Origin of the sequence: Lactobacillus hominis DSM 23910 = CRBIP 24.179, from assembly GCF_000296835.1 — a bacterium.
Taxonomy (GTDB): Bacteria; Bacillota; Bacilli; order Lactobacillales; family Lactobacillaceae; genus Lactobacillus; species Lactobacillus hominis.
Window position 1 is genome coordinate 115343 of the sequence record NZ_CAKE01000001.1, and the last position, 57671, is coordinate 173013.

Consider the following 57671-nt stretch of genomic DNA (forward strand, 5'->3'; position numbering starts at 1 on the left):
AGCAAGAATTTTATATTTTTGATTTTTGTGATAACTTCCATTTTTTCCGTATGGGAAAAGGTCATGAAGCAGGAGTTCAAGAAACTTTGCAAAGTGCTCTATTCAACTTAAAGATAGAATTAACTCATAAGTTGCAGGAAGAGCCTTATCAAACAGATGATTTTAAGCAATATCGTAAAACATTGGTTGAAGACTTATCTAAAAAGGTTAAAGAATTAAATAGAAATAATTTTGCTGTTAAGCAACATATTGCTTACGTTGATAAGTTTTCTCAAATTGAAAATTATAATAATTTGACTTATGAAGATATTGTAAATGCTCAGAAGGAATTATCTCCATTGATTCTTCCTGATAATGGTGAACCTAATGCTCTAAGATTTGATGCTTTAGTTTATAAAATGGAACTTGCAAAAATGTCGCAAGAATCATATGGGCGCCTCAAAATTGACCTATGCAATAAGATTTCTAAACTCTCTGATTTAATGACCATCCCACAAGTTAAGGAAAAGAAAGATTTAATTAAGAAAATATTACAACCAGAATATGTTGAATCTACTGATGTGAAAGATTTAGAGCATATCCGTCAAAATATTAGAGATCTTATTCAGTACCTTCCTAAGAAAGGAACGGTATATTATACAAATTTTGCTGATACTGTATTAGATTCGACTATTCATGACGCTGAACTTGAAACAGACACTTTAAAGAACTATAAGGCAAAGGCAGAATTTTATATTAAACAACATCAAAGTGAAAATCTTATGGTGAGGATTAGAGACAATGAACCTTTGAGCAGTCAGGATTTAAAAGAATTAGAATCCATTTTATGGCAAAAGTTGGGAAGTAAGGAAGAATATCAAAAGGAAATTGGTAATAAGGCACCAGGCGAATTTGTACGTAGCATAGTTGGGTTAGATATGCATGCGGCTAAAAAGGCTTTTAATAAATATCTAGATACTGTTCCTTTAAATAAGCAACAAATTTATTTTATAAATGAAATTATCGAGTATATTGTTAAAAATGGAACACTGACTGATATGCATGTTCTACAGGAGTCTCCATTTACAAATCAAGGTTCGATCTCTGAACTTTTTGAGTCAGATATAACTATTTGGTTAAAAGTTAAAACAGCAATTGATGAAATCAATAGTAATGCTGGAGTAGTTGTAGCTTAACATTTAAACAAAATAAGTTGATGAACAAAATATAGGTTAGGTGTAAAAAATGAAAAAAGTAATCAAAGTTGTTGGCGCAGCTATTCTTAATCAGGAACAAAATAAAATTTTAGTAGCTAAAAGAGACTCAGATAGAATTTTACATGATATGTGGGAATTTCCTGGCGGAAAGATTGAAAAAGGAGAGACGCCACAACAAGCTATTAAAAGAGAAATTAAAGAAGAGCTTAATGTAGATATTAAAGTTGGACCTCAAGTGGGAAAAAGCACCGAATTTGAATATGACTTTGGAATTGTGCATTTGACAGTTTTTTATTCTAGGTTGTTAACTACTGATTTTGAACTGGTTGCTCACAGCACAATGAAATGGGTAACGAAAAAAGAATTATCAGATCTGATTTGGCCCGCTGCTGATAAAGAAATTGTTGCAGAACTAAAAAATCAAAAGTTAGAGGATATCAACTTTGAATAGTAATTTAAGACAGGATTTACTAAACACAGTTAAAAACAATTTTATCGATAAAGATGATTATGTCGGAGTAGGTAATTTATCTGCAGGATTAGTTTTAAATCAGTCAACAGATACCAATGTTTATCGTGTTTTAAAAATGGAGTTAGCTACTTGTGAGTCTTTTACTTTTGCAGTAGCTTTTATTAATCACCAAGGTTTAGCCACTTTATTAACAGTTTTACGTGATTTACATAAACGCGGGATAAAGGGACGTATTCTAACTTCAACATACTTGTATTTTAATAAACCTGAAGTTTTTCGCGCCTTACTTGAAATACCTAATGCTGAGGTTCGTTTATTTAATGAAAAAAATGCGAAAAACGAAGTACTTCCTTTTCATGCTAAAGGTTATCTCTTTGAACACAAAAAATATATGTCAGCTATTATTGGAAGTTCTAATTTAACTTCTAGTGCTATTTTAAATAATTATGAATGGAATTTTAGAGTTAACTCTCTTACTAATGCTGAATTAACTCAAGAACTTAGTCTTCAAATTAAAGATGAATGGCAAAAGGCTATTCCATTAACTTGGCAGTGGTGTGAAAGATATCGTTATGAATATGAAAACAAACATAATGATGAGAATATCCTAGATCATCCTCAAGTACCATACTATGTTGAGGATCGTCGACCAATTGAACCAAATTTAATGCAAAAATCTGCTCTAGGAGAAATTGCCGATTTAAGAAATAAAGGAATCGATAAAGCCTTAATTATCTCTGCTACTGGTACAGGAAAGACGTATTTAGGAGCTTTTGATGTTAAGAACTATCAACCCAAGAGATTCTTATTTGTTGTGCATCGTGAGCAAATTTTAGAAGATGCACTAGAAAGTTTTTATAAAGTTATTGGCGGAAATAGGCACGATTATGGTATTTATAGTGGAAATCATCAAATAGATTTAAACACAAAATATGTCTTTGCGACCTCGCAAACCTTGTCAAAAGATGAACGACTGACACAATTTTCTAAGGATGAATTTGATTACGTGATGTTTGATGAAGCTCATCATTTAGGCGCTAATCAATATCTAAAGATTTTTAACTATTTTAAACCTAAATTTTGTTTAGGTATGACCGCTACTCCTGAACGAACTGATGATTTTAATATTTTTAAGTTATTTGATTATCATATTGCGTATGAAATACGACTTCAAGATGCTTTGGAGAATGAGATGCTAGTTCCTTTCCAGTATTATGGAGTTGAAGATTATGTTCATGATAATCAGGTAATTAGTGATGCAAGTTCTCTAAAAGAATTAGTTGCTGATGAGCGTGTTGATTATATTATTCAGCAAACGAAGTATTATGGTTATTCTGGAGATACACTGCACGGTTTGATATTTTGTAGTAGCAATGCAGAAGCAGAAGAACTTGCTGAGGGTCTTGAAAATCGTGGTATCAAGGCTAAAGCGTTATCAGGAGAAGATAGTATTAAAACTCGTGATCAAGTAGTTAAAGAACTAGAAAAAGGTAAGATTAATTATATAGTTACGGTTGATATTTTTAATGAAGGAATCGATATTCCATGCATTAATCAAATTGTTTTGCTTAGAAGCACACAGTCTAGTATTATTTTCGTTCAACAGCTAGGGCGTGGCTTACGTAAATTTCCTGGTAAAGATTATTTAACAGTAATTGATTTTATTGGTGCATATGACAATAATTATCTAATCCCAATAGCTTTAACTGGAGATAAGGCTCACAATAAAGATAATGTAAAGGATGAATTAGAAATTGAACCGATTTATGGTGTATCAGTTATTAATTTCACACATGTAGCTAAAGAACGAATTTTTGAATCGATCAATCACTCTAATTTAACTGTTAAAAGAAAATTACGAGAAGAGTATATAAATGAAAAAAGAAAAATTGGTCATATTCCTCAGATGACAGACTTGCAATCTAGTTCGATTGATTGTCAAGTGATTGCAGATAAGTATAAAAATTATTACAAATTTTTGCTTGAGATGGGGGAAGAACTAGATAATTTAAGTGATTATCAGCAAAAAATCCTTTCATTTTTGACGGTAGTTTTGTCTAATGGAAAAAGAAAACATGAATTACTACTTCTGAGAAATCTTATTGAAAAAGACAAAATTAATGATGAACTTTATGAAAAAATATTAAAACAAAATAATTGTTACTATGATCAAGAAACGGTAAATTCTGTAAATTATATTTTATCGTTGGACTTTTTCAAGGGGAAAGCTCTTCCTAATGAACAATCATATGGTGGACAAGCACTTGTAATATATAAAAATGGTGAATATCGGCTAAATTCAATTTTAAGGGAAAATTTAAAAAATAATTTATTTTTTGAATTATTTAAAGATGCTATTGAAACGGGACTATTACGTTCAAAAAAATATTTATCTAATAAATCTTTTACAATAGGTGAAAGATATTCTCGTTTGGATGCCTGTCGTTTATTAAATTGGAAACATGTTGTTTCTGGTCAAAATATTGGTGGTTACCGTTTTGATGACGAATTAAAGAATTGTCCTATTTTTGTGACTTACGATAAGCGAAAAAGTAATTCTATTAATTATCCCGATCGTTTTATTAGTCCGAGTGTCATCAATATTTATTCAAAAACTAATCGAAAACTAGATAGTAGTGAAGTAGCCAAATTTAAGGACTCAGAGATGTCGTTGTATTTATTTGTGAAGAAATCAAATGATGACGGTGTTAGTTTTATATATTTGGGTCAATGTAAGCCAGAAGAAAGAAGCTTTACTCAAGAATATCAGAAGATTACTCATAAATCCTTGGAGAAAAAGTTAGTTCCAGTAGTTTCCTTTAATTTGCAATTGAGTACACCTGTTGATTTAAATAGATACTATATGTTAACGAAACTAGATTATTAATGACTAACTTAATTTGCATAACTCAATAGACCAAAAACTGTATTGCAGATATTTTTACTACGTATTGTTTTTATTCAAATTCTCAAAATAAACTAACCCTTGCGAAAAGATTTCAAAATATTGTAGATTATTACTTAAAAGCAAAAAAGATTAATGAAACTCCTATTGAATTATGTTCTAGAAATCAAACAGAGAAAGAGCGCAGAGAGATATTAAGATATCTAGTTTTGTTTTTTGCTAGATATTTCCTCTGTTGTTAGAAATATTAATACAAGTATTTCAAATAGAGAACAGATAAGTATTGATAACAGTTCTGATTTAATAAAAATTCTGGGGACTTTTATCATGATTGAAGCGCGACATAGTCCACATATTTCCTAACCACAACAAAAAGAGCAAGACTTGATCAATAACTGAATCAAATCTTGCTCTTTTTCTTATTTATTTAATTCTTTAAAGTGGTCTTGGATTAGGATAAATCCAATCCAAGCTACGAAGCAAAGGGTGAAGACGGCAATTAGACCTGCATAATGCCAAATTTCTAAATGAGTGTGCTTAATAATTGCTGTTTCAACATAGCTAAGTCCTTGCATCATATATACGGCTGGAGCGATATACCAGTAAGCAGCCGGATAGTCTGAACTGATTCGGTTCTTTATATTTGCTTTTGAAATGTATAAAGCAAAGATCTGCATAAATACGTATACCACGAAGAACCAGCCGGGAAAGTTAGAGATAGGGATGTTAAAGAATGTACTGCCATCTTCCCAAACCCAGTTTCTGTTTAAAGTAGAAGCAGATGGATCTAATACAACATCCCACATTACCATGATAAAAGTTGCTGTGAATGGAACTAGAAATGTTTTGATACCAGATAATTTCTTTTCATATTAATTGTTAATTACAAGTGATAAAATCCAAGCAAAGTAACCCATTCCAAAGTAGGCTGACATAATAACAATTGGAATGTCCCATATTCTTGAACCAGAAATATCATAGTGATAATTTCCAAATGGGAAACCTACATGAATACTGAAACCTTCAAAGAAATTGCTGACTACCCAGCATATAATAAAGAATAGGACAAACCAATTCCGTACTTGTATGGTGCAGGTAAATTAGGTGGTAATCAGCATCAAGGTGGAGGGGTAACCTGAGCTGAGTGTTTTATTTTTGGTAAGATTGCAGGCGAGCACTAAAAGAGATTCCAGAGCTTATCATTAAAGAAAATAACCCAGATGTTGATGCGGTTTCTGGTGCATCTGCTACAAGTCGCGCAATCAGTGAAGCTGTCCGCAAGGCTTTGAAAAATGTGAAATAAGTCGGTTGAAAAGAGAATTGTTGTCTTTTTCAACGGCAAAACGGTCGAGAAAATTGAATAATCGCGTGCAAAACGGTTGAAAAAACGGTCGAATAGCTTTTCGACCGTTTTTTGATATAATGAAACTGAGGTGATGACAGATGCGCGAAACTAAAGATTTAGAATTTAAAGAACAAGTTACAAATACTTTTCTAAAAACTGTCAGTGCTTTTGCTAATTATGGTACTGGAAAAATAAAATTTGGAATAAAAGATAATGGGCAAGTAATAGGCTTAAACAATCCAGTAGATGCCTGCATAAATATTGAAAACAAAATCAATGATTCAATTAAGCCCAATCCTGATTATAATCTAATAATTGATGATAAAACTAAAGTTATTACTTTAATAGTAAATAAAGGAAATAATGCGCCATATTTCTATAAATCAAAAGCATATAAAAGAAATGACAGCGCATCTGTAGAAGTAGATCCAGTCGAATTATCTCGTTTGATTTTAAAATCTGAAAATAAATCTTATGATAGTTTAGTGTCAAATAATCAAGATTTAACTTTTAACATGCTTGAACAGGCTTTAAAAGATCACTTAGGAATCAGTAACTTAACCAGCGATATTCTAATTACTCTAGAGTTGAAAAATCGTGAAGGTCACTATACTAATGCGGGTGCTCTTTTAGCAGACAAAAATAATTATCGTGGAATTGATATTGTAAGATTCGGTGAGAATATTAACATTATGCTTGATCGGCTGGCTTATGAGCAGATGTCTATTCTCGAAGAATATAAGCAAGCAATTGAAAAATATCGTCAATATTATCAACATGAAGAAATTATTGGCTCTGAACGAAAGAAGATACAATCTATCCCCGAAAAAGCATTTCGTGAAGCTGTAGCTAATGCCTTAGTCCATCGTACTTGGGATGTAAATGCTCAAATTAAAATTTCTATGTTTGATGATCGAATTGAAATTATTTCTCCGGGTGGACTGCCAGATGGTTTGAGCAAAGAAGAATATTTAGCAGGCCAGATTTCTATTTTAAGAAATCCAATTATTGCAGGCGTATTTTTTCGTTTAGGATTAATTGAACAATTTGGAACTGGTGTACAGCGTATTTTAAAAGAATATAGTCACAGCATTATTCAACCACAATTTTTGATTTATGATAATTCAATAACTATTAAACTCCCAGTTGTTCAAGAATCGCTTCAAGATTTAACTGGAGATGAGCAAAAAGTTTATAGTGTGCTGAAAGATAAAGAATTGAGTACTTCAGAAATTGTTCAAATGACTGGTTTTGGGAGAACTAAGACCTTAAATGTGATTAAAAAACTAATTGATGATGGTTATGCTACAAAAATTGGTAATGGACGCAGTACGAAGTATCGAGTAGCAAAAAATAAGTAATATAGGATTTTTAGATAATGATTGATTATAAAACACTGAAACATAGTGATAATGGAATGCCAACTTGGGATGCTTTTCTAGGTCCTGTATTACAGGTGGCAAGTACAAAAGATGAGTGGATAGGAAAAGAATTAGACCAAGCTGTACTTGATGAAGTCAATTTACCTGAAGAACTTGCTAATTTAAGATATGCATCTAAATATCACGATTTAATTGCATATAATCGTGTCGGATGGGCCTTAAGTGAGTTCAAATTGTCAGGTTTACTTAATTCACCTAGAAGAAGTATCTATAGGATAAGTGAAACAGGAAAAGAAGCATTAGATAAATACGGACTAAATATTACACGTGATTTTGTTCATTCTCAACCAGCATATATTGAGCATCAAAGTAATTTGAAGAATAAAAAAGAAGTTGATAATGACATCACAGAAGATCAAACTTTTGAATTAACTGAAAAGCAAATCAAAGATTGGTTTGATAAGCAAAGTAGTGACTTATCTGAAGAATTGATTGCTAAATTACGTGGTACTGATCCATATCAATTTGAACATATGATGGTTCGACTGTTAAATAAAATGGGGTACAAAGGAACTAACGGACAGTCTGTTGTAACGCAAAAGTCTAATGATGGTGGTATTGATGGAATTATAAATCAAGATCTATTGGGCTTGCGGACTGTTTATGTGCAAGTTAAGCGTTATGGCGAAAAGAATATTGTAGGTAGTCCTGAAATTAATAGCTTTTTTGGTGCACTTAGACGTAAACAAGCAGATCGTGGTGTGTTTATCACTACTTCTTCTTTTACTAATGATGCGAGAGACGCAGCAAAACAGTTAAACATTGCCTTAGTTGATGGTGAAATGCTGACAAACTTGATGATTCAATATAAAGTTGGCGTACAGGTTAGTCAGATTTATGAATTGTATGATATTGATGATGATTTTTTTGAAGAATAATCTATTTTCTCGCGCGCGAAACGGTCGAAAAAACGGCTGATTAGCTAATCGACCGTTTTTTGGGAGGATGAAAATCATGATAAAAGAAGTTTGCATTGAAAATTTTACTGATGTATCAAGATTTATAAAATTAGGAGCTGATCGTTTTGAATTAAATAGCGATTTAGCAGCAGGAGGTCTCACGCCATCTTTTGGTATGATAAAAAAGACGGTCGAGGTTGCTCATCAAAGCCATATCTCAGTTGAAACGATGATTCGTCCGCGTGGTGGCAATTTTGTTTATTCAGATAATGAGATTGCAATAATGAAAGATGATATTCAAATGGCTGCGCTGCTTAATAGCGATGGAGTAGTTTTTGGCTGTTTGACAAGCGATAACAAGCTAGACAAAGATAAGATGAAACAGCTGATTGATCTGGCACGCAGTTTAAATTTAGAAATTGTGATGCATATGGCATTTGATGAAATTGCGCCAGAGCAATGGGAAGAAACTATTGACTGGCTCGCAAAGCATGGCATTAAAAGAATTCTCACTCATGGCGGTCCACTCAGTCAATCAATGTTTAATACAATTCCAAATCTTAGAAAAGTTATCGATTTAGCTAGAAATAAGATCGAAATTTTGCCAGGTGGTGGAATTAACTCAGATAATTTATTCCAAGTTGATAAATTGCTACATTGTGACCAATATCATGGAAGCAAAATAATCTAAAACTAAACAGATAGAAATTTGATTCTATCTGTTTTTTATATGCATTAAATAACAAAAATCTAATATATAAACCTTGTTAAAATTCTTTTATGGTCCTATAATAAGCTACGAAAGATAACGGTAGTTATATAAATAAATTTAGTGCCCGGAGGAGTCGAAAATGAGAAAAGATATGGATAGTTGCCAACATTTTTCGATTAGAAAATTAACAGTAGGTGCTGCTTCAGTATTAATTGGCGTCAGTTTCTTAGGTTTTAATAGCTCACAAGTAAAAGCTGATAGCGTAAAGCCTGAAGCTGATAAAAATAATGATAATATTCAAAAAGATGAAGATGCTTCTGTTACAGTTGATAAAAATGCTGCAACGGTTGATGTAAAAAAGCAAGAACAACAATTGAAAGTTAAGAAGCCAGTTCAATTATCAGTTAAAAAGTCTGATGAAGATAAGCAAGAACAAACTCAAACTACTGATAAAGATAAAAACTTAACTGAAAGCAAAGAAGCTACTCCAGCAAAAGAAATCAAGGCTGATTCACAAAAAGCTTCAACTAAAACAGCTAATCAAGATAAAGCTCAAGTTGTTAAAGACGTTAAGGTAGCTTCTGACGCTAAAAATAAAAAGGTAAATGAAAATGATGCTGCAAAGCAATTTAATTTAAATGATTGGGATAAGACAGTTTCTGATGGTGATTTAACTTTAGGTAAATACATCGGTCAAGGGGCAGAGACTATTTATATCCCTAACGCAGCCGATGTTCAAAATATTACTGAATACCACGATATTCAAAAAGTTATTATTAAGAAAGATACAATTACTAGCTTAGTCGGCAAGACTCACAACTTAACAGTTAGTGATACTGATGATCAAAAAGTCTATGCTCAAGGCGACATGTCGTCTGCTTTCCAATCACATAACAATAACTGGCACCAAGTTGACTTAACTAACCTTGATACTTCTGGCGTAAATAATATGTACGCTATGTTTGCTAATGAACATGATTTAACCAGCGTTGGTGATTTATCAGGTTGGGATACAAGTAACGTGGTAAATATGCAATTTATGTTTAATGATTGCCCAGAATTAACTGGTACTTTGAATCTTTCTGGTTGGGATTTAAGCAGTCTTAACCATAATTATTATCCTGTATCACAAATGTTTTCAGGAGATGCCAAGATTAGCGATCTTAATGTAAGCAACTGGAAGTTAGGTAACGATGTTACTGATATCGGTGGCTTATTTGGCGGTTTAGCTGGAGTAAAAACCATTGACGTAACCAACATGGACTTAAATAAAGTCACTAATGCTCATGGGATGTTTAATGGCGATTCATCTTTGACCACTATTAAAGGTTTAGATACTTTAAAGACCAATAACGTCACTAATATGAGCAATATGTTTGACGGCGATAGTTCTTTAGCTCAACTTGATTTAAACAACTTTGATACTACTAATGTCACTGATATGAGTGCAATGTTTCAAAATTGTTATTCATTGAGCAACTTGAGCGGTCTTTCAAACTGGAATATATCTAATGTTAAAAGCATGAATCACATGTTCTGGGGTGTTGGCAGTCAAACTAATGCTGGTCAAAGAGCAAACTTAGATTTATCTTCTTGGAAAGTGGATCCTTCAAAATCTCAAGTTTACGATATTTTTACAAACGCTCACTTTGATAGTTTGAAGCTTTCAGGCTGGAAGTTTAACGATGATCTTTTGAGAAGAGCCGCTGCCACAATGAAGGGTAGCAGTGTTATCGATGTAACTGACTGGGATACTTCAGCTGTTGATGATATGAGTGGTTTGTTCAGTGACTACAAGAATACAACTAGCATTACTGGTTTAGATACTTGGAATATTGATAATGTTAAGCATATGGATCGTATGTTCCAAAATACTCCATTGCTTAAGGCAATTATTTCAAAATGGAATCCGGCTAATTCAACTGAAGATAATATGTTTGATGGTTCAGCTATAACAGTAAAAGACTTTAACTTCACTGATAACGGACTGAGATCATATCTTGGTAATAGAAGAAATGACACTGTTATCGATGTCACTGGCTTTAAGACTAACCGCGTTACTAATTTATCTAACTTATTCTGTCAATTTGGTAATTTAACCGAAGTTAAGGGTTTAAATACTTGGAATACTAGCAATGTAACTAATATGGGTAACATGTTTAGCTTTGATAGTAAGTTAACCAATCTTGATTTAACTGGCTGGGATACTTCTAAAGTTCAATACATGGATCATATGTTTTATGGCGATCATAGTCTAGCTGAAATCAAGGGAATCGAAAACTGGGATGTATCTAAGGTAACTAACCTTAGTTATATGTTTGACGCTAGCCAAATGGATAACTCCGGAATTAATCCTGCAGAAGGTAGAGACTTTGGACAATTTAAGGCTAACGGTAGTTTAACTAGCTTAGACTTATCTAAGTGGAATACAGCCAGCGCTACTAACATGGAAGGCTTATTCAAAGGTCAACAAAACCTTACTAGTGTAGGAAACTTTAACAATTGGAAGACTGATAAAGTTACTAGCATATCTGACATGTTCGCTCTCGATAAGAACTTGACATTCTCAGATGCAGCTTGCGCAAATATGGCTAAATGGAACACCAGCAATGTCACTACTATGAGAGAATTGTTTGAAGGCCTTGAAAAGCAAGCAGATTTAAGTTTTGTAGCAAGCTGGAAGACTGGCAATGTCAATGACATGAGCTACATGTTTATGAATGATAAAGCTCTTACAAATGTTGGCGATCTTTCTGGATGGGATACAAGCAAGGTGGGTACTGCTCAAATTGCTGGTCAACCTGAAATCCAAAACTATGGCTTTGGCTTGATGTTTGCTAACTGTGAAAAATTACCTGAAATTAAGGGTATTGAGAAATGGAACGTTGAAAACGTAACTAAAGCACGTGGTATGTTCGAGAATACCAAGGCTTTGCAGAGTTTGGATTTGAGTCACTGGAACACCAAGAATCTTCATATTGCTGGTGAAATGTTTGCTGATTCTGGCGTCAAGAGCCTTGACTTGTCTAACTGGGACTTTAGCAACTTAAAGCATTTTAACGATGGCGGTATGCTTACTGGAAATGCTCTAAATCACCGCGGTAGTGAATTTATGTTTCTTTATTTAGCAAATCCATGTACGATTACGATGAATAATGTCAAATTGCCACAAGATTACAAGGAAGGCTTTGACGTAGTTGATTTTGCTAGTGAACAACCATTAGTTGTTATTAGTCCGGAGCTACTTACAGCTCGTGCTGCTAAAGCTGATACTACTTTAAATAATGAAGAATGGCATTGGAGCAATGGAGCAACTCAAATCGGACACCAGAATGTAAACTATTTAACTTACTACAATAAGGATGATCTGACTAATCCTATTGCTCGTCAAAAGATGAACTTTGTTTTTGCTAGTGATAAGCAGCTTCAGTCCGCAATTGCTACAATGTTATTGGCAGTTCCTGAAGGATCAGCTAGTGTAAGTAATTCAAGCGACTTTTATGGTTATCTGAAAGGTGTAACTTCAGTTGAAAATGTTAAGAAGGCATTGGGTGACAAGCTTGCTTCTGAATGGAATTATGCAAAAGATGCTGAGGATGGGTATTTACCATTTAATGATCGAGCATCTTTAACTGATTTAATTTCAGGAAAATATCAATTAACGTTTGAAGCTGTAGCAAATATTCATTATATTGATAGTACAAATAATAAAGAAATCACTATTAGCAAACAGTCTTATAACACTACCAAAGATGTAACTGGCAATGATCTTGTAAACTCCTGGTCGTTTTCAAACTTTGGTTGGCAACTACAAAGTAGTAAATTACCTGAAAAAATGGGCAGTCAAGATGGTGATTACTACGTTTACTTGACTGCACCAGATAAAACTAAGACTATCAATGAAAAGATTAACTATGTAATTGACGGCAAGACTGTTCAAACTGATACTAAAGAAATTAGCTTTACTCAAAAGTCTAATGGCTTTGATGAAAAGACTTTAAAGCCAACTTACGGTAATTGGGAAGGCGAAGTAGCTTCAGTTACTGCACCTCATACAATTACAAATGACGGCAATAAGTATGACATTGATGTCAAGGCAGCAAAAGCTAATAACTCATTGATCTCAATTGATAATAACGGTGTTATCAGTATCAAAGTAACCGCAACTGATGCTAAAGATGGTCAAAGTTTCGAAATTACTGTTCCTTACGTAAAAGAAAGTTCAGAAACTGGTACTCCAACTGATACTGACAAAGATAGCTTACAAATTGTTGAATTCATTGATCAAGCTAATGATAAAGTGGTCAAAGAAGTAACTAAATCTGGCAAAGTTGGTACAACTGTCGACCTAGATGTCAGCTTACCAGAAGGTTATGTTTTAGCCAAAGGCGAAAAGATGCCAGCATCAAGCTACAAGTTAACCGGCGAAGATAAACCAGTTATTGTCTATGTAGTAAAGAAGAGCTCAGAAACAGGCAAGCCAACTGATACAGATAAGGACAGTTTACAAATCGTTGAGTTTATTGATCAAGCTACTAACCAAGTAGTCAAAGAAGTAAGCAAATCTGGCAAAGTCGGTACAACTATCGACCTAGATGTAAGTTTGCCAAGTGGTTATGAATTGGCACCAGGTCAAGCTATGCCAAAAGCTAGTTATGTCTTAACTGGTAAAGACCTGCCAATCATTGTTTACGTAACTGCAGTTGCTCCAGTTCTTCCAGACGATCAACCTGATATTCCAACGCCAAATCCTACTCCAGATGACAACAATACTGATAATGATACTGTTCGTCCATTGGACGAGGATACTAATGATCAAGAAGAAGTTGTTCGTCCATTAGGTCAAAAGACTCCGGAAGCACCAGAAGTTGCTACTCATGTTGAAAGAGCCAGTCAAGAAACAGTAGCTCCTAAAGCTCAAAGTGTAACTCAAGTTAAGCATGAACACGCTTCAGAAGCATTACCTCAAACTGGAACAAAAGATAACAACATTTTAACCTTATTAGGTATGGGTGTTGCAGCTGTTGCCTCAATCTTTGGTTTGGGCGTAGACCGTAAGAAAAAATAATAGTATTAGAAATTAATCTGAAAAATCATCCCTTGCTTAGAGCAGGGATGATTTTTTTTGTATTGTTTTTATTATTCTTAATGAAAGTGTTTTCTTGCATATAATTTAGCTTATTGTCTAGAACGATTTAACTAGCACTACGCGTTATATAATTTAAGAATATATTAATTAAGTAAAAGCTAAGTATACTATCAAATTTTAATATTCATCACTTTTTACTTGATTTCATGCTTATCTCCTATGAAAATAGTTGCGGACTTCTACAAAACCATTATGGCTATTACATATTACAATTATTTTATCTCCTAACTACTATACACTTACTTAAATCATCCAATCCGTCGCTATTTCTCAGAAACGTGTCTAAGAAAAAAAGATTCTTAGTCCAAAAAAGACTGATGAAATGTTGTGACCCCCCTCCAAAATTCGGACACGGATTTCCGAGGGCAGTACTTAACGAAGATCATCAGTCTTTTTTATATTTTTTTAGTATCGTTTCGCCTTTAAATCTTCAGCATCCTAAATATCAATTAAATTAAATCTCCTAGTTCAAAAACTTATATTTTGAAAAGATTCACTACTAGAGAAAAAGAAACAATTTATAAATTTAGCTGTTTCATTAATAAACCTTAGTGTGAAAACCAGATAGATTTTGATAAAGTTAAAGAGACTTCTTTTCAAAATTTTAATTAAGGACATTTATAACATGCAAATTAATGACCACAAAAAGAATTGGTGGCTTGCAGATATTGGTGACTATTTAAAAGTCATTGCCAATGGATGCGTAATGCTGCAACCAATCATTGCTTTATTTTTAACTTTATCATTAGACTTTAAAAAACAACTTTTCTTAACTTCTTTATATAATTTTGTAAAATTTACCTCTCCAGCTTTTATTTTTGGAATTGTCTTTACCATAATTCGCACTAATGATAAGACTTATAAATTACCTATTAAATCTTATTTCCTTAATCAATGGAGCAATAATTTTTTCCCAACCTTCGCCTGGACATTAGCCTACTTAATTTTAATGCCAAATCTACAACAACACGGACATTTTCATAACATTCCAACTTTTATTTGGCAATTTTTTAGTGGCAACGCTGCTCCTCATCTTTGGTATAGTGTCATGATGCTTCAGTTTTTAATTATTATGCCTGCTATTAAAGCCATCTGTGTCTGGGTTAAACATTCTTATTTCAAATTAATTTTTACAGTCATAATTTCTGCAATTATTTATTTTAGTTGGTTAATTTTTTACGACCATTTCATTTTAAATGGGCCTTATACCCAACATTGGTATCTTTTAGATAGAGTTTTTTTTAGCTTTCTAATTTTTGGAATTTATGGAGGCTTAAGCTGGAATTTTCATGAAGAAATTCAAAACTTTTTGATGAATTATTGGTGGGCTGTAGTAGGAATTTATTTGTTTACTTATTTTTGGACACGTAATATTTTTATTACTCACTCAAAAATTACTAATTTAACCAGTGATAGTTATTATCTACCTTCAATGGCAATTTATGCTTTAACAGTAATTTTCTTAATTTATTTAATCTGTATTGCTCAAAAAGTTTTTAATATGAATCGATGCCTTAAAACTATACATTTTCTAGCATTTTACGCTTATCGAGCATTTTTAGCTAATGTGTTTTGGGATCGAATTTTATGGAATATCTTTAACTTTAAGCACTTTGTTCAATACAATATTTATATAGGAATTATAATTATTTGGATTTGTACTTGGATTCTATCTTACTTGTCAGTATATTTGATTCACCGAATTTGGATTAGAATTATAACTGTGTAATTATCTTATTATACGCATGATGCTAATTACATCGTTTTAGTTATTAAAAAATTCTAAATTGCAGTGACTTATGACTGATATGAATTCTAAAAGTAGACAACTTTATTAAATATTATGAAACTAGGATTGATTTCGATATTGAATCGGAGTCAGTCTTTTTAGTTTACTCTTTGTTACGTTTCAAAAGATAAAGAAAATATCGATGAAAAATTAACTTGGGAAAAGAAGTCTAAGAATGTTTTTGTTATAAAACTTAAGGATAATGATAAAACTAAATTAACTGCTAAATTTGATAAATCTGGCAAGTTGATCGTCACAAACGAAGATCATGAAAAAACTATCTTTAAGAGAGACAATGAACTTAATTTAGATAAATTTATTGGTAAAGATTCAGAAAATGAAGATACCGATACAACTTTTGCACCAGCTAAAAAAGATGACGATAATAATGAAATTAAGAAAAATGAGTCGACTGTTCCTGGAGATGCTGGACTTTTTGATTTACCTTCCCAAATGCAAGGAACTTGGTATAGCGTGGTGGATGGCCATGAAAACAAAATGATGATTGGTCAAAATACGGTTTCTTATGTAAACTCAGATGGCAGCTCAACGCTTACGCTTCATACTTTGAAAAAAGATTTTGATATTTCAAACTATATGCTAAAACCGGATTATCAAAATCAAACTAAAGGCTGGGGCCGTGCTGGACAGATGAACTATAATGGCTTTAATATGATTAATATTCATGGCTGGAATCAGTCAGCTGGTGCAGGTGAGTACTTGTATTGGGCTCAAGAAAAAGGTCAAACTGTCTTAGTTCAAGGCTCAGGTGCAAATGCTTGGACTGATGCAGTTTACTGGAAGAATCAGAGCGATGCACAAGCTAATGTTGACGCAAAATTTGATAACTTACTTTATCAATAATATGGTGAATAATAACTAAGTTTACTATTCCTTTTTACCATCAAAACACCTATTTAATATACTTATACTCATGCTATAATTATTTTTGTTTGAAAAATATTACCCTTGGAGGAAAAACATGAAAGTTAGAAAAGCGGTTATCCCTGCAGCCGGTTTGGGTACAAGATTTTTGCCAGTTACTAAGGCAATGCCTAAAGAAATGCTTCCTATAGTTGATAAGCCAACTATTCAATTTATCGTAGAAGAAGCTAAAGCATCAGGGATTGAGGATATTTTAATTGTCACTGGTAAAAATAAACGCTCAATCGAAGATCACTTTGATGCAAATCCTGAATTAGAACAAGATCTTGAAAAGACTGGTAAGATCGAATTATTAAAGCAAGTTGAAGGAATTACTAATTTAGGGGTGAATCTTTACTATACTCGTCAGCCTCATCCAGCAGGCTTAGGTGATGCGATTTATCGCGCACGTAGCTTTGTTGGTGGTGAACCATTTGTCGTTATGCTCGGCGATGATCTAATGAAAGATAAAACTCCTCTTACTAAGCAGTTAATTGAGCGTTATGATGCAACTCATGCTGCTACTTTAGCTGTTATGCCGGTTCCTCATGAAGAAGTTTCAAAATACGGTGTTATTGAGCCAGATGGAGAAATTGAACCAGGTTTAATTAATGTAAAGTCGTTTGTTGAAAAACCTGATATTGACAAAGCACCAAGTGATTATGCCATTATTGGTCGTTATTTGCTTACTCCTGAGATTTTTGATGTTTTAGAAACGCAAAAACCGGGACGCGGCGGTGAAGTTCAATTGACCGATGCCATTGATACGATGAACAAAACCCAGCGAGTTTTTGCGCATGTCTTTAAAGGGCGCAGACATGATGTAGGGAATAAGTTCGGTTATCTTGAAACCTCAATTGAATATGGTTTAACCCATCCTGAAACTAGTGATGCCTTAAAAGAATACATTATTCAAAAGGCTCATGAATTAAAAAGTAAATAAATTTAATGAGAATGAATCGCAAGATTCATTTTTTTATATATGAGATTCTTATTTAGCTCTCATATAAATCTGTATGAGTATATATAAAGTGATTTTTTATATTGTTAATGAAAATAAATCTCATAAATATAATATTTGGACTAATCCACTGATAATATGCGCTTAAAATTGCTGATTTTAACGCTTTTTATAGATAGTTATTTTGTTTAATAATATTTAAACTTAAAATAAATTAAAAAAATATAAGCAAAACCCTTGTAATTTTAAAATTTAGATGATAATATTTAAACATCAACTTGATCCTAACTTACAGGAGGAAATGTAATATGAAAAAAGCCAAATTATTTGGAAGTTTAACTTTGCTTACTGGTGTGGCTTTAACTTTAGCTGCTTGTGGTAACAAGTCAAACTCAGAAGGTTCAAATGATGTTAAGAATTTTAAGGCTGCTGTGCCAACTAAAGCTGCCAAAAAAGGCGGTTCAGTAAAAGTAGCACTTATCTCTAACTCACCATTTAAAGGAATTTTCTCAAATGAACTTTCAACTGATGCTTCAGATACTGAGGTAGTTGCACCAGCAAACGAAGGCTTATTTGATACAACTGATACGTACGTATATAACGACAAAGGTCCAGCTACTATTAAGATTGATAATAATGCTAAGACTGCTACTATTAACGTTAAAAAGGGCGTTAAGTGGTCAGATGGTAAGCAAGTAACTGCAAAAGATGTCGAATATGCTTATGAAATTATTGCTAACCCAGCAACTCAATCACAACGTTATACTTCAAGTTTGGCTAATATTGTAGGCTTGGAAGAATACCACGATGGCAAGTCTAAGACTATTTCAGGTATTGAAATGCCAGATGGTGAAAATGGCCGCAAGGTTGTTATCCACTTCAAACAAATGAAGCCTGGTATGACTCAATCTGGTAACGGCTTCATCTGGGAATCAGCTGCACCATACCACTACTTAAAAGATGTACCATTTAAAGACTTAGTATCTTCAGACAAGATCAGAAAGAAGCCATTATTCTTTGGTCCATTTAAAGTAAATAAGGTTGTTCGTGGCCAATCAGTATCATTTGTACGTAACCCTTACTACTGGCGTGGAACTCCTAAGTTAGACAAGATTACAATTTCTGCAATTGGTACTAATTCAGTTTCTCAAGCAATTAAGTCTCACAAGTTTGATGTTTCCCAAGTTGTTAACTCACAATGGGAAAGCGTAAAGGGAACTAAAGACGTTAACTTCATTGCTAGAGTTCCATTACAATACTCATACCTTAGCTTTAAAGTTGGTAAATGGGACGCTAAGAAGGGTAAGAACGTAATGAACCCTAACGCAAAGATGAACAACAAGGCTTTGCGTCAAGCTATTGCTTACGGTATGAACATTGAGCCTGTAACCAAGCGTTACACTCATGGACTTTCATTCCAAGTTCCAACTTTAGTACCAAAACAATTCGGTGCATTCTTTGATAAAGATGTTAAACCTTACACTCAAAACTTGAAGAAAGCTAATGAATTACTTGACAAGGCTGGCTACAAGAAGAAGGGTAAATGGCGTGTACAACCTAACGGTAAGCCATTGGTAATTCACTTTGCCGCAATGCAAGGTAGTTCAACTCAAGAACCAACTATTCAAAACTATATCCAACAATGGCACAAGCTTGGCTTAAACGTTAAGTTAGCTGGTGGCCGTTTAATGGAAGGTAACTCATTCTACGATAAGGTTCAAAACGATGACCCATCAGTAGATATGCTCCAAGGTATGTGGTCATTATCAAGTGAACCTACTCAAGATGATTTATACTCTGAAGCTGCACCATTCAACTTCTCACGTTTTGTAACTAAGAAGAACACTCAATTGCTTAAAGAGATGGGCTCACAAAAGGCTTTGAACAAGGATTACCGTGTCAAGAAGTTCCACGAATGGCAACAATACATGCACGATGAAGCTTACGTATTGCCTATGACTAACGGTTACGAAGTAACTGCTGTTAACAACAAGTTAACTGGCTACTCAGTAAAACCATCAACTGCAAACGCATTATGGTACGACGTAGCATACGTGAAGTAATTAATAAACCATTAAAATTGCATAAATCAAAAAAGAAGCAGAATATCTGCTTCTTTTTTGTGTTTGTATATATAAAATAAGCGTGCTACTATTGTTATATCAACTTGTCCTCATTTAGGAGGAAATTATGAAAAAGTCTAAATTAGTAGCAATGACGGCTTTAATGTCAGGTGTTGCATTAACAATGGCTGCTTGTGGCAACAGCAATCAAAACCAAACAGCCAACACTCACTTTAAAGAAAGTGTACCAAAAAAGGCTATTAAAAAAGGTGGTCACGTTTCAGTAGCTGTTGAAGTAGATACTCCATTCACTGGAATTTTCAATGATGAATTGTCTACTAATGCGACCGATACTGAAGTTATGCAATATGGTGATGAAAGCTTATTTGCAACTGACGACATTTATAATTATCGTAAGGGTGGAGCTGCTGATATTAGCATTGACAAAGATGCTAAGACTGCAACAATTAAGATTAATCCAAAAGTTAAGTGGTCTGATGGACAACCCCTAGTAGCTAAGGACTACGAATATGCCTACGAAATTATCGCTAACAAAGACACTGCTTCTCAGCGTTACACTTCTAGTTTAGCTGACTTAGTTGGCTTAGAAGAATACCACGAAGGCAAAGCTAACACCATTTCTGGTATTGAAATGCCAGATGGTGAAAATGGGCGAACTGTTGTCTTACATTTCAAAGAAATGAAGCCTGGTATGACTCAATCAGGAAATGGCTATATTTGGGAACAAGCCGCACCATATCACTACTTAAAAGATGTGCCATTTAAGAAGTTAATTTCTTCAAATAAAATCCGTAAACAGCCACTATTTTATGGTCCGTATAAAGTAAGCAAGGTAGTTCGTGGGCAATCTGTTTCTTGGGTTCCAAATAAGTATTATTACAAAGGTCAACCTAAGTTAGATAAGATTACAGCTTCAGTTATTTCTCCTAATTCAGTGGCGCAAGCTATTAAGAGTAGAAAATATGATGTTATGGGTGTAATTAACTCCCAGTGGCAAAACGTTAAAAATACTAAGCAAGTAAACTTTATCGCTAATATTCCTTTAGCTTATTCATATTTAGGTTTTAAAGTGGGTAAATGGAATGCAAAACTTGGCGAAAATGTAATGAATGATCACGCCAAAATGAACAATAAGGCTTTGCGTCAAGCGATTGCTTACGGAATGAACGTTAATGAGGTTTATAAGCGCTACTCATCAGGTCTTTCATTCAGAATTCCAACTTTAATTCCAAAACAATATGGTCCTTACTTTGATAAAAATATTAAAGGCTACACTTACAACATTAAAAAAGGTAATGAACTTTTAGACAAGGCTGGCTATAAAAAGAAGGGTACATACCGCGTTCAACCTAATGGTAAGCCATTGACCATTCACTTAGCTACAATGACTGGTAGTTCAGTGCAAGAGCCAATTATTCAAAACTACATCCAGCAATGGAAGAAGATGGGCTTAAACGTTAAATTAACTGGGGGACGTTTAATCGAAAGTAACTCATTTTATGATAAAGTTCAAAACGATGCGCCAGAAGTCGACATGTTTATCGGTGCTTGGTCGCTATCAAGTGAACCTTCACAAAATGATCTTTATGGTAAGAATGCACCATTTAATTATTCACGCTTTGTAACTAAAAAGAATACTGAATTATTAGATGATATGGATTCGCTTAAAGCATTCAATAAAGACTACCGGATTAAAAAGTTCCATGAATGGCAAAAATACATGGACGATGAAGCTTACGTTGTTCCAGTTGCTAATAGCTACTCAATTACTGCCGTTAATAACAAGCTAACTGGTTATTCACTCAAGCCTTCGATGAGCATGGGTGGTGGTTTTCCTAACTGGTACTATGTTGGTTATGCAAAATAAAATAAACAATTTAACAAAATTGCTATCTCTTAAGGGAGATAGCTTTTTTCATTAGGCAAAAATGGTTATAATTAAAGAGTTAATTATGAAAGGACAGTTAAATGGTTTCAGTAGCTTTCAAAAAAAATCTAAAAGAAAAATATGGCATTGCATTTCACAATGAAAAATTACTAGATGCTGCTTTTACGCATTCTTCATATGCAAATGAGCATCCTGGTACAACTGATTATGAAAAATTAGAGTTTTTAGGGGATGCCGTTTTAGAGTTGGCAGTTTCTGATTATTTGTACCGCCATTTTCCTAAGTTAAATGAAGGAGAATTAACACGTTTACGTTCAAATATTGTCCGCACAGAAGGATTTTCAGAATTTGCTAAAGAATGTGGCTTTCAAAAAGAAGTTAACCTGGGCAAAGGTGAAGAAAAAGCTGGTGCACGTCAGCGTAAGACCTTGCTTGAGGATGTGTTTGAAGCCTTTAATGGAGCACTTTTCTTAGACCAAGGGATGCCAGCAGTGCAGCATTTCTTGCATTTGACGGTTTACCCCTTGATTGCTGAAGGCGATTTTAACGCTTCTCGCGACTATAAGACTGAATTACAAGAAAAGCTCCAAGTTAATGGCGCCATTGATATTGAATACAACGTCATTAGCCAAGATGAAAGCGTACCAACCTTTACAGTGCAATTGTCTGTTGCAGGCAAAAAATTAACGACTGGTACGGGAAGAAATAAAAAAGCAGCCGAACAAGAAGCAGCTGCCAAAGCACTGAAGAAAAAATAAAGAAGAATAGGTGAGATTTTGCCGTTAAAGCAATTAATCTTAAATGGCTTTAAGTCATTTGCAGATAAAACAACTATTAATTTTGATACAGGAATAACGGGAATTGTTGGCCCAAACGGTAGTGGTAAGAGTAATATTACTGAAGCTATCAGATGGGTCATGGGAGAAGGTTCCGCAAAATCGCTACGTGGCGAAAATATGAAAGATGTCATTTTTGCTGGTAGTGAATTTCGTGCGCCTTTAAACCGGGCTGAAGTTAGTTTGATTTTTGATAATCAAGACAAGCAGCTCAATTTTGATAATAAACAAGTAGCTGTAACGCGTCGTATTTTACGCTCAGGCGATAGTGAATATTTGATTAATAATCAACAAGTACGTTTAAAAGATATTCGCGATTTGTTTGTCGATTCAGGCTTATCGCAAGACAGCTTAGCAATTATCTCACAGGGAAAAGTTGATCAAATTTTGAATTCGCGTCCAGAAGATCGGCGCGGAATTTTTGAAGAAGCTGCCGGCGTACTCCATTTTAAGCAGCAAAAAGAAGTTGCTTTACGTCAATTAGATAAGACAAACGAAAATTTAATTCGAATTAACGATTTAGTTAAGGAATTAGAAGACCGGGTTGAACCGCTTCATGAGCAAAGCTCGCTTGCTAAAGAATATAAATTTGAAAAAAGTCAGTTAGACAGTAAGCTAAAGAAATTGCTGGCTTTACAAATTCAAAATTTAGACAAGCAAAAGCGCGACCTTAAGCAAAAAGCAGACCAAAATAAGGCGATTTTAAATAAGCTTGATCAAGAAGTTCAAACTTCTCAGCAAGATTTAGAAGCTAAAAAAGAAGTTTCTAAGGCTTTACATGCTCAAAAAGATAACCAGCAAAAATCGTTGCTTTCTTTAACGCAAAAAATTGCTAGTTTGAATACTGACTTACAAATGAGTCAGCAATCTCGTGAATACGATGCTGCAACACGCAAGGAATATTTAGCCCAAAAATCTGAATTAAGTGCTCAAAAATCTGAACTTGATCAGGAACTTGCTGAAATTCAAGCTACAATTGATAAGCAAAAGAATGTTTTAGCGAAGCTGGATGAGAAAAAACAAAAAATTTCTTCTAGTTTAAAGCAAGATCCAGCTTCTTTAAACAAGCAATTAGATGATGCTCGCAGTCGCTATATTGACTTACTGCAAGAGCAGACTTCGACTAATAATCAGATTGTCTATTTAGAAAATGAAATTAAGCGTTTGAATGCTCCAAAGTCTGAAGATCAGCATTTGCGAGAAGAGCTGACTCAAGCTCAAGAATTATTGGCGCAATATAAAGATCAAGGTAAAAAATTAGTTACCCAGCGCCAAGCCTTAAAAGCTGAGATTGAAACTTTGAACCAAAAGGTTACTCAGCAAACTAAGCGCTTGGACGATTTGAATACTTTAATTCAGCAAACTCAAGCAAATATTGCCCGCCAAAATGCACAATTAGATGGACTTAAGAGATTGCAAAATCGCCACGAAGGGTACTACTATGGCGTTAAGTATGTCTTAAATCACTTAGAGCAATTTTCTGGTGTAATTGGGGTAATTGGTGAATTAATTTCATTTCCAGCAGATCTTGAAGCTGCGCTAACTACAGCTTTAGGTGCTGGCGTACAAGATTTAGTAGCAAGAGATCGTGAAAGTGCTAAAGATGCCATTAGTTTGCTTAAAACAAGTCATGCTGGTCGAGCTACATTTTTACCATTAGACAGCTTACGTCAACATACTGTGGCTCAATCAACGATTACCACTTTAAAAGCAATCGATGGTTTTATCGGAGTTGCTTCGCAATTAGTTTCTACTAAAGGAAGTGCCGACATTTCTAATGCGATTAATTATTTGCTGGGGAATGTCTTAGTAGCTAAAGATATGAATACTGCCTTGCGCATTCAAAATTGCACCGGGCATTATTATCGCATTGTTACTTTGGACGGCGATATCATTAGTCCGGGCGGTAGTATGACTGGTGGTGCACGCAACCAGCGCTCTAATTCGCCACTACAGATGAATGCTGAGTTAGAATCTTTAGAGCAAAATATTGCCAAGCACCAAAAGCAGTTAGCTGAATATCAAAAGCAACTTGCTGATTTTGAAAAGAATTCTGATAACCAGGCTTTAAATGATAAGCAAAGCATGCTCCAAGAACTTAATCAAAAGATTAGCGAGCAAGCAATTCGTTTTCAAAACCAAGAAAAAGAAACTAAACGTTTAGAACGCTTAGATGACTTACAAAAACAAGCTCATAAGCGGCAAGTTGATGAACTTAATAAGTTGAGTAATCAACTGCAAGAAAAAAAAGATAAAAAAGAATCTTTGAATACGCAAGCTAACGAGCAAAAGGCCAAGATGGATGACTTGAAGAAAACATTAGAAAATGTTGATCAAGCTTATGCCAAATTGCAAAATGATTTAGCTGAAATTAATTCTGAAATTGCTGTTGCTAAAAATAAACAGGCAAACTCAAAAGAACGCTTTAGCCAAGTGCAAAAACAGGTTAAAAACAATGCTTCTCAACTTAGCGATTTAGAAAATAAATTATCTGGATTAGATCAGGCAAGGGATTCTAGCGCAAGTCAAGAAGAGATTAATGAGCAAATTGAAAGTTTGAACCAAGAAAAAGCCGAGCTAACTAAGAAATTAGCTGCAAGCAACCAAAATCTTGGAAAAATCGATGCGCAAATTAATCATTTAGAATCAGTAGCTTCCAGAAATTATGATTTGCGTAAAGATGCAGCTGAAGATCAAGAAGCATTGTCAGTTGAATTATCGCAATTCACTAGTCAGATTAATTCAAAACTGCGTCACTTATCGCAAGATTATTCTTTAACTTATGAAGCTGCAATTGCTCTAACTGATGGCAAAAATGATCTTGAAACTCGTCAAAATCTTGAAAAAGAAGTTAAGCTTCACAAGATGTCAATTGAAGATATTGGTCCGGTGAATTTGCAATCAATTGAAGAATACGAAGACGTTAAAACAAGATATGATTTCTTAAATGGTCAGCAAAATGACTTGCTTAAAGCACGAAGCGATATCCAAGAATCAATGTCGAAGCTAGATGATGAAGTTAGGCAGCGTTTTGACAAGACATTTAAGGCTGTTGAAAAGAAATTTGAAGATATCTTCCCAATTATGTTTGGTGGCGGAAAAGCTAAGCTAGTTTTGACCCAGCCAGATGATTTATTAATGACAGGGATTGAAATTATCGCCCAACCACCTGGCAAAAAATTACAACGCTTAAGTTTGCTTTCTGGTGGTGAAAGAGCCTTGACGGCCATTACCTTGTTATTTGCTATGCTTGAGGTAAATCCAGTTCCATTTTGTATATTGGACGAGGTCGAAGCAGCATTAGATGAAGCAAATGTTGATCGTTTTGCTAAGTTTTTAAACCACTATGATTTGCATACGCAGTTTATTGTGATTACGCACAGACGCGGAACAATGCAAAAAGCAGATAATTTGTACGGCGTGGTAATGCAAGAATCTGGTGTTTCGCAAGTATTATCAGTATCATTAAAAGATGTAAAGCAAGAGGTGAACTAAGATGGGTTTATTTGATAAGATAAAAAGATCGCTTTTTGGTGGGTCTGACGAAGACCAAGAAAAAGAAAAGCAGGATCAACAAGAGGTCGAGCAAAAAGAAGCTGAAGAAAAAGCTGATGCTGAAGATAAACAACAAGTTGAAGAAAATTCAGCTGATTCTGAGGTTGAAACTAAAGAAGTTGAACCAGAAGATCGTGTTTGGGCAGATGCTGGCTCTAATTTAGAGCAACAAAGAGTTGATCGACAAAAAAAAGATGAATCGACTGAAGAAAAATCTGACAATGATATAGAAAATAGAAACTGGTCAGATTCAGGATCCTTATTTGAAAAGCAAAGCCAAGACCGTGAAGATCAGCGTAAAGTAGTTGACCAAGAAGAGCAGGACCAAGAATTTTCTGAAAGTTCTGATGAAGCCCGTCAAGATACCCAAGGTAACCATTCCGATTCCCAGAGTGAAATAGAAACGGATGAAAGCGATCAAGAACGCTATGATCGCGGTCTAGAAAAAACTAACCATTCTTTTGGTGCAAAATTAAATGCCTTTTTCGCAAAATTTAGATCAGTCGATGAAGATTTTTTCGATGACTTGGAAGATTTATTAATTGAATCAGATGTTGGTTTTGAAACAGCTGAACAATTAACTGAATCCTTGCGTGATGAAGCTAAATTACAAAATGCCAAGAGTCATGATGAATTAAAGCAAGTTGTTGTTGAAAAATTAGTCGATATCTATGATAAAGGCGGCCAAGGGAAAGATTCTACTTTAGCTTATGATGAAAATGCCAAACCCAACGTTTACTTATTCGTTGGCGTAAATGGTGCCGGTAAAACAACAACCATTGGTAAATTAGCTAAACGATTAAAAGATTCTGGCAAGAGTGTCATGATGGTAGCTGCGGATACTTTTAGAGCTGGTGCTGTTGAACAATTAGTTGAATGGGGCAAGCGTGACGGCGTTGAAGTTATCACAGGAAAATCTAAAGCAGATCCAGCTTCTGTTGTTTATGAAGGAGTTAGCCAAGCCAAAGCCAAAGGCGTCGACTATCTGTTAGTTGATACTGCAGGCCGTTTGCAAAACAAGGTTAACTTGATGAATGAATTAGACAAGATCAAGAGAACAATTCAAAAGATTTTGCCTGATCAACCAAATGAAATCTTGCTTGTTTTAGATGGTTCAACTGGACAAAATGCTTTGCTTCAAGCAAAAGATTTTGATAAAACTACTAAATTAACTGGTTTAGTTTTAACTAAATTAGACGGATCTTCTAAAGGTGGGGTAGTCTTAGCTATCCGTAACGAAATGGACTTGCCTGTTAAATTAGTCGGACTTGGCGAAAAAGTTGACGATTTGGCTGATTTTGATGCTGAGAAGTTTGCAATTGGACTTTTCCAAGGATTGATTTAAGATAATAAGTGTATATAAATAGTATTTTTAAGGAGGAGAAGTCAATGAAAAAATTAAGTGCATGTACTTCTATTTTAGTAGGAAAAAAAGCATCAATTGACGGATCTGTCATGATTTCGCGTAATGACGATACCGCTCAAGCTATTTCACCACATAGATTTATTATTGAACCAGCAGCTCATGGTGAAAAGGGGCGCAAGATTAAGTCTTGGCTTAACAAGTTCGAAATGGACTTGCCTGAAGATGCTCAAAGAGTTCCAGCTGTTCCAAATGTAGACTATAAAAAAGAAGGTTACTACGACGAAAGTGGTATTAACCAAAAAAACGTTGCAATGTCTTGTACCGAATCAACTTATGGTAACGAAAGAACTTTAGCCTTTGATCCACTTGTTAAAGATGGATTGGATGAAGATTGTATGCAAACCGTTGTTTTGCCATATATTGATTCTGCTCGTGATGGCGTTAAGCGCTTGGGTTCCTTAATTAAAAAATACGGTTCTCCAGCCGGAAATTCAGTTTTATTCGGTGATAAAGACGAAGCTTGGTACATGGAAATTGTTACTGGCCACCACTGGGTTGCACAACGTATTCCAGATGATTGCTACGCAGCAACTGGTAACCGTGTAGCTATTCAACAAGTTAACTTTGATGATCCTGATAATTTTATGTGGAGTGAAGGGATTCAAGAATTTGTTGAAAAGCATCACTTAAATCCAGATCACGAAGGTTGGAACTTCCGTCACATTTTTGGTACTTACACTGAACAAGACCGTCATTACAACACTAGTCGTCAATGGTACATCCAAAAATTATTTAACCCAGAAATTGAACAAGATCCTGAAGATCCAGATATTCCATTTATCCGCAAGGCTTCAAAGAAACTGGCTAAAGAAGACATCGAATATGCTTTAGGTTCACATTATCAAGATACGCCTTATGATCCATTTGGTCACGGCACTGAAGAAGAAAAGCATCGCTATCGTCCAATTGGTTTAAACAGAACGCAAAACTCTCATATTTTGCAAATTAGAAATGACGTTCCAGAAGAAATGGCTGGTATTATGTGGTTATGTATTGGTGGACCAACATTTAGCCCATATATTCCATTCTTTAGCAACATGAATGAAACTGATCCATCATTTAATAACACTTCAATGACTTATAATCGTGATGACGCATGGTGGTATTATAAGTCATTATCTGCATTGGTAGAAAGTCACTACCCGCAATTCGTTCAACTTGATACTAAGTATTTGGAAGAATTAAACCGCTACTACCGTGGACGTGTTGAAGAAATTATCGAAAACGCAAATGGTTTGTCAGGCGACGAATTAACCAATTACTTAACTCGTGAAAATCAAAAGACTGTTGCTCACACTAAGAAAGACAGTGAAGAGCTAATGGGGCAAATGTTTACTGATGCAATTAAACTATCTAAATTAACATTTAACATGGATCCAAACTTATAATCAGTTGAAGATGAAAAATAAAAGGCGTTCAAGTTTTTGCTTGAGCGCCTTTGTTATAGATTATTAAATTATTTTGCGGTTTTGGCTTTGCGGGTAAAACCAAAGATAAATTGTAAAACTGTCAAGATAATAAAGAATATTAATAAGTAGACAATGTTTCCAATATTTGGTTGCTTTGAAGCAAACCAGAACCATTGATAATCTAATGATGAATAGATCCAGTAAATAATAGCTAAAGCAATTGAGCTTAAAGCATTAATAATTGCAAAGATCCAAAGATTTCCATTTTCTTTTTTAGCAAGATAGATAATAGACCAAACTAGTGACCAAACACCCCAAAGAAGTGCGGCCACAGTGACGATCCAATAAAATACGGTCGCAAACATGGTTTCAATTTCCTCCTCATAATAGGTACAAGTACATTTTAACATTAATGTGAAGTTTTGAACGATATAAAAGTCATAATGTTAAATTGTGTGTATTTTTGCTATACTGGTTCAAGGTGAGACATATGAATGAACTTGAAAAAAATGAAAAATTAGGCGATTTATATGCCTACTATGGTCCTTTATTAACTAAGGGACAACAAAGCTATTTTGAAGATTATTATTATAATGATCTTTCTTTAGGAGAAATAGCCGATAATCATCATGTTTCTAGGCAGGCTGTCTACGATAATTTAAAAAGAAGCAGTAAGGCTTTAGAAAATTATGAAGATAAGCTTCATATGAGACGTGATTATAAAAATATTTCAGATAAAGTCTGGGAAATTGCATGGGCAGTTGATCATCATCAAATTGATGAAGCTCATGATGAAATAGGAAATTTATTACATGAATTAGGAGAGATGTAATCCATGGCTTTCGAAAATTTAAGTGAGAGATTACAAAAAGCATTAAAAAATCTTACTGGTAAAGGTAAGATTAGCGAAGCAGATATTAACCAAGCTTCAAGAGAAATTAGATTGGCCCTTTTAGAAGCCGATGTTAACTTTAAGGTAGTTAAAGATTTTATCAAGCAAATTAAAAAAGAAGCGCTTGGTAAAGAAGTTCAAGAAAGTTTAAATCCAGGTCAACAAGTTATTAAGATCGTTGACGAGCAATTAACCAAGATGATGGGTGAAGAAGCAGTAAAGCTAAACAAGGCTCCTCATATCCCAACAATTATCATGATGGTTGGTTTGCAAGGTACTGGTAAAACCACAACTGTTGGTAAGCTAGCTAATTACTTAATTAAAAACGAAAAAGCACGTCCACTTTTAATTGCTGGCGACATTTATCGTCCAGCTGCTATTGATCAGCTTCGTCAAATTGGTCAACAATTAAATGTACCAGTTTATAGCGAAGATAATAAAGACGTAGCTCAAATTGTAGAACATGGTTTAAACCAAGCTAAAGAAGATAAAAATGATTATGTAATTATCGATACGGCTGGTCGTTTGGAAATTGATGAAGCCTTAATGGATGAATTAAAGCGCATTACTGAAGTTGCCCATCCTGATAATACTTTGCTGGTTGTCGATGCCATGACGGGTCAAGCAGCAACGCAAGTAGCTGAAGGATTTAATAAAGATCTTGATTTAACTGGTATTGTTTTAACTAAGCTTGATGGTGATACTCGTGGTGGTGCTGCGCTCTCAGTACGTGCTGTAACGGGATTGCCAATTATCTTTACTGGTCAAGGTGAAAAATTAGACGCTTTAGAAAGTTTCCACCCAGATCGAATGGCTTCCAGAATCTTGGGCATGGGTGATATGTTGACCTTGATTGAAAAGGCTCAGCAAGACTACGATGCCAAAGAAGCTGAAAAGATGGCGCAAAAGATGCGCGAAAATACCTTTGACTTTAATGACTTTATTGACCAAATGGACCAAGTTCAAAAGATGGGTCCTTTAGACCAAATCATTAAAATGATTCCAGGTATGGCCAATAATCCAGCTTTAAAGAATATTCAAATTCCGGATAAGCAAATTGCGCACATGAAAGCTATCGTTTACTCAATGACTGAAGCTGAACGTGAAGATCCTGACATGCTTAATCCGTCACGTCGCAGAAGAATTGCGGCTGGCTCTGGTGTTCCAGTTGTTGAAGTTAACCGCATGATCAAGCAATTTAAGCAATCAAAAGAAATGATGCAAAAGATGACTAGCGGCAATATGAAGGGCTTAGGCAATTTACCAGGGATGAATACGCCAATGGGTAAGATGGCGATGCGTTCAATGTCTAAGAAGTTTAAAAAGAATAAACGTAAGCGCATGAAGAAGATTAAGAGATTCCATTCTTAAAAAATTAAAGGTGTTAAGCAAAAAACCTTTACACCTTAAAAAGTATGTGCTATATTATTTAAGTCAAGAAATTTAGGAGGAAAATTTAATGTCTGTTAAAATTCGTATGCGCCGTATGGGCTCAAAGAGAAAACCTTTCTACCGTATCGTTGTAGCTGACTCACGTATGCCACGTGATGGTCGTTTCATCGAAGAAGTTGGTTACTACAACCCACTTACTAACCCTGATGAAGTTAAGCTTGAAGAAGACAAGGTCTTCGACTGGTTGCAAAAGGGTGCTCAACCTTCAGATACTGTAAGAAGCTTACTTTCAAAAGCTGGTTTAATGAAGAGATACCACGACGCAAAATACGGTAAGTAATTTACTATTGCAATTAAAAAAGTTTGGGAAGTATTGCCCAAGCTTTTTTCTTTATATAAAGGATTTTAAAATGACAGAATATTTTGAAGTAGGTAAAATTTTAACTACTCATGGACTTAAGGGCGAAGTTAAGGTAAATCCAATTACTGACTTTATTAATGAACGTTTTAAAGTAGGTAGCAAGTTGTATATTGGCGCAGATAATGAAAATATTGAAACAAAAGTTACTGTGGCAAGCAGTCGTATGCAAAAGCAATTTGTCTTGGTTTGTTTTGAAGAAATAACTGATATTGATGAAGCACAAAAAATCCTTAAAAAAGATCTTTTTGTAGCTGAACAAGACCGCGATGAACTTCCTGAAGGATCTTATTATTTTAAGGATATTTTGGAACTGCCTGTTTTTGACAGTGAAACTGGCGAAAAATTAGGCCAATTAGTAAATATAGAAACGCCTGGTGCTAATGATATTTGGGAGATCAAGCCAGAACGAGGCAAGAGCTTTTGGATCCCCAATATTGCTTCAGTAGTTAAAAAGGTTGATCTAGAACAAAAACGTATTGAAGTTACTTTACTTGAAGGATTACGCGATGAAAATTAATGTTTTAACACTTTTTCCCGATATGTTTACGCCGCTGAAAGTTTCAATGCTTGGTAGAGGCTTAGAAGATGGTAAATGGGACCTGAATTTAGTCAATTTTAGAGACTTTACAAGCGACGTTCATCATCATGTCGATGACACGCCTTATGGTGGTGGAGCTGGTATGGTTTTGCAAATAATGCCGATTAAGAAGGCTCTTGATTCGCTTTCAGATAAAGGTAAAGTGATCATTACGGCGCCTCAAGGTAAAACTTTTAATGAAGAAATGGCTCAAAATTGGTCAAAAGAAGAAAATTTAACTTTCATTTGTGGTCATTATGAAGGTTTTGACCAACGCGTTTATGATTTAGCTGATGAGACTGTGTCGATTGGCGATTATGTTTTAACTGGTGGGGAACTGCCCACAATGAGCATGATTGATGCGACAGTGAGATTATTGCCAGGTATTTTAGGAAATGAAGCATCGCCAGTAGAAGAGAGTTTTTCTCATGGCTTGCTCGAATATCCGCAATATACTCGTCCAGCTGATTTTGAAGGGCAAAAAGTACCTGAGGTTTTAACATCAGGTAACCACCAAAAGATAGCGCAGTGGCGCCATTACCAGGCACTAAAGACGACATATATCAATCGTCCAGATCTGCTAGAAAATCGTGAATTATCAACTGAAGAAAAGAAAATGCTGGCTGATGTTAAGGCTGAATTGGATCAATAGGAATTAAAGTGTATTCTCCACGTGTGTGGAGGTGATCCTGATCAAGAAAGAGCCGACAAATTAGAAGAGTGGTGTTCTCCACGTATGTGGAGGTGAGATCTTCAATAAACTTATTTACAAGTCTGTAGATATTTGTTACACTATTTTTTGTGGCATAAGCCACTGATTTATGGGTATTCCGCTGGCGAAGAACGTTAATGAATGCCGTAGAAGGAGAGAATTTATATAATGAATCCATTAATTCAAGAACTTACTAAGGATCAAATCCGTACCGATTTACCAGACTTCCGTCCTGGTGATACTGTTCGTGTTCACGTACGTGTTGTTGAAGGTAGCCACGAACGTATCCAGATCTTCGAAGGTGTTGTAATTAAGAAGAAGGGTGCTGGCATCAGCGCTACTTACACTGTTCGTAAGATGTCATCTGGTATCGGCGTTGAACGTACTTTTCCAGTAAACGACCCACGTGTTGCTAAAGTTGAAGTTAAGCGTCAAGGTCGCGTACGTCGTGCTAAGCTTTACTACTTACGTGAACGTCATGGTAAGTCAGCAAGAATTGCTGAAAAGCGTCGCGGATAATAAGATATTTAATAAACCTGTCTCATATGAGACAGGTTTATTTTTTTTACTTTTTTGTTATTTTTGACCACTTAGTCATCTTTTTTGACATCTTATTTAAGAAGTCTTTAAAAATTATCTTTTAATGCATATAATAAAAACATATTAAAATTAATTAGAAAATAATTAATAATTTAAAATATATTTGGAGATGACTAAGGATGTCTATAAAAGAGTTGTTTAAGAGCAATTACTGGCGTGGGAGTTTAATAATTTTGTTCTATGTGGTTTATGCCATTGCTGGAACGCTCACGGAATATCTATTTAAGTATGCTATTAATGACATTACCAAGGGCGATTTAAATGGTTTTATATTTTGGCAAATAATGATTACTCTGGCGAATTTGCTGACAGTTGTCTTATTACCGATTGCAACGATTGCTTTTACCAGACAGACACAAAATTACGTTCACCAAATAAGAAACGAAATTATGCATCATTACTATAATGGCGCTAATAAAAAGGTTTCTGAAATGCAGAATGATCTGACTGGCAATCTAAAAATGCTCAGCGATAATTATGCTAATCCATGGGTTCAAATCTTAAGCGGACTTTTGCAAATTATTTTGTCAATTACTGCTTTGCTCAGCTTAAACTGGATGTTGATTATTGTGACAGCAGTCTTAGCAATAATTACTCTGTTACTTCCGAAAATCATGGAGAAAAAGACCTCTGAAGCTAGTGACCACGTCAATAAGATGAATGAAAAACTTTTGAATGCGGTGGAACACTGGCTTGGTGGTCTGCAAGAATTACGCAGATATAGCGCATATTCACGTCTTCAAAGAAAGTTAAATGAAGCAAGTGGCAATTTAGTTGCTGCTAATAAAAGGAGCTATAAGTACCAAGGAATTTCATATGTATTTAATGGCTTTGGTAATGCAATTGCTCAAGTAGGAATGTCATTTTTTGCCGGAATTTTATTTTTTAATCATCTGATTTCATTTGGTGATTTTACAATTGCTGGAAGTTTTGCTTTCACAATTTTCTCAGCTATTTGGCAAATTACAATGTCAATTACGCAAGTAAAATCTACTAAAGAGTTGCGTAAGCAGACTTTTGATTTAAGAAAAGAAATCGAAACTAGCGATAAAAAGCAAGCTTATAGCTTGCAAGTAAAAGATCTCGTTGCAAGTTACAAGAATGGCGAAAACATCGCATATCCTAATTTTACGATTAAACCAGGACAAAAGGTGTTGCTAACTGGTGATTCAGGAACTGGTAAGTCAACTCTGTTTAAAGTTTTGCTTGGGAAATTAAAGCCAGCTAGTGGACAAGTGACATACTATGATAAAGATAGTAATGAAATTGATGCTGAAAATGTCAAAGTTGGCTTTGTGCCACAAGATCCGGTTGTCTTTCCGGTGGCAATTAAAGAAAATATTTTAATGTTTAACCAAAAATTGGCTGATAAATTAAATTCGGTAACTTCACAAGTTGAATTAGCAGGCGATTTAGAAAAAATGCCATCTGGACTAAATACTATTGTTGATTTAAAAAATGAAAATTTATCTGGTGGTCAAAGACAGAAAGTAGTTTTAGCGCGTAGCGAAATTCATGACCAACCTCTAGTATTAATGGATGAGGTAACGAGTGCTATTGATAGTCAAGCAACAGAAAAAATTATAGATAATTTGTTAAAGACAAATCAAACCATTTTAATGATAGCTCATAATTATAGTGATGAATTAAAGGCTAAATTTGATCAAGAAATTAAATTACAACCTAAGCAAAAGGAGGACTAAGGATGACTTTTAAGAATTTTGTAAAGATTAATCCGTTCCGCTTTGTTGCTTTCTTGCTTGTGACAATTTTAATACCTATTCTTTCAGTATTGGGTACATATTTAGTTCAGCAAGAAACAAACAGTGTAGTTGCTCGCAATTGGCAACAATTTGTTTTAATTAATACTGTTTCGATAATAGTTTTAGCGGCAAATTATTGTTTATACAGTGTAGCTACATATTTAACTAAAGTGCAACAACAAGAACTAAACGATAAAGTTCGTAGACAGATTGTAGAGCACTATTATTTTGATAAAAAAGAACATCATGTTTCTGACGCTCAAAATAGATTGACTAATGATTTGACCATAATTAATGATAATTACTTTCTTAATATTTATTTTATAATTTACGGAGCTGTACAAATTATTGCAATTTTGGTTTACTTAATTGCTTTAAATTGGACATTACTGATTGCTAATGTGGTAATGGTCTTGCTATCGCTCGCTTTACCAAAATTGATTGAAGCCCCCTTAAGTCGTGCAACCAATTTGATTTCTGAATCTAATCAAAAATACATTGATACATTAAATGAATGGTTGGCTGGTTTAGATCAAATTCGTCAGTTTATGGCTGGTGCTAAGCTTTTTTCAGTCTCTCAAAAAGCATCAAAAAAATTAGAAGATGCAACTGTTAAACAAACAGCTTATACTAAATTATTAAACGGGATTAACGGCACTGTTTCAGCTATTTTTGGATTGTTAATTTTTATTTTAACTGGTTATTTAGTAAAAAATGGTGCTGTAACGATTGGTGTTTTATTAATTGTTGGTAACTTTAGATTTTATTTAAATCAAAGTCTGGAAATGATTACAGTTTCTCGTGGTGAAATGAAAGGTACTATCGCTGTTAGAGAAAAAGTAAATAAAGATGCAGAATTTGTGCCTCATGACTTTAATCATGATGGCAAAGTGCCAGCTGCGATTGCAACAGAAAATCTAAGCTTACAATTTCCAAATGGTGAAAAGTTGACATACCCTGATTTAACTATTAATCAAGGAGAAAAGATTTTACTTACAGGTGATTCAGGAGCCGGGAAATCGACGCTCTTTAAATTGGTCTTAGGTCAAATTAAACCAAGCTCTGGTAAAATTATCTTTAAAGATCAAAACGGTGAGCAAATTACCCCTGATATGTCGCACATTGGTTATATTCCACAAGATCCAGTGGTATTTCCTGCAAGTATTAGCGATAATATTACTATGTTTGATGAAAAGCTAGATCCGCAAGTTAAAAAAGTGGTGTCAGAAATTAAGCTTTCTACAGACGTTGATAAGTTCAAGGATGGTTTAAACCATGAGCTTGATTTAGATAAACTCAATATTTCTGGTGGACAAAGACAAAAGATTGTTTTGGCTCGGGCAAAAATTCACGATAGTGATATCATTTTGATTGATGAGGGAACTAGTGCAATTGACCAAAATGCTACGATGAAAATTTTGGATAATTTAGTCAAAACTCCAGCAACAATTGTCTTTATTGCACACAATTTCAATGAAAAAATGCGTGATTTGTTTGATCGAGAAATTCATTTAGTTAAATAGTTAATTGGCATCTCTTGCGAGATGCTTTTTTTCTTAATAAAGTAGCTGATAAAAGGTAGAATTGAAGTAAGTAAGAAAAGTAGAAAGGGTGGTTAGATGATTGAAGCTGATGGGAAAGTCACGTTTTTATACGAATTAAATGGACTTCATCATGTAGTGGTGCAAGCAAGTTTTGTAACGCAAAATCAGGTTCTAGCTTTGCAGCTGCTTAATAAACAAACCAACACTGCTGTCTTTTGCGCGCCTATCACAGGTAGTGAAATTTATTTTGACGAAAGCATGCCCAATCTTTTTCTAAAAGGTGCAACGAAGCCTAACTTGGCCGGTGGTCACACCCAGACATTATTGTTTTCAGGTAGGGCTGATCAATATTTTGTTGGCACTAAACCTAAAAAATCCGGTTCAATCTTTTGGGATACCCAGATTGCACGGGTAACGATTCCGCAAAATTCAAACGCGCAATATCAAACAAATACCCAAATGGTGCGTTTATCTTATTTAAACCGAGCAGGATATGGTGCTGATAATTCTGTAGTTTATCCAGGTAAAAACTTACAGCGACTAGAAGCTGCAATTTCTCCTAATTATGAATTGTTTTTAATTGCCAGTATCGACTTTGATCATATTGGTCACTTTGCCTTGTATAATCTAAAAGATATTAATCAAGCCTTGGATGCAGCAGAGGCAAGTAGTAGCGATGTCAATATTCAAAACATTGAATGCTTAAAGGCTTTCACAATTGCTAATTTTAATATAAATGGGATTAAGTCGGTTCAAGGCTATGGGATCGATAATGACGCAAATATTTATATTTCTAGTCAGCTAAGTCCAAGTAAAAATTGGCTCGGGATGACTAAACAAGGCAAACCTCGTCAAATCGTAAAAATTCCTTGGGGCGAAGATAATTTAAGTAACTGGCAAGTTTTAAATTTAGATCATAATATTGCTCTTGATTGTTTAGGGTACGTGACTGAATTTGAAGATGTACAAGTTTTAGGGAAAAATGACTTGTATTTAACTGTAGCTTATCATCGTGATAGCGACCTAACTACGTTGAAAAATCGAATTTATCACGTACAATTTAATTCTTAATATTGGAGAAAGTAATTTGAAGAAAGGCATCTTTTTAGATTTATTGGAAAAACAAAATGAGATTTCAGACATTGCTCGTCAAGAAATTAGTCAAGATTTGAAGCTACATCCTAATTTTGCTCAATATTATTTTGATCAAGCTAAAAGAGCAGGCAATAGCAAGGAGTTCAGCTTAAAATCAGTTGATTTTACAGCAAATATTTTGACTGACAAGACTGCCTTATTTTTAGGTAGCAATTTAACTTATGGCTTGAGCAGTTTGGGAGAAAGTTTTGTAGATTATTTATGGCAAAAAGATGGCTTAATTGGCATCAAAGATGTTGAAAATAATACCTTTTTAACGCATCAAGATAGTTTTCAAAAGGGCGATTCTTATATTTCTCGCTTTCAAAAAGATTTGAAATTTTATGATCCAGAAGTTTTAGTAATCGAAATTAGTAATAAAGATTTAGATGAAAATATTGCTTTAGGTGACATAAGCGATAAGCATTATGATACGCAAACTATCATTGGTGCTTTAGAGTATTTGATTTCTCAAACGGAATTGCTTTGGAGATGTCCGATTATTGTTTATTTGAATTATAAAAATAATGCTAAAAAGCATGCGCAGCTAGCTGAAAAAGTTTTACAATTAGAACAAAAGAAGAGAATTTCTGTCATAGATTTTTCATCTGATAAAGCAATATCTAGTCAGCCAACTAGACGTGAGTTTCGCGATATTTGGCTACCACAATTTGAAAATGAGTTAAAGGAAGTGCTTAAAAATGGCTAAAGAATATTCAGCAGGTGCTATTATTTATCGCGAAAATAATGGCGAACGAGAATTTTTAATTGTACAAAGTATTGTCAACAATAACTGGGGCTTTGCCAAAGGTCATATTGAAGCTGGTGAGAATGCGCAAACAGCAGCTCAAAGAGAAGTATTAGAAGAAGTAGGCTTAACGCCAGAATTTGACTTTAATTTTTCTGCTCAAACTCAATATGTAATTCCAAATGGTAATGAAAAAGAAGTTACTTTATTTTTAGCTTTTGCTCAAAAGCAAGAAGTTAAAACGCAAAAAGAAGAAATCAAAGATTTCAAATGGGTAAGCTTTGACCAAGCATCTGAATACTTACAAGGTCATGGTAAGATGTGCATGTTAAAACAAGCAAATGAGTATATTGATCAAAAATGAAATATCCTAAAGATTTAATTGATAAAGTAAATAAAAGTTCAGCTGGATTCAAATTAGAAGGTATAAATGAGGGAGCGGGTCCTAAAAATCCTGCTTTAATGATCGTTGGCGAAGCTCCAGGACGCGAAGAAATTGAATCGCATATTCCCTTTCATGGAGCTAGCGGCAAAGAGTTAATGAAGTCACTTGCTTCAATTGGTTTGAAAAGATCAGACGTCTATATTACGTCAGCTGTGCGTAGCAGACCATATAATATTAGGAAAGTTTTCTCTAAAAAAGAAAACAAAGAAGTAACCAAATATCCTAATCGAAAGCCAACGCAAAAAGAAGTTTTGGCCCATGCACCCTTTTTAGACTATGAAATTTCCTATGCCAAGCCTAAAATAATAGTCACAGTTGGGACTACCGCCCTGATGCGTTTATTAGGTAAAAAATATGCTATTTCTGACTGGCACGGTAAAGCAATTAAAGATACGCCAATTTTGCAATTGAATCAAAATGAAGATGGCTACGTTTGGTCAAAAGAAAAATATACTGTGATTCCGATGTATCATCCTGCCGCAGTTTTTTATAATCGAAAGTTAACTGAAACAATAAAAAGTGATTGGTTAAATATAAAAGATTATCTTAATTAATATTAATGAAATCATTTTCATGATAATCTATAAGTAGATGATAATTATGGAGGTAAAATTATGAAAAAGAGATGTGGTCTAGCAGCTTTAATAATTGCGACTGCTATGTTTACTGTTGCTTGTCAAAATAACTCAAGTTCAAATACATCAACTAGCTCGCAATCAAGCAAGTCTAGTCAAGTTCAAAAATCAAAAACGAGCGTTAAGACTAATAAAAAGCAAGAGCAATCTCATAGTCAAAGCCAAGCTCCTCAAGTAAGCCGTTTAACGCAAATGAACCGCCAATTGAAGAAGGTATTTCCAAAAACGCTCTTGCCGCAAAATGATGGCTTAGGACAAGGATCAGATAAATTAAATGTTCGCTATAGCATCTCAAATGGCGAAAATGATATTTACTATAGCGTAGGAAATAATGCTTTAAGCTTTAATAATCCAGCTGTTAAGAAAGAATTGCCATTTGCAGTCTTGAGCGAAATGACTAACTTAAATGATAGTCAAGCTGACGATTTGATTAATTTCCAAGCTGATGAACAAGGCTTACCACAAGTAAAAGTTGATACTGATGTTACAGCCACTCAGCAAAGTGGTGCCGGACAAACTTATTTGAACTGGGTTCAAGGAAAGTGGTCATTTACTGTTCATGCTAATGCTTTAGCTGAGCAAAATCCTTTGCCAACTGCTAAGCAAGTTGTACAACTTGCTAAAAAGTATAAATTGCCAGAAACTCAAACTCACGGTTCAATGAGAATCCAGGTTGGATATTCTTATGGCTCGCTTGAAAATGTAATTACTTGGAAAGAAAATGGGCATGTTTACCAACTTAGGGCACACAGCTTAGATACAGCATTTAAGATGGTTTCAAGCATGAAGTGATTTTAGAAAAATAAAAATGCAGGTTCTTTTGAACCTGCATTTTTTATTAATCGATATTGTTACGATAAAGTCCAACAACTTTTCCTAAGATATGAACTTCATTTAAAATAATTGGCGCCATGGTATCATTTTCCGGTTGTAGTCGGTAATGGTCTTTTTCTTTGTAAAAGCGCTTGACAGTGGCTTCATTTTCTTCAGTCATTGCTACGACGATTTCACCATTTGTCGCACTAGATTGCTTACGAACAATAACATTGTCGCCATCTAAAATCCCGGCATTAATCATGGAAGTTCCATGAACTTTTAACATAAATAAATCGCCTGCATCACTAGCTAAATCAGGGGGCAGCGGGAAGTAGTCTTCAACATCTTCGACTGCCAAAATAGGTTGTCCCGCAGTAACCACACCTACTACTGGAATATCTTTAGGCTTAATGTCTAAAGCATTCAATCCTTCGCGTGTAACTTCAATTGCTCGAGGTTTAGTGGCATCTTTTAAAATTAGACCTTTACGCTCTAAACGTGCTAAATGACCGTGTACCGTAGAGGTAGACGATAAGTTAACTGCGCTACAAATCTCACGAACAGTTGGGGGAAAACCGCGATCTTCAACCGTCTCGTAGATGTATCTTAAAATTTCTAATTGTTTGGATTCGTGTGTTTCAGTCATAATTTATCTCCATTTAATTCTTATCTATATTCTAGCAAATTCCAGCCAGATTAACAAACAAATGTTCTAAAAAATTTAAGTGCTAGCGCTTTTTTTCTTTAAATAACTAAGGTAGACTAGTGATGTATAGTGAGGTGTTTAATTATGGACAAGAAAGAAGAAGAAAAAGTAATCAAACGAATCAATGAACTTTATCATCTAAGTCAAGAAAGAGAATTAACTCCAGAAGAACTAGAAGAAAGAAAAAAACTGAGAGCAGCATTTTTGGAGAACTTCAGAGCTGGATTTAGACAACAACTTGAAGATACAGTTGTGATCGATAAAGATGGTAAAGAAGTTACTTCTGAAAAAGCAAAAGAAGCTCAAAGAAGAAAAGGTTTAAGAAAAGATTAGAAAATAGACTTTAAAAAGAAGTGGTTTTTTAGTAGAATTTACTTGATACAAAATTGGAGGTTTTCAAATAATGAATTTAGGATTAGCAATATTTTTGATTGTCATCGCACTTTTAATTGGTCTTATCGGAGGCTTTTATGGTGCACGTGCTTATATGAAGAAGTATTTTAAAGACAATCCTCCAATTAGTGAAGATATGATTGCTGCTATGATGTCACAAATGGGTCAAAAGCCATCTGCTAAGAAGTTAAATCAAGTTATGAACATGATGAAACACCAGCAAAATAAGTAAATTCTATCTCATCACTAATTTTAAAGAATGTAAGGAAGGCAGGTATTATCTTCGCCTTCCTTTCTTTTATCATTTTTGTTTTTTACTTTGAGGAAAAGATATGGGAATTTTTAAAAAACTAGGTTGGTTTTTCAAGAAAGAGAAAAAACGCTATATCATAGGAATTACCTTTTTAGCATTAACTTCTTTTGCTAACTTAGTGCCACCAAGAGTGTTGGGCTTAATGGCTGATCAACTCGATAAAGGCAAAATAAGTTGGGGTCAATATGGAATGTTAATTTTGGCTGTGATTGCGACAGCTATTGTTTTGTATATTTTGCGATATTTTTGGCGTAAGCAGATATGGGGTGGTGCTGCTCAGCTAGAAAGGCAGATTCGTTCAAAGCTCTATAGCCACTTTATGGATATGGATCGCACTTTTTATCAAAGGCATAGAACAGGAGATTTGATGGCTCACGCCACAAACGATGTTTCGGCTATTCAAAATGTGGCAGGAGATGGGGTTTTAACCTTAGTCGATTCGCTTGTTATGGGACTTTCGACAATGATTGCTATGATCGTCTTTGTCGATTTTCGCTTAACGATTATTGCGCTTTTACCTTTGCCATTTTTAGCCTGGGATGCTAAAAAATTGGGAGATCGCCTGCATGACGCCTTTGATAAATCTCAAGCAGCCTTTTCAAGATTAAATAATAAAACGCAAGAATCAGTTTCAGGTATCAAAGTTTTAAAGACTTTTGGTCAAGGAAAAGAAGATACAGCTTCTTTTGATAAGATGGTTGATCAAACAATTAAAATCAATAAACGCGTTTTTGTCTGGAACTGTTTGTTTGATCCATTAGGAACTATAATTATTGGTTTAACTTATACGATCACAATTATTTACGGTAGTTTGTTAGTAACCAACAAGGTTTTATCAGTTGGACAATTAGTGTCCTTTGTTGCTTATATTGGTAATATGGTTTGGCCAATGTTTGCAATTGGTTATTTATTTAATATTCTGGAACGTGGTAGTGCTAGTTACGATCGTGTTGAAAAACTATTAAACGAAAAGTCTTTAATTACTGACAAACATGCTGATAATTCTTTAACGGCCAAGGATTTAAGAGGAAACTTGGATTTTGATATTAAACGCTTTGCATATCCTGATGAAAAAAGCGTTGCGGTTTTAAAAAACGTCAAGTTCTTGCTTAAACCAGGTCAAACTTTAGGCTTAGTTGGACGCGTGGGATCTGGGAAAACTACGATTATTCAACTGCTTTTGCGTGAATTTGACCAATATGACGGAGAAATTTCGCTTAATGGACATGATATTAGAAATATTCCTTTGAATTCGTTATTGCGCCAGATTTCATACGTGCCACAGAATAATTATTTATTTTCAACCAGTATTCAAAAGAATATCTCGTTTTCTAATGCGGATGCTGAAAATAGTCAAATTATCGAAGTTGCTAAAAAAAGCGATTTGCATAACGATATCTTACAAATGCCACGTTCTTACAACACCTTAGTTGGAGAAAACGGAGTATCTCTGTCTGGTGGTCAAAGACAGCGTATTTCCATCGCTAGAGCGCTTTTAAAACAAAGTCAAATTTTGATTTTGGATGATGCGTTGTCAGCTGTTGACGCTAAAACGGAATCAGAGATTTTATCTTCGCTAAGAAAAGAACGGCAAGATAAAACAACTATCATTGCGACGCACCGTTTAACTTCGGTTAAAAATGCAGATATGATTTTGGTTTTGAAAAACGGACAAGTAATTGAACGCGGTACACATAATGAATTATTAGCAGAAAATGGTTGGTATGCCGATATGTGGCAGCGTCAAGAACTAGAAGATAAGGTAGGTGAAAGCAATAATGAATGATGAAGAAAAGACACAATCTGTGTGGTCGCAAGCTATTCCGATGAAAGAGCAGTGGCATATTTTCAAACGATTATTGACGTTTTTCATGGCTTATAAATATCAAATTTTGGTTGCCATTTTTGGAGCATTTTTTGTAAGTGTCATTAACATGCTTTTGCCTTATGGCTTGCAATATTTCTTAGATCACTTTTTGCTTAAGCAGAGTATCACGGTACAAATCATCCTTTATGCAGGCTTTTTATATGCATTAGGATCTTTGCTAAAGGCGATTTTGCAGTTTGTTTATGAATATTACTTTGCTGTTGGAGCAGAGTATTCGCTAGAAAAAGTAAGAAAGAAGCTATATCGCAAGCTTCATAAATTAGGGATGCGGTATTTCGATCAAACTCCAGCTGGTTCCATTGTTTCTCGAGTTACTAACGATACGATGACTTTGAGTAACTTTTTAACGGTTTTAAATAGCACAATTATGGCTATTTTCTCAGTCATTACGGCTTTAGTAGCAATGTTTGCGACAAATACTGTTGCAGGTTGGCTGATGCTCATTTTTTTACCTATAATGTTTTTGATTATGGCATTATATTCAAAAATGAGTTCAAAACTCTATCGTAATTATCGTGAGCAATTAAGTAGAATCAATACTAATTTAAATGAATCAATTGAAGGAGTTTCTGTTATTCAGCAATTCAGTCAGCAAGGCCGGATGACTGATTTATTTGAGGACGAAAATGGCGGTTTAATGCAAACTCGTTTTAACATGATTAAAATGAATTCGCTCCTGCTTTCTCCTTTAACGAGTATGCTATATTCACTGGCATTAGCTGTGGCTTTAATGTATTTTGGTTTTCCATTGCAAGAAACTTTTGTACCAGCTGGAGTGGTTTATGCATTCTCGCAATATATTTCACAATTATTTAATCCGATTGCTACTTTGATGGATCAAATGACGCTTTTTCAAGATGGTATTGTTGCAGGAAAAAGAATCTTTGCTATTTTGGATAATACCGAATATGAACCAAAACAAGATGCAGTAAAAGGCCTAACAATTTCTAAGGGTAAAATCGAATTTAAGCATGTTAGCTTTTCATATGATGGAAAACATGAAATTCTGCATGATATTAACTTTACAGTGAATCCTGGCGAGACTTTAGGAATTGTAGGTCACACTGGTTCTGGAAAGAGTTCAATTATCAACGTTATGATGCGTTTTTATGAATTTCATAAGGGACAAATTCTAATTGACGGCGTTGATATTAAAAAATATCCTAAAGAAGAGCTTCGTAAAAAACTTGGGTTGGTATTGCAAGAACCATTCATGTTTTATGGCGACATTGCTTCAAATATCAGACTTTACAATGATAAAATTACCGACAGTCAAGTTAAAGAAGCTGCAAAGGCTGTGCAAGCTGATGAATTTATTGAAAAAATGCCTGATAAGTATCACGCCAAAGTGATTGAAGGTGGAAGCGAACTAAGTCAAGGAGAACGACAATTAATTTCATTTGCCAGAACTTTAGTTACTGATCCTAAGATTTTAGTTTTGGATGAAGCGACGGCTAACGTTGACACAGAAACTGAAACTTTGATTCAAGAGGGCTTGAAGAAATTAAGGCAGGGTAGAACTACTTTAGCAATTGCTCACAGACTTTCAACTATTGTTGATGCGGATCAAATTATTGTATTAGATAAGGGACGCATTATTGAAAAAGGTACACATGAACAGCTACTGGCTAAAAAGGGTTACTACTATAATCTTTATACTTTACAAAATAATAAAAATGAAAAATAATTTGTATATTAGAGCGGCTGCAAGGCCGCTCTTTCTCTATTTTATTTTGACACCGCTTACATATATGGCATAAACTAATTATGTATAGAAAAATGAAATTGAGGTACAAATATGATATACCATAAAATTGATACAACAGATTTAGGAAAATTAAGTTCTTTCATTAGTGATAAGGAACGTTTTATTACTAAACCAACTAGTCACTGGGATCATGATCAGTTTAAAACAGTTAGAGCGGTGCCAGATTTAGTAATTCAACCAGTAACTAATGAAGAAGTACAAAAAGTAGTTGAATACGCTAGCGATCATCAAATTCCACTTGTGCCACGTGGCAATTCTACTGGCTTAATGGGAGCGAATTTGACAGTCGAAGGTGGAATTAGCTTAGACATGGTTAAAATGAATAAGATTTTGGAATACGATCCTGAAAGTTTGACCATGACAATTCAAGCGGGCGCTAGGTTAAAAGATATCGAAGAATTTTTAGCAGATAAGCCATTTACCTATATGCCAGCTCCAGCCATGCACTGGGCAGCGATCGGTGGTAATGTCGACACTAATGCTGGAGGTTTGAAGGCCATCAAGTATGGCGTAACGCGTGAACATATTAGAAAATTAGCTGTAGTTTTAACTGATGGTAAGCTATATAAATTTGGCGCTAAAGCTGTTAAGTCAGCTTCAGGATATTCTTTAAAAGATTTAATTATTGGCTCTGAAGGTACGCTAGGCGTGGTTACCGAGGTTACTGTAAGACTTTATCCACGTCCTAAAAAGGCAATTAATGCCATTATTCCTTTCTCAGATTTAGATAGCGCAATTAAGTCTGTGCCAGCAATCTTGGCTTCTGGAGTAGTGCCAACAACTGTTGAATTTATGGGAAGAAAAGTGATCAGTCTTTGGGAAAAATATTACAACGAACACTTCCCAATTGAAAAAGGCAACGGTTTTATTATTTTAGGTTTAGATGCTTTTACTGATGGCGAATTAAAAGCTGAACTAGAGCAGGCTTTAGCTGCAACTAAAGAATTTAATTCATATGATGCGGTAGTTTTGGATGCCGACTCAGATGAAGCTAAGAAGATCTGGGAGTGTCGCGAAGCATTGCTTTTAGCAATTCAAAAATCTACTCCTAAGATGGATGAAGTTGATATTTGCGTTCCAATTAATAAGATTCCAGATGTTTTGCATCGTATTGATGAATTAGAAGAAGATACGGGCATGAGAATTCCTAACTTTGGTCATGCAGGAGATGGCAATCTTCATATTTATCTTTGCTCAGACGATTTATCAGATGAAGAATATGATGAAAAGCGTAAATACATTATTGGTGAGTTATATAATACTGCCAAGGCTTTAGATGGAAATATGTCAGGCGAACATGGCATTGGTTATGCTCGAAAAGATTGGTTTGAAGACTATTATGGTAAAGATTATACTGACTTATTAAGAAAAATTAAGACTGTCTTTGATCCAAATGGCGTAATTAACCCAGATAAGATTTTTCCATTAGAATAAAAATAAAGACCCAATGATTCAGTCTGAATCATTGGGTCTTTTTTGATCTTTAAATTTATTATTTGTCAGTCAACATGTATTGACGAGTCATTGGCAAGTTCTTGCCAGAAGGTCCTTTAGTCAATAAATATTGAATAACATCAATGTTTCCTGATTGGAAAGATGCAGCACATGCTTGTAAGTACATATCCCACATTCTAGTAAATCTTTCGCCCATTAAACCTTCAATTGTGGGGCGAGCACCATTGAAGTTCTTGTCCCAGATTTCCAAAGTTCTTTGGTAGTGGCGACGAAGCATTTCCACATCAGTAATTTGTAAGTTGGCTTCTTCAATGCGAGAAATAATTTCAACTAAGCCAGGAATATAGCCACCTGGGAAAATGTATTTGTTAATCCAAGCATTAGTGGCACCGCCTTGCTGACGGGTAATACCATGAATTAAGGCTACACCGTTAGGTACAAGGTATTTAGCAACATCTTTAAAGTATTCGCCCAGATTTTCGCTACCAACATGTTCAAACATCCCAACAGAAGTTACGTAATCAAATTGACGATCACCTAATTCACGGTAATCTTCAAGTAAGACTTCTGCTTGATCTTCTAAGCCCATGTCATTAATTTTTTTAGTTACTAATTCGTATTGTTCTTTACTTAAAGTAACGCCGGTGACTTTAAGGCCATATTCTTTTGCTGCAGTTAACATTAAAGTACCCCAGCCACAACCAATATCAAGCAATGTTTTGCCTCTTTCTGGATTTAATTTTTGTAAAATATGGTGAACTTTAGCAATTTGAGCTGCTTCTAGATCATCGGTATTGCCATTAGTAAAGTAGGCACAAGAATATGTCATAGTTGGATCTAGCCATAAACGATAAAAATCATTACCGATGTCATAGTGGCTTTGAACGTCTTCTTGACTTTGCTTTTCAGTGTGTTTTTGTTTAGGCAAGAACTTTCTGAATTTTGAAGCACGCATAAATGATTCAGAACTTTCGTAGGCTGATTCAATTAATTTTTGAATGCTGCCTTTAATTTCAAGATCCTTGTTCATATATGCTTCGCCGAGCGCTAGAGAAGCGTTATTGGTGATATCTTTGAAAGGAATCTTCTTGTTAAAAATAACCTCCACTTCTGGCGTTCCATTACCGTAAACTTCTGATTTGCCGTCCCAGTAAGTAACTTTTACCGGGATATTGAATGAATGGCTTAGCATCATTTTATATAAAGGTTTTTCTAACATTATATTTCTACTCCTTAAAAATAAGTTTGACACTTAATTTTAACACTTATAAATTGAAACGATAAAAAAAGGTTGTTCGACTTCCAACAATCTTTTATCTAGGGATGTATTTAAATGATGGATCTTGTTCTTTATCGATTTTGTTCCAAGCTTTTTCTAATTCGGCATATAGTTGGCCGACGGTGTCTTTATCAACTTTAGTTTTTCTTGGAATAGTGATTGGCTCGCCAAAGCAGACATTAAGCGGTTTTCTTTTTAGTAACCCTTTAAAAGTTAAAGGACCTTGATAGACAACCGGAACTAATGGTTTATTTGCCATTTTGGCAATTACGAAAGCACCGCTTTTTAATTCATCAGAATGTCTCGTTCCTGATGGAAAGATGATCAAAGATAAGTCAGTCTTTCTCAAACCTTTAACTGGAATCTTTATTGCAGAAGGTCCGGGATTATCGCGATCTACCGAGAAAGCGTGGGCGTGTTTTAAAATAAAACGCAAAATTGGATTTTTAAAAAGTTCTTTTTTTGCCATAAACATAAATTCCATGGGACTTGCAGCTAGGGCAAATAAAATTGGCTCCCACCAAGTTCGGTGTGGTGCAACCAAAACATAATTGCCTTTCGGCAAACGGTCTTTATGGTGAACATGTAAGTGCCCATTTAATACCCAAACAATAAAGCGAGCAATAGGGCGTATTATTTTATAAAACATAATATTCCTCCAACATTAATGTACAATATTATACAGCACTAAAAATATAAAAGGGAGCTGTTTTTAAATGGCAGTCTTAAAACCAAACGAGAGAATTGACTATATCTATAGCGATGATCGACAGATAATTCAAGCAAAAGATTCTTTTAGCGTAACGTTAGATAGTATTTTTTTAGCTTATTTTGCCAAAAATAAAACCCATGATAATTATAAGATAGTAGATTTGTGCAGTGGAAATGGCGCAGTGAGTTTATACATGTCTTATTTTAACCGTGCTCATTATGATTGCGTTGAAATTCAAAAAGAAATTGCCGATCAAGCAAATCGCAGCGTAGAATTAAATCATTTAGAAAATCGAATTAGCGTTCATAATTTTAATGCTCTGCAGGCTCCTAAAAAATTAGGTAAAGATAAATACGATATGATAGTTGTCAATCCGCCGTATTTCAAAGTGCCAAAAGGTCACGTAATAAATCCTGATGAAAAAAAAGCCATTGCGCGCCATGAAATTGCGATAAATTTAGAGCAAATTATTCAAGTTTCTAGCCAAATGCTTAAGATGAAGGGAAAAATGTTTATGATTCATCGTCCAGAAAGATTAAGCGAGATTATTCATTATTGTCTAAATAATGATCTAAGCCCTAAGTATATCCAACCTTTTGTAGCTAAAAAAGGTCAAGATGCAAATTTGGTTTTAGTAGAAGCTATTAAAAATACTGGCAGCGATGGCTTAGTTTTAGCAAAAGATATTGAAGTGCATAATGAAGATGGCAGTTTTAAAAAAAACATCCAGGAAATAATCAAGGAAACTCCCGAAAATCGTGAAAAACATTTAGCGCAAGATAAATATTATTTTTACTGCTTAAAATGCGCTGATGGTAGTTTCTATGGTGGGTTTACTAATGATCTAAAGCATCGATTAGCTATGCATAATGCTGGCAAAGGTGCTAAATATACTAAAACCCGTCGACCAGTAAAAATGATTTATTATGAAGAATTTGATGATAAAAGATTGGCTTTAAAAAGAGAGTATTGGTTTAAACATCACAGTCGTGCTTGGAAAGAAAAGTTTTTGAAAGAGCATAACGTTAAATTTTAATTGCATTTGAAAACAAAGCTTGCTACAATATCAAAGTGTGCGTTTATAAGTGCACAACATTAAAATCACATCAAGAGCGATTAAAGTTTCGGTGCCTATACGGTCTAACTTTAATTTGACCTCTTGAGAGGAATTAACCATTAGGAGGAATTTATTTATGTCAGTTGTTACTATGAAGCAATTGCTTGAAGCAGGTGTCCACTTCGGTCACCAAACTAGAAGATGGGATCCAAAGATGGCTCCTTACATCTTTACTCAAAGAAACGGAATCTACATCATCGATTTACAAAAGACTATCAAGATGTTAGACGACGCTTACAACTACACTAAGGCAGTTGCTGCTGACGGTGGCGTATTCTTGTTTGTTGGTACTAAGAAGCAAGCTCAAGACGCTATTAAAGAAGAAGCTACACGTGCAGGTCAATACTACGTTAACGAACGTTGGTTAGGTGGTACTCTTACTAACTGGAGCACTATCCAAAGCCGTGTACAAAGATTAAAGCAATTAAAGCAAATGTCAGAAGATGGCACTTTCGATGTATTACCAAAGAAGGAAGTTGCAGTCTTAACTAAGGAAATGGACAAGCTTGAAAGATTCTTAGGCGGTATCGAAGATATGCCAAGAATTCCAGATGTTATGTTCGTTGTTGATCCTAAGAAAGAAAAGATCGCTGTTCACGAAGCTAACATTTTAGGTATTCCAGTTGTTGCTATGGTTGATACTAACACTGATCCAGATCCTATCGATGTTATCATCCCTTCAAACGATGACGCTATTCGTGCAATCCGCTTAATCGCAGGTGCTATGGCTGATGCTATTATCGAAGGTAAGCAAGGTCAAGACGATGAAAAGTCAGTTGAAAAAGAATTAGCTGACAAGGCTGCTGAAAGTGAAGATGGCGAAAAGTCAATCGAAGAAGTAGCTGAAGAATCAGAAGACCAAGACTAATTCATTTTCACTGTTAGTTCTGTAGGAGGACATATTAATGGCACAAATTACTGCTAAATTAGTTAAGGAATTGCGTGAACGTACTGGTGCTGGCGTTATGGACGCTAAAAAGGCATTGGTAGAAGTTGACGGAGACATGGACAAGGCAGTTCAATACCTTCGCGATAAAGGTATGGCTAAGGCTGCTAAGAAGGCTGACCGTGTTGCAGCTGAAGGTTTAACTGGAGTTTACGTTAACGGTAATGTTGCAGCTATCACTGAAGTTAACTCAGAAACTGACTTTGTTTCTCAAAACGATAAATTCGTTAAGTTAGTAAATGACGCAACTAAGACCATTGCTGAAGGTAAACCAGCTGATATGGAAGCAGCTAAGGAATTAAAGATGGACGATGGTTCTACTTTAGATCAAGCTTTCGTTGATGCAACTGCTACTATCGGTGAAAAGATCGTTTTACGTCGTTTCGCTTTAGAAGAAAAGACTGATGACCAAGAATTTGGTGCTTACCAACATAACGGCGGACAAATCGGTGTTATCACTGTTTTGGAAGGCGCAGATGCAGCTACTGCTAAGCATTTAGCAATGCACATTGCAGCTATGGCACCTAAGGTTATTTCACCTGACGAATTAGATGATGAATTCATTACTGAACAATTAGCTGTTATGAACCACAAGATCGATCAAGATAACGAAAGTCGTGCTTTGGTTAACAAGAAGCCGTTGCCACACCTTGTTTATGGTTCAGAAAAGCAATTAACTGATGAGGTTTTAGCTAAAGCTAAAGAAGACATCAAGGCTGAACTTAAAGAAGAAGGCAAACCTGAAAAGATTTGGGACAAGATTATCCCAGGTAAAATGCAAAGATTTATTGACGATAACACTCAAGTTGATAAGCAATTTGCAGTTTTATCACAAAACTACATTATGGATGACAGCAAGACTGTTGGCCAATTCTTAAAGGAAAATGGTGCTAAATTAGTTGCCTTCCAACGTTACGAAGTCGGCGAAGGAATCGAAAAGAAGGAAGAAGACTTTGCTGCTGAAGTACGTGAACAAATGAAGTAATCTTTTTTAAGATTTTTAAAAAGAGTAGTATTTTTGATACTACTCTTTTTCTTTTTCCCTTATTTATCACTCTTTATGGTAAAATGGAAAAAGCTATAGAGGAGGTCAATTATGAGTCAAGTAAAGTACAAACGTGTAATTCTAAAAGTATCCGGAGAAGCACTTGCCGGCTCACAAGGAACTGGTATTAATCCTGAAGTTATTAGCCATTTAGCAGCAGAAATTAAGTCTGTTCACGACATGGGCGTTGAAATCGGTATTGTCTGCGGTGGCGGTAACATGTGGCGCGGCGAAACTGGTGCTAAGATGGGTATGGAAAGAGCTCAAGCAGATTATATGGGAATGCTTGCAACTATTATGAATGGTTTAGCTTTGCAAGATGGTTTGGAAAACTTAGGTGTTCCTACTAGAGTTCAAACTTCTATTGAAATGAGACAAATTGCTGAACCTTATATTCGTCGTAAAGCTATGCGTCACCTTGAGAAAGGCAGAGTAGTTATCTTTGGTGGTGGAACTGGTAACCCATACTTTTCTACTGATACTACTGCGGCTTTAAGAGCAGCAGAAATTGGTGCTGACGTAATTTTAATGGCTAAAAATGGTGTTGACGGAGTATATTCAGCTGACCCTAAGGTTGATCCCGATGCAACTAAGTTCTCCGAATTAACCCAATTAGATTTAATTTCTAAGAACCTTAAGGTTATGGATAGAACTGCAAGTTCATTGTCAATGGATAATGACATCCCATTAGTTGTCTTTAACGTAAATAAACCTGGCAATATTAAGAAGGTTATTCAAGGTGAAAATATTGGTACAGTAATCAAAGGTGGTAAATAATGGCTAACGAAGTTATTGATAAAGCAAAAAGTAACATGGATAAATCAATTGCGGTTTATCAAAAAGACTTAGGTGGTATTCGAGCTGGTGTAGCAAATGCTAGCTTATTAGATGGTATTAAAGTTGAATATTATGGAGCACCAACCCCTTTAAATCAAATGGCAAGTGTATCTATTCCAGAAGCAAGAGTATTAATGATTACTCCTTATGACAAATCAAGTTTAGATGATATTGAACATGCAATTTTGGCATCCGATTTAGGTATTACTCCAGCAAATGATGGTACAGTAATTAGAATTGTGATTCCCCAATTGACTGGTGAACGTCGCCAAGAAATTGCTAAGCAAGTAGGTAAATTGGCAGAACAAGCTAAAATTGCCATCAGAAATGTGCGCCGCGAAGCTATGGATACTTTAAAACGCCAAGAAAAAAATGGTGATATTACTGAAGATGAACAAAGAAGCTTAGAAAAGCAAGTTCAAAAAGTAACTGATGAGTCTACTAAGAAAGTAGATCAATTAGCTGATGAAAAGAGCAAAGAAATTACTCAAGGCTAGGTAAAAAGTAGAAATGGGTAATGATAATAAACCTTTAAATCATCTGGCAATTATTATGGATGGTAATGGCCGTTGGGCCAAAAAACGCCATTTACCACGCTTTATGGGTCATAGACAGGGCATGGACAATATTAGAAAGATTGCTTTAGAAGCTAACAGATTAGGCATCAAGGTTTTAACTTTGTATGCCTTTTCAACTGAAAATTGGGCTCGTCCTAGCGAGGAGGTCAATTACTTAATGCGATTACCAATCGATTTTTTTGATAAATTTATGCCAGAACTTCAGGAAAATAATGTCAAAGTCAATATTATGGGCTTTAGCGATGAACTTCCTGAAAAAACTTATGAAGTTACTCAAAGGGCAATCGCTGACACTGCATCCAATACAGGAATGATTTTGAATTTTGCTTTTAATTATGGCTCGCGAGCTGAAGTAGTTTATGCAGTTAAGAAGATTGCTAAACGTGTTCAAAATGGAGAACTCAATCCAAATCAGATCGATGAAGAAATGCTTTCAGATAATTTATTAACTGAATGTTTGAAGCCTTATGACGATCCTGATTTATTGATTAGAACTTCGGGAGAGGAACGTTTATCTAATTTCTTGCTGTGGCAATTAGCTTATAGCGAATTTGAGTTTACGGATAAGTTATGGCCTGATTTTAATGCAGATGATTTAAGGCAAATGGTAGCAGATTATCAGAAGCGAGAAAGACGCTTTGGTAAAGTTTAATATTAATATTTAGAAGTAATTAGATGATTTTATGAAACAACGTGTAATCACTGCTGTAATTGCATTAATACTTTTTATTCCGATCGTCTTAGCTGGCGGTATCTGGATTGATCTTTTAACATGTCTTTTTACAGCGATAGCTATTAGTGAAATTTTTATAATGAAGAAACAAATTATTGTTTCTTGGGACTTTATATTGACGCTACTTGCAGGTTTGACAATGACTGTCCCCAATGAATTCTTTAATTTCTTACCAAAGTTTTTAAATAGATACGACATTTTCTATATTTTCGTAATGCTTTTACTAGTTAGAACTGTACTATCTAAAAACAGAGTCACCTTTGATGATGCGGGCGTTTATACGATAGCTGCACTTTATATTGGAACTGGTTTTCACTATATGTCAGCTATTAGAAATGTTAATGATGGTCATGGCTTAGCTATTTTGTGCTATGTATTTGTAGTTGTTTGGGCTACTGATATTGGAGCTTACATGATTGGTAGAAAGATCGGTAAACATAAATTATGGCCAGTAATCAGTCCTAATAAAACTTGGGAAGGTTCAATTGGAGCAGTAATTTGTGCTTTAATCTTTTCTGCAATCTATGTTTATTTAGTGCCAACTGGCAGAAACCAGGGTTTGATGATTTTACTTGCATTCTTCTTGTCAATTGTTGGACAAATGGGAGACTTAGTAGAATCTGCTTATAAACGCTTTTATGGAGTTAAAGATTCGGGTAAGATTTTACCAGGACATGGTGGGATTTTAGACCGTTTCGATAGCATGCTATTGGTACTTCCAGTTGTAGCATTTATGGGAATTTTATAGGAGCTGCTTGATGAAAGGAATCTTAATCTTTCTTGTTGTCTTCGGAATTTTAGTCTTTGTGCATGAATTCGGACACTTCATTGTAGCCAAAAAATGCGGCATTCTTGTTAGAGAGTTTTCAATTGGTATGGGACCTAAGCTTTTTCAAACTATGAAAAAGCAGACAACTTATACTATTCGCTGGTTGCCTTTAGGTGGCTATGTTAGATTAGCAGGTCCGGATGATGCAGCTATTATCGAGCCAGGAACCACTGTCGTTGTTCAATTGGATGATGACGGTAAAGTTAAACGCATTGATGCGTCTGGTTCGCAAATGCCGATTGAAGGTATTCCTGTGCAAGTAAGTAAAAGCGATCTGGTTGATGATTTAACAATTAGTGGTTTTCAAAATGGTGAAGAAGATAAACCGGTTACTTACCAGGTTGAACATGATGCAACTATTATTGAAAAGAACGGTACCGAACTCTTAATTGCTCCTCGCGATACCCAATTTCAAGAAGCAAGCGTTGGTAAAAAACTAGCAACTAATTTTGCTGGACCATTTATGAACATTGTTTTGGGATTTGTAGTGTTTCTTATTTGGTCGCTAGTCAGTGTTGGTCCAGCAACTACAACAGTAGGGCAGACAATTCATAATGATCCAGCTCAAGTAGCTGGCATCAAAAGTGGCGACAAAATAGTTGCAATTGATAATCATAAAATTAATAGTTTTGATCAAATAGCCACTGACTTAGCTGCATCAAAAGGTAAGAAAGTCAAAGTTACTGTTGAAAGAGATAATAAGACTAAAAATTTTTCAATAAAACCTAAAACTAGCAAAATTAATGGTCAAAAAGTCTACCAGTTGGGTTTTTATGGTAAGCCGGATAATTCAGTTGGTAAAAAATTAATTCGTGGCTGGGATACTAGTGTACAAACAACAGGAATGATCTTTACAGCTGTTGGCAATTTGTTTAGACATTTTAGTTTAAATAAATTATCTGGACCTGTCGGAATTTATTCACAAACTGTACAAGTATCAAATATGGGATTTACGTATTTATTGGCCTTTTTAGCTATGATTTCGATCAACTTGGGAATTGTCAACTTGATTCCAATTCCTGGTCTTGATGGCGGAAAGCTTTTATTAAACATTATTCAATTAATCATTGGTAGACCTATTCCAGAAGACAAAGAAGCAATAGTGGATGTTGCCGGCTTTGTTTTACTGCTTTTGTTAATTATTGCAGTTACTGGAAATGATATTTATAGATATTTTATTAAATAGTTAATATTTAATTTTGGAGGAAAAATGCGACAATCAAAATTTTTTATGCCAACTTTGAAAGAAGCTCCTGCTGATGCAGTAGCTGAAAGTCATAAGTTGATGATTCGTGGGGGATATATTCGTCAGGTTACTGCCGGAGTTTATGCGTACTTGCCTTTAGGATACCGAGTATTGCGCAAGGCAGAAGGAATCATTGAGCAAGAAATGGACAGAATTAATGTTCCAGAAATGATTATGCCACACTTATTACCAGCAACTTTATGGCAAGAATCTGGCCGTTACAAGAAATACGGTGCAGAAATGTTCAAGTTAAATGACCGCCATGGTCGTGAAAGTTTACTTGGACCAACACATGAAGAAACTTTTACCGAGATTGTTGCTAAGAACTTAAAGAGTTACAAGCAAATGCCACTTGCTTTATACCAAATTCAAACTAAGTTTCGTGATGAAAATCGTCCTCGTTTCGGTTTATTGCGCGGCCGTGAATTTGTGATGCTTGATGGATATAGTTTTGCCGCCAATCGTGAACAGTTGGATGAACAATTTGATGATCAAAAATCTGCATACTTTAAGATCTTCAAACGCGCTGGCGTAACTGTTCACCCAGTTATTGCTGACTCTGGCACAATGGGGGGTAAAAACTCAACTGAATTCCAAGCACCAGCTGCAATTGGTGAAGATACTATTGCAACTAACGAAAAGGGTACTTATGCTGCTAACTTGGAAATGGCTAAGAGTATTGATAACTTTAAGCAAGAACCAGAAGAGCCGAAAGAATTAAATAAAGTGGCTACTCCAGATTGCGATACAATCGAGAAGTTAGCTAAGTTCTTAGATGTTCCTGCAACCAGAATTGTAAAGAGTATTTTGTATATTGCTGACGATCAAAAAGTTTTAGTTTTGATTCGTGGTGATAAGCAAATTAACGAAGTAAAATTAGGTCATATTTTAGACGCTGATGAAGTTCGTGAAGCCGATGCAGAAGATTTAGAAGCAATTACCGGTAGTGCTAAAGGTGGCGTAGGTCCAATTAATGCTAACTGGGCAGATAAGATCATTGCTGATGAAACTGTAAAGAATCTTTACAACGTGGTTGTTGGTGCTAATAAAACTGACTACCAATATAAAAATGCAAACTTGGATCGTGACTTCAAAGTTGACGAATTTGCTGACATTCGTGTGGCAAATGAAGGCGAACCAGATCCAGTTGATCAT

At 34.9% G+C, this 57671-nt stretch carries 46 protein-coding genes and 3 pseudogenes (2 of these 49 running past the window's edge); 44 read left to right on the forward strand and 5 right to left on the reverse strand.

What is annotated here, in order from left to right; all coding sequences use genetic code 11:
- The 3 genes in view from BN55_RS00580 to BN55_RS00590 are tightly spaced (at most 49 nt apart) and all read left to right on the forward strand, a layout consistent with a single transcriptional unit that may run on beyond the window.
- Nucleotides 1-1175 carry the end of a DEAD/DEAH box helicase family protein gene (locus BN55_RS00580; protein WP_008469577.1) on the forward strand. It extends 2167 nt beyond the left edge of the window, so 1175 of the gene's 3342 nt are visible here — the last part of the coding sequence; its start codon lies beyond the left edge, outside the window; its stop codon occupies nucleotides 1173-1175.
- Between the two features lie 49 nt (nucleotides 1176-1224).
- Nucleotides 1225-1647 (forward strand): (deoxy)nucleoside triphosphate pyrophosphohydrolase, encoded by a 423-nt coding sequence (locus tag BN55_RS00585; RefSeq protein ID WP_008469578.1) that lies wholly within the window; start codon nucleotides 1225-1227, stop codon nucleotides 1645-1647.
- Nucleotides 1640-4555 (forward strand): DEAD/DEAH box helicase, encoded by a 2916-nt coding sequence (locus BN55_RS00590; protein WP_008469580.1) that lies wholly within the window; start codon nucleotides 1640-1642, stop codon nucleotides 4553-4555. The genes BN55_RS00585 and BN55_RS00590 overlap by 8 nt, the downstream gene beginning before the upstream one ends.
- Before the next feature lie 437 nt (nucleotides 4556-4992).
- On the opposite strand, the pseudogene BN55_RS10175 reads toward BN55_RS00590, so the two are convergent.
- Nucleotides 4993-5661: pseudogene (locus BN55_RS10175) on the reverse strand (carotenoid biosynthesis protein).
- Nucleotides 5662-5789: 128 nt separating this feature from the next.
- On the opposite strand from BN55_RS10175, the pseudogene BN55_RS10360 reads away from it, so the two are divergent.
- The 14 genes and pseudogenes from BN55_RS10360 to BN55_RS00660 all read left to right on the forward strand — a co-directional run.
- A pseudogene (locus tag BN55_RS10360) lies at nucleotides 5790-5876 on the forward strand (FMN-binding protein); the annotation flags it as partial.
- A gap of 140 nt (nucleotides 5877-6016) precedes the next feature.
- Nucleotides 6017-7279 carry an ATP-binding protein gene (locus BN55_RS00600; protein WP_008469584.1) on the forward strand — a complete coding sequence of 421 codons (1263 nt, stop codon included), beginning with the start codon at nucleotides 6017-6019 and terminating at the stop codon, nucleotides 7277-7279.
- A gap of 17 nt (nucleotides 7280-7296) precedes the next feature.
- Nucleotides 7297-8238: a restriction endonuclease gene (locus BN55_RS00605; RefSeq protein WP_008469585.1), complete on the forward strand. Its 942-nt coding sequence runs from the start codon at nucleotides 7297-7299 to the stop codon at nucleotides 8236-8238.
- A gap of 76 nt (nucleotides 8239-8314) precedes the next feature.
- Nucleotides 8315-8950, forward strand: a complete 636-nt coding sequence (locus BN55_RS00610; RefSeq protein WP_008469587.1) for a copper homeostasis protein CutC — start codon at nucleotides 8315-8317, stop codon at nucleotides 8948-8950.
- 160 nt (nucleotides 8951-9110) lie between these two features.
- Nucleotides 9111-14039 (forward strand): BspA family leucine-rich repeat surface protein, encoded by a 4929-nt coding sequence (locus BN55_RS09505; RefSeq protein WP_008469588.1) that lies wholly within the window; start codon nucleotides 9111-9113, stop codon nucleotides 14037-14039.
- A 706-nt stretch (nucleotides 14040-14745) separates the two neighbouring features.
- Nucleotides 14746-15849 (forward strand): hypothetical protein, encoded by a 1104-nt coding sequence (locus BN55_RS00620; protein WP_008469590.1) that lies wholly within the window; start codon nucleotides 14746-14748, stop codon nucleotides 15847-15849.
- A 186-nt stretch (nucleotides 15850-16035) separates the two neighbouring features.
- A pseudogene (locus tag BN55_RS00625) lies at nucleotides 16036-16773 on the forward strand (DUF3642 domain-containing protein); the annotation flags it as partial.
- 118 nt (nucleotides 16774-16891) lie between these two features.
- On the forward strand, nucleotides 16892-17776 hold the full coding sequence (gene galU / locus BN55_RS00630) for a UTP--glucose-1-phosphate uridylyltransferase GalU (protein ID WP_008469592.1): 885 nt from the start codon (nucleotides 16892-16894) through the stop codon (nucleotides 17774-17776).
- Nucleotides 17777-18102: 326 nt separating this feature from the next.
- A complete protein-coding gene (locus tag BN55_RS00635) occupies nucleotides 18103-19857 on the forward strand; it encodes an oligopeptide ABC transporter substrate-binding protein (RefSeq protein WP_008469593.1) in 1755 nt (584 codons plus the stop codon).
- 127 nt (nucleotides 19858-19984) lie between these two features.
- A complete protein-coding gene (locus BN55_RS00640) occupies nucleotides 19985-21745 on the forward strand; it encodes an oligopeptide ABC transporter substrate-binding protein (RefSeq protein ID WP_008469594.1) in 1761 nt (586 codons plus the stop codon).
- A 101-nt stretch (nucleotides 21746-21846) separates the two neighbouring features.
- Entirely contained in the window at nucleotides 21847-22524 is a 678-nt protein-coding gene (gene rnc, locus BN55_RS00645; RefSeq protein ID WP_008469595.1) for a ribonuclease III, read from the forward strand.
- Nucleotides 22525-22542: 18 nt separating this feature from the next.
- Nucleotides 22543-26097 carry a chromosome segregation protein SMC gene (gene smc, locus BN55_RS00650; protein WP_008469596.1) on the forward strand — a complete coding sequence of 1185 codons (3555 nt, stop codon included), beginning with the start codon at nucleotides 22543-22545 and terminating at the stop codon, nucleotides 26095-26097.
- 1 nt (nucleotide 26098) lies between these two features.
- Nucleotides 26099-27502, forward strand: coding sequence for a signal recognition particle-docking protein FtsY (gene ftsY / locus BN55_RS00655; RefSeq protein ID WP_008469597.1), 1404 nt, complete (start codon nucleotides 26099-26101; stop codon nucleotides 27500-27502).
- A 44-nt stretch (nucleotides 27503-27546) separates the two neighbouring features.
- Nucleotides 27547-28971: a C69 family dipeptidase gene (locus tag BN55_RS00660; RefSeq protein WP_008469598.1), complete on the forward strand. Its 1425-nt coding sequence runs from the start codon at nucleotides 27547-27549 to the stop codon at nucleotides 28969-28971.
- 68 nt (nucleotides 28972-29039) lie between these two features.
- Here the strand turns inward: BN55_RS00660 and BN55_RS00665 are convergent, their stop codons facing one another.
- Complete coding sequence (locus tag BN55_RS00665) at nucleotides 29040-29357, reverse strand: hypothetical protein (protein WP_008469600.1); 318 nt, start codon at nucleotides 29355-29357, stop codon at nucleotides 29040-29042.
- A gap of 125 nt (nucleotides 29358-29482) precedes the next feature.
- Between BN55_RS00665 and ylxM the strand changes: the two genes are divergently transcribed.
- The 13 genes from ylxM (at nucleotide 29483) to BN55_RS00730 (ending at nucleotide 40647) form a co-directional block, all read left to right on the forward strand.
- Nucleotides 29483-29824 (forward strand): YlxM family DNA-binding protein, encoded by a 342-nt coding sequence (gene ylxM, locus BN55_RS00670; protein WP_008469601.1) that lies wholly within the window; start codon nucleotides 29483-29485, stop codon nucleotides 29822-29824.
- 3 nt (nucleotides 29825-29827) lie between these two features.
- Nucleotides 29828-31255, forward strand: coding sequence for a signal recognition particle protein (gene ffh, locus BN55_RS00675; protein ID WP_008469602.1), 1428 nt, complete (start codon nucleotides 29828-29830; stop codon nucleotides 31253-31255).
- Nucleotides 31256-31343: 88 nt separating this feature from the next.
- Nucleotides 31344-31616, forward strand: coding sequence for a 30S ribosomal protein S16 (gene rpsP, locus BN55_RS00680; RefSeq protein WP_008469603.1), 273 nt, complete (start codon nucleotides 31344-31346; stop codon nucleotides 31614-31616).
- 70 nt (nucleotides 31617-31686) lie between these two features.
- Nucleotides 31687-32214: a ribosome maturation factor RimM gene (gene rimM / locus BN55_RS00685; protein ID WP_008469604.1), complete on the forward strand. Its 528-nt coding sequence runs from the start codon at nucleotides 31687-31689 to the stop codon at nucleotides 32212-32214.
- Nucleotides 32204-32926, forward strand: a complete 723-nt coding sequence (gene trmD / locus BN55_RS00690) for a tRNA (guanosine(37)-N1)-methyltransferase TrmD (RefSeq protein ID WP_008469606.1) — start codon at nucleotides 32204-32206, stop codon at nucleotides 32924-32926. Before rimM ends, trmD begins: the two co-directional genes overlap by 11 nt.
- Before the next feature lie 228 nt (nucleotides 32927-33154).
- The gene (gene rplS, locus BN55_RS00695) at nucleotides 33155-33505 is read left to right on the forward strand and encodes a 50S ribosomal protein L19 (protein WP_008469608.1); all 351 of its coding nucleotides are present in this window, start codon (nucleotides 33155-33157) and stop codon (nucleotides 33503-33505) included.
- A gap of 200 nt (nucleotides 33506-33705) precedes the next feature.
- Complete coding sequence (locus tag BN55_RS00700) at nucleotides 33706-35289, forward strand: ATP-binding cassette domain-containing protein (RefSeq protein WP_008469610.1); 1584 nt, start codon at nucleotides 33706-33708, stop codon at nucleotides 35287-35289.
- 2 nt (nucleotides 35290-35291) lie between these two features.
- Entirely contained in the window at nucleotides 35292-36872 is a 1581-nt protein-coding gene (locus BN55_RS00705) for an ATP-binding cassette domain-containing protein (protein WP_008469611.1), read from the forward strand.
- A gap of 96 nt (nucleotides 36873-36968) precedes the next feature.
- The gene (locus BN55_RS00710) at nucleotides 36969-37964 is read left to right on the forward strand and encodes a class III bacteriocin (RefSeq protein WP_008469612.1); all 996 of its coding nucleotides are present in this window, start codon (nucleotides 36969-36971) and stop codon (nucleotides 37962-37964) included.
- Between the two features lie 16 nt (nucleotides 37965-37980).
- Nucleotides 37981-38736 (forward strand): hypothetical protein, encoded by a 756-nt coding sequence (locus BN55_RS00715; protein ID WP_008469613.1) that lies wholly within the window; start codon nucleotides 37981-37983, stop codon nucleotides 38734-38736.
- A complete protein-coding gene (locus tag BN55_RS00720) occupies nucleotides 38729-39139 on the forward strand; it encodes a bis(5'-nucleosyl)-tetraphosphatase (RefSeq protein WP_008469614.1) in 411 nt (136 codons plus the stop codon). The genes BN55_RS00715 and BN55_RS00720 overlap by 8 nt, the downstream gene beginning before the upstream one ends.
- The gene (locus tag BN55_RS00725; RefSeq protein WP_008469615.1) at nucleotides 39136-39774 is read left to right on the forward strand and encodes a uracil-DNA glycosylase; all 639 of its coding nucleotides are present in this window, start codon (nucleotides 39136-39138) and stop codon (nucleotides 39772-39774) included. Before BN55_RS00720 ends, BN55_RS00725 begins: the two co-directional genes overlap by 4 nt.
- Nucleotides 39775-39834: 60 nt before the next feature.
- Complete coding sequence (locus BN55_RS00730; protein WP_008469618.1) at nucleotides 39835-40647, forward strand: hypothetical protein; 813 nt, start codon at nucleotides 39835-39837, stop codon at nucleotides 40645-40647.
- Between the two features lie 46 nt (nucleotides 40648-40693).
- Here BN55_RS00730 and lexA read toward each other — a convergent pair whose 3' ends face one another.
- A complete protein-coding gene (lexA, locus tag BN55_RS00735; RefSeq protein WP_008469619.1) occupies nucleotides 40694-41317 on the reverse strand; it encodes a transcriptional repressor LexA in 624 nt (207 codons plus the stop codon).
- Between the two features lie 144 nt (nucleotides 41318-41461).
- Between lexA and BN55_RS00740 the strand changes: the two genes are divergently transcribed.
- The 5 genes from BN55_RS00740 to BN55_RS00760 all read left to right on the forward strand — a co-directional run bounded on the left by BN55_RS00740 (nucleotide 41462) and on the right by BN55_RS00760 (nucleotide 47173).
- A complete protein-coding gene (locus BN55_RS00740) occupies nucleotides 41462-41710 on the forward strand; it encodes a DUF896 domain-containing protein (RefSeq protein ID WP_008469620.1) in 249 nt (82 codons plus the stop codon).
- 70 nt (nucleotides 41711-41780) lie between these two features.
- Nucleotides 41781-42002, forward strand: coding sequence for a YneF family protein (locus BN55_RS00745; protein ID WP_008469622.1), 222 nt, complete (start codon nucleotides 41781-41783; stop codon nucleotides 42000-42002).
- A gap of 100 nt (nucleotides 42003-42102) precedes the next feature.
- Nucleotides 42103-43869: an ABC transporter ATP-binding protein gene (locus BN55_RS00750; protein WP_008469623.1), complete on the forward strand. Its 1767-nt coding sequence runs from the start codon at nucleotides 42103-42105 to the stop codon at nucleotides 43867-43869.
- Nucleotides 43862-45658 carry an ABC transporter ATP-binding protein gene (locus tag BN55_RS00755; protein ID WP_008469624.1) on the forward strand — a complete coding sequence of 599 codons (1797 nt, stop codon included), beginning with the start codon at nucleotides 43862-43864 and terminating at the stop codon, nucleotides 45656-45658. The genes BN55_RS00750 and BN55_RS00755 overlap by 8 nt, the downstream gene beginning before the upstream one ends.
- A gap of 111 nt (nucleotides 45659-45769) precedes the next feature.
- Nucleotides 45770-47173 carry an FAD-binding oxidoreductase gene (locus BN55_RS00760; RefSeq protein ID WP_008469625.1) on the forward strand — a complete coding sequence of 468 codons (1404 nt, stop codon included), beginning with the start codon at nucleotides 45770-45772 and terminating at the stop codon, nucleotides 47171-47173.
- 58 nt (nucleotides 47174-47231) lie between these two features.
- Here BN55_RS00760 and BN55_RS00765 read toward each other — a convergent pair whose 3' ends face one another.
- Nucleotides 47232-48413 carry an SAM-dependent methyltransferase gene (locus BN55_RS00765; RefSeq protein WP_008469626.1) on the reverse strand — a complete coding sequence of 394 codons (1182 nt, stop codon included), beginning with the start codon at nucleotides 48411-48413 and terminating at the stop codon, nucleotides 47232-47234.
- A gap of 94 nt (nucleotides 48414-48507) precedes the next feature.
- Nucleotides 48508-49122: a lysophospholipid acyltransferase family protein gene (locus tag BN55_RS00770; protein WP_008469627.1), complete on the reverse strand. Its 615-nt coding sequence runs from the start codon at nucleotides 49120-49122 to the stop codon at nucleotides 48508-48510.
- Nucleotides 49123-49189: 67 nt separating this feature from the next.
- Here BN55_RS00770 and BN55_RS00775 point away from each other — a divergent pair, with 67 nt between their 5' ends.
- From BN55_RS00775 to BN55_RS00815, 9 genes are all read left to right on the forward strand, one after another.
- On the forward strand, nucleotides 49190-50221 hold the full coding sequence (locus tag BN55_RS00775) for a GIY-YIG nuclease family protein (protein ID WP_008469629.1): 1032 nt from the start codon (nucleotides 49190-49192) through the stop codon (nucleotides 50219-50221).
- A 157-nt stretch (nucleotides 50222-50378) separates the two neighbouring features.
- Nucleotides 50379-51170, forward strand: coding sequence for a 30S ribosomal protein S2 (gene rpsB, locus BN55_RS00780; RefSeq protein WP_008469630.1), 792 nt, complete (start codon nucleotides 50379-50381; stop codon nucleotides 51168-51170).
- A 37-nt stretch (nucleotides 51171-51207) separates the two neighbouring features.
- The gene (gene tsf / locus BN55_RS00785) at nucleotides 51208-52233 is read left to right on the forward strand and encodes a translation elongation factor Ts (protein ID WP_008469632.1); all 1026 of its coding nucleotides are present in this window, start codon (nucleotides 51208-51210) and stop codon (nucleotides 52231-52233) included.
- 111 nt (nucleotides 52234-52344) lie between these two features.
- Nucleotides 52345-53070, forward strand: coding sequence for a UMP kinase (pyrH, locus tag BN55_RS00790; RefSeq protein ID WP_008469634.1), 726 nt, complete (start codon nucleotides 52345-52347; stop codon nucleotides 53068-53070).
- Entirely contained in the window at nucleotides 53070-53627 is a 558-nt protein-coding gene (frr, locus tag BN55_RS00795; protein WP_008469635.1) for a ribosome recycling factor, read from the forward strand. Before pyrH ends, frr begins: the two co-directional genes overlap by 1 nt.
- 13 nt (nucleotides 53628-53640) lie before the next feature.
- Nucleotides 53641-54360, forward strand: a complete 720-nt coding sequence (locus BN55_RS00800; protein WP_008469636.1) for an isoprenyl transferase — start codon at nucleotides 53641-53643, stop codon at nucleotides 54358-54360.
- A gap of 31 nt (nucleotides 54361-54391) precedes the next feature.
- On the forward strand, nucleotides 54392-55189 hold the full coding sequence (locus tag BN55_RS00805; RefSeq protein ID WP_008469637.1) for a phosphatidate cytidylyltransferase: 798 nt from the start codon (nucleotides 54392-54394) through the stop codon (nucleotides 55187-55189).
- Between the two features lie 10 nt (nucleotides 55190-55199).
- Nucleotides 55200-56456, forward strand: coding sequence for an RIP metalloprotease RseP (gene rseP / locus BN55_RS00810; protein WP_008469638.1), 1257 nt, complete (start codon nucleotides 55200-55202; stop codon nucleotides 56454-56456).
- Between the two features lie 24 nt (nucleotides 56457-56480).
- A protein-coding gene (locus BN55_RS00815) for a proline--tRNA ligase (RefSeq protein ID WP_008469639.1) crosses the window boundary here: on the forward strand, nucleotides 56481-57671 show its 5' portion. Its footprint extends 507 nt past the window's final position; 1191 of the gene's 1698 nt are visible here — the first part of the coding sequence; it begins with the start codon at nucleotides 56481-56483; its stop codon lies beyond the right edge, outside the window.

What these genes read in the sequence shown, in the direction of transcription:
- BN55_RS00585 (WP_008469578.1), top strand. Translation starts at nt 1,225, where the DNA reads ATGAAAAAAGTAATCAAAGTTGTTGGCGCAGCTATTCTTAATCAGGAA.
- BN55_RS00600 (WP_008469584.1), top strand. Translation starts at nt 6,017, where the DNA reads ATGCGCGAAACTAAAGATTTAGAATTTAAAGAACAAGTTACAAATACT.
- BN55_RS00605 (WP_008469585.1), top strand. Translation starts at nt 7,297, where the DNA reads ATGATTGATTATAAAACACTGAAACATAGTGATAATGGAATGCCAACT.
- BN55_RS00610 (WP_008469587.1), top strand. Translation starts at nt 8,315, where the DNA reads ATGATAAAAGAAGTTTGCATTGAAAATTTTACTGATGTATCAAGATTT.
- BN55_RS09505 (WP_008469588.1), top strand. Translation starts at nt 9,111, where the DNA reads ATGAGAAAAGATATGGATAGTTGCCAACATTTTTCGATTAGAAAATTA.
- BN55_RS00620 (WP_008469590.1), top strand. Translation starts at nt 14,746, where the DNA reads ATGCAAATTAATGACCACAAAAAGAATTGGTGGCTTGCAGATATTGGT.
- galU (WP_008469592.1), top strand. Translation starts at nt 16,892, where the DNA reads ATGAAAGTTAGAAAAGCGGTTATCCCTGCAGCCGGTTTGGGTACAAGA.
- BN55_RS00635 (WP_008469593.1), top strand. Translation starts at nt 18,103, where the DNA reads ATGAAAAAAGCCAAATTATTTGGAAGTTTAACTTTGCTTACTGGTGTG.
- BN55_RS00640 (WP_008469594.1), top strand. Translation starts at nt 19,985, where the DNA reads ATGAAAAAGTCTAAATTAGTAGCAATGACGGCTTTAATGTCAGGTGTT.
- rnc (WP_008469595.1), top strand. Translation starts at nt 21,847, where the DNA reads ATGGTTTCAGTAGCTTTCAAAAAAAATCTAAAAGAAAAATATGGCATT.
- ftsY (WP_008469597.1), top strand. Translation starts at nt 26,099, where the DNA reads ATGGGTTTATTTGATAAGATAAAAAGATCGCTTTTTGGTGGGTCTGAC.
- BN55_RS00660 (WP_008469598.1), top strand. Translation starts at nt 27,547, where the DNA reads ATGAAAAAATTAAGTGCATGTACTTCTATTTTAGTAGGAAAAAAAGCA.
- BN55_RS00665 (WP_008469600.1), bottom strand. Translation starts at nt 29,357, where the DNA reads ATGTTTGCGACCGTATTTTATTGGATCGTCACTGTGGCCGCACTTCTT.
- ylxM (WP_008469601.1), top strand. Translation starts at nt 29,483, where the DNA reads ATGAATGAACTTGAAAAAAATGAAAAATTAGGCGATTTATATGCCTAC.
- ffh (WP_008469602.1), top strand. Translation starts at nt 29,828, where the DNA reads ATGGCTTTCGAAAATTTAAGTGAGAGATTACAAAAAGCATTAAAAAAT.
- rpsP (WP_008469603.1), top strand. Translation starts at nt 31,344, where the DNA reads ATGTCTGTTAAAATTCGTATGCGCCGTATGGGCTCAAAGAGAAAACCT.
- rimM (WP_008469604.1), top strand. Translation starts at nt 31,687, where the DNA reads ATGACAGAATATTTTGAAGTAGGTAAAATTTTAACTACTCATGGACTT.
- trmD (WP_008469606.1), top strand. Translation starts at nt 32,204, where the DNA reads ATGAAAATTAATGTTTTAACACTTTTTCCCGATATGTTTACGCCGCTG.
- rplS (WP_008469608.1), top strand. Translation starts at nt 33,155, where the DNA reads ATGAATCCATTAATTCAAGAACTTACTAAGGATCAAATCCGTACCGAT.
- BN55_RS00700 (WP_008469610.1), top strand. Translation starts at nt 33,706, where the DNA reads ATGTCTATAAAAGAGTTGTTTAAGAGCAATTACTGGCGTGGGAGTTTA.
- BN55_RS00705 (WP_008469611.1), top strand. Translation starts at nt 35,292, where the DNA reads ATGACTTTTAAGAATTTTGTAAAGATTAATCCGTTCCGCTTTGTTGCT.
- BN55_RS00710 (WP_008469612.1), top strand. Translation starts at nt 36,969, where the DNA reads ATGATTGAAGCTGATGGGAAAGTCACGTTTTTATACGAATTAAATGGA.
- BN55_RS00720 (WP_008469614.1), top strand. Translation starts at nt 38,729, where the DNA reads ATGGCTAAAGAATATTCAGCAGGTGCTATTATTTATCGCGAAAATAAT.
- BN55_RS00725 (WP_008469615.1), top strand. Translation starts at nt 39,136, where the DNA reads ATGAAATATCCTAAAGATTTAATTGATAAAGTAAATAAAAGTTCAGCT.
- BN55_RS00730 (WP_008469618.1), top strand. Translation starts at nt 39,835, where the DNA reads ATGAAAAAGAGATGTGGTCTAGCAGCTTTAATAATTGCGACTGCTATG.
- lexA (WP_008469619.1), bottom strand. Translation starts at nt 41,317, where the DNA reads ATGACTGAAACACACGAATCCAAACAATTAGAAATTTTAAGATACATC.
- BN55_RS00740 (WP_008469620.1), top strand. Translation starts at nt 41,462, where the DNA reads ATGGACAAGAAAGAAGAAGAAAAAGTAATCAAACGAATCAATGAACTT.
- BN55_RS00745 (WP_008469622.1), top strand. Translation starts at nt 41,781, where the DNA reads ATGAATTTAGGATTAGCAATATTTTTGATTGTCATCGCACTTTTAATT.
- BN55_RS00750 (WP_008469623.1), top strand. Translation starts at nt 42,103, where the DNA reads ATGGGAATTTTTAAAAAACTAGGTTGGTTTTTCAAGAAAGAGAAAAAA.
- BN55_RS00755 (WP_008469624.1), top strand. Translation starts at nt 43,862, where the DNA reads ATGAATGATGAAGAAAAGACACAATCTGTGTGGTCGCAAGCTATTCCG.
- BN55_RS00760 (WP_008469625.1), top strand. Translation starts at nt 45,770, where the DNA reads ATGATATACCATAAAATTGATACAACAGATTTAGGAAAATTAAGTTCT.
- BN55_RS00765 (WP_008469626.1), bottom strand. Translation starts at nt 48,413, where the DNA reads ATGTTAGAAAAACCTTTATATAAAATGATGCTAAGCCATTCATTCAAT.
- BN55_RS00770 (WP_008469627.1), bottom strand. Translation starts at nt 49,122, where the DNA reads ATGTTTTATAAAATAATACGCCCTATTGCTCGCTTTATTGTTTGGGTA.
- BN55_RS00775 (WP_008469629.1), top strand. Translation starts at nt 49,190, where the DNA reads ATGGCAGTCTTAAAACCAAACGAGAGAATTGACTATATCTATAGCGAT.
- rpsB (WP_008469630.1), top strand. Translation starts at nt 50,379, where the DNA reads ATGTCAGTTGTTACTATGAAGCAATTGCTTGAAGCAGGTGTCCACTTC.
- tsf (WP_008469632.1), top strand. Translation starts at nt 51,208, where the DNA reads ATGGCACAAATTACTGCTAAATTAGTTAAGGAATTGCGTGAACGTACT.
- pyrH (WP_008469634.1), top strand. Translation starts at nt 52,345, where the DNA reads ATGAGTCAAGTAAAGTACAAACGTGTAATTCTAAAAGTATCCGGAGAA.
- frr (WP_008469635.1), top strand. Translation starts at nt 53,070, where the DNA reads ATGGCTAACGAAGTTATTGATAAAGCAAAAAGTAACATGGATAAATCA.
- BN55_RS00800 (WP_008469636.1), top strand. Translation starts at nt 53,641, where the DNA reads ATGGGTAATGATAATAAACCTTTAAATCATCTGGCAATTATTATGGAT.
- BN55_RS00805 (WP_008469637.1), top strand. Translation starts at nt 54,392, where the DNA reads ATGAAACAACGTGTAATCACTGCTGTAATTGCATTAATACTTTTTATT.
- rseP (WP_008469638.1), top strand. Translation starts at nt 55,200, where the DNA reads ATGAAAGGAATCTTAATCTTTCTTGTTGTCTTCGGAATTTTAGTCTTT.